This is a genomic window from Moraxella sp. (assembly GCF_030525845.1).
Lineage (GTDB): Bacteria > Pseudomonadota > Gammaproteobacteria > Pseudomonadales > Moraxellaceae > Moraxella.
In genome coordinates, this window is record NZ_JAUNDY010000006.1 from 1 (window position 1) to 57,254 (window position 57,254).

The 57,254-nt window shown below is 43.0% G+C and carries 58 protein-coding genes, 3 tRNA genes, 1 other RNA gene and 1 pseudogene (1 of these 63 running past the window's edge); 28 read left to right on the forward strand and 35 right to left on the reverse strand.

The features are described 5' to 3' along the window. Window positions 1-93: 93 nt before the first annotated feature. The 4 genes from Q4B79_RS03605 (at window position 94) to Q4B79_RS03620 (ending at window position 3,509) form a co-directional block, all read left to right on the forward strand. Entirely contained in the window at window positions 94-225 is a 132-nt protein-coding gene (locus Q4B79_RS03605) for a hypothetical protein (protein ID WP_303085066.1), read from the forward strand. A gap of 723 nt (window positions 226-948) precedes the next feature. Next, window positions 949-1,389 carry a hypothetical protein gene (locus tag Q4B79_RS03610; protein ID WP_303085067.1) on the forward strand — a complete coding sequence of 147 codons (441 nt, stop codon included), beginning with the start codon at window positions 949-951 and terminating at the stop codon, window positions 1,387-1,389. Window positions 1,390-1,632: 243 nt separating this feature from the next. Beyond that, window positions 1,633-1,845, forward strand: coding sequence for a cold-shock protein (locus tag Q4B79_RS03615; RefSeq protein WP_303085068.1), 213 nt, complete (start codon window positions 1,633-1,635; stop codon window positions 1,843-1,845). A gap of 428 nt (window positions 1,846-2,273) precedes the next feature. Continuing rightward, window positions 2,274-3,509: an integrase arm-type DNA-binding domain-containing protein gene (locus tag Q4B79_RS03620; RefSeq protein ID WP_303085069.1), complete on the forward strand. Its 1,236-nt coding sequence runs from the start codon at window positions 2,274-2,276 to the stop codon at window positions 3,507-3,509. 176 nt (window positions 3,510-3,685) lie between these two features. On the opposite strand, the pseudogene Q4B79_RS09635 reads toward Q4B79_RS03620, so the two are convergent. After that, a pseudogene (locus tag Q4B79_RS09635) lies at window positions 3,686-3,820 on the reverse strand (Mor transcription activator family protein); the annotation flags it as partial. A gap of 160 nt (window positions 3,821-3,980) precedes the next feature. Between Q4B79_RS09635 and Q4B79_RS03625 the strand changes: the two are divergent. Beyond that, window positions 3,981-4,652, forward strand: a complete 672-nt coding sequence (locus Q4B79_RS03625; RefSeq protein WP_303085070.1) for a LexA family transcriptional regulator — start codon at window positions 3,981-3,983, stop codon at window positions 4,650-4,652. Between the two features lie 69 nt (window positions 4,653-4,721). Then, window positions 4,722-6,695 carry an ATP-binding protein gene (locus Q4B79_RS03630; protein ID WP_303085071.1) on the forward strand — a complete coding sequence of 658 codons (1,974 nt, stop codon included), beginning with the start codon at window positions 4,722-4,724 and terminating at the stop codon, window positions 6,693-6,695. Here the strand turns inward: Q4B79_RS03630 and Q4B79_RS03635 are convergent. Continuing rightward, window positions 6,667-7,683: a DNA cytosine methyltransferase gene (locus tag Q4B79_RS03635; RefSeq protein WP_303085072.1), complete on the reverse strand. Its 1,017-nt coding sequence runs from the start codon at window positions 7,681-7,683 to the stop codon at window positions 6,667-6,669. The genes Q4B79_RS03630 and Q4B79_RS03635 overlap by 29 nt on opposite strands. Before the next feature lie 222 nt (window positions 7,684-7,905). Here Q4B79_RS03635 and Q4B79_RS03640 point away from each other — a divergent pair, with 222 nt between their 5' ends. Genes Q4B79_RS03640 through Q4B79_RS03655 form a run of 4 tightly spaced genes read left to right on the forward strand, consistent with a single transcriptional unit; the run spans window position 7,906 to window position 8,791 of the window. Then, the gene (locus tag Q4B79_RS03640; protein ID WP_303085073.1) at window positions 7,906-8,094 is read left to right on the forward strand and encodes a hypothetical protein; all 189 of its coding nucleotides are present in this window, start codon (window positions 7,906-7,908) and stop codon (window positions 8,092-8,094) included. Between the two features lie 25 nt (window positions 8,095-8,119). Continuing rightward, window positions 8,120-8,344: a hypothetical protein gene (locus tag Q4B79_RS03645; protein WP_303085074.1), complete on the forward strand. Its 225-nt coding sequence runs from the start codon at window positions 8,120-8,122 to the stop codon at window positions 8,342-8,344. A 32-nt stretch (window positions 8,345-8,376) separates the two neighbouring features. After that, the gene (locus Q4B79_RS03650) at window positions 8,377-8,505 is read left to right on the forward strand and encodes a hypothetical protein (protein WP_303085075.1); all 129 of its coding nucleotides are present in this window, start codon (window positions 8,377-8,379) and stop codon (window positions 8,503-8,505) included. After that, on the forward strand, window positions 8,450-8,791 hold the full coding sequence (locus Q4B79_RS03655) for a hypothetical protein (RefSeq protein ID WP_303085076.1): 342 nt from the start codon (window positions 8,450-8,452) through the stop codon (window positions 8,789-8,791). The genes Q4B79_RS03650 and Q4B79_RS03655 overlap by 56 nt, the downstream gene beginning before the upstream one ends. Window positions 8,792-8,932: 141 nt before the next feature. Here Q4B79_RS03655 and Q4B79_RS03660 read toward each other — a convergent pair. After that, a tRNA-Ile gene (locus Q4B79_RS03660) sits at window positions 8,933-9,009 on the reverse strand. Window positions 9,010-9,315: 306 nt separating this feature from the next. Then, window positions 9,316-9,391 (reverse strand) — tRNA-Gly (locus Q4B79_RS03665). Window positions 9,392-9,799: 408 nt separating this feature from the next. Between Q4B79_RS03665 and Q4B79_RS03670 the strand changes: the two genes are divergently transcribed. Next, window positions 9,800-10,183: a hypothetical protein gene (locus Q4B79_RS03670; protein WP_303085077.1), complete on the forward strand. Its 384-nt coding sequence runs from the start codon at window positions 9,800-9,802 to the stop codon at window positions 10,181-10,183. Between the two features lie 50 nt (window positions 10,184-10,233). Here Q4B79_RS03670 and rpiA read toward each other — a convergent pair whose 3' ends face one another. The 8 genes from rpiA to Q4B79_RS03710 form a co-directional block, all read right to left on the reverse strand. Next, a complete protein-coding gene (rpiA, locus tag Q4B79_RS03675; protein ID WP_303085078.1) occupies window positions 10,234-10,896 on the reverse strand; it encodes a ribose-5-phosphate isomerase RpiA in 663 nt (220 codons plus the stop codon). Between the two features lie 426 nt (window positions 10,897-11,322). Further along, window positions 11,323-12,345, reverse strand: coding sequence for a ketol-acid reductoisomerase (ilvC, locus tag Q4B79_RS03680; protein WP_303085079.1), 1,023 nt, complete (start codon window positions 12,343-12,345; stop codon window positions 11,323-11,325). A gap of 52 nt (window positions 12,346-12,397) precedes the next feature. Continuing rightward, window positions 12,398-12,781 carry a PIN domain-containing protein gene (locus Q4B79_RS03685; RefSeq protein ID WP_303085080.1) on the reverse strand — a complete coding sequence of 128 codons (384 nt, stop codon included), beginning with the start codon at window positions 12,779-12,781 and terminating at the stop codon, window positions 12,398-12,400. Beyond that, window positions 12,768-13,010, reverse strand: a complete 243-nt coding sequence (locus Q4B79_RS03690; protein WP_303085081.1) for a hypothetical protein — start codon at window positions 13,008-13,010, stop codon at window positions 12,768-12,770. The genes Q4B79_RS03685 and Q4B79_RS03690 overlap by 14 nt, the downstream gene beginning before the upstream one ends. A 32-nt stretch (window positions 13,011-13,042) precedes the next feature. Further along, window positions 13,043-13,174, reverse strand: a complete 132-nt coding sequence (locus Q4B79_RS03695) for a hypothetical protein (protein WP_303085082.1) — start codon at window positions 13,172-13,174, stop codon at window positions 13,043-13,045. Window positions 13,175-13,236: 62 nt separating this feature from the next. Further along, a complete protein-coding gene (locus tag Q4B79_RS03700) occupies window positions 13,237-13,770 on the reverse strand; it encodes a hypothetical protein (RefSeq protein ID WP_303085083.1) in 534 nt (177 codons plus the stop codon). Between the two features lie 15 nt (window positions 13,771-13,785). Then, entirely contained in the window at window positions 13,786-14,298 is a 513-nt protein-coding gene (ilvN, locus tag Q4B79_RS03705; RefSeq protein WP_303085084.1) for an acetolactate synthase small subunit, read from the reverse strand. Continuing rightward, a complete protein-coding gene (locus tag Q4B79_RS03710) occupies window positions 14,298-16,016 on the reverse strand; it encodes an acetolactate synthase 3 large subunit (protein ID WP_303085159.1) in 1,719 nt (572 codons plus the stop codon). Before Q4B79_RS03710 ends, ilvN begins: the two co-directional genes overlap by 1 nt. A gap of 573 nt (window positions 16,017-16,589) precedes the next feature. On the opposite strand from Q4B79_RS03710, the gene Q4B79_RS03715 reads away from it, so the two are divergent. Continuing rightward, entirely contained in the window at window positions 16,590-17,051 is a 462-nt protein-coding gene (locus Q4B79_RS03715; RefSeq protein WP_303085085.1) for a DUF4124 domain-containing protein, read from the forward strand. 135 nt (window positions 17,052-17,186) lie between these two features. Here Q4B79_RS03715 and purL read toward each other — a convergent pair whose 3' ends face one another. Next, entirely contained in the window at window positions 17,187-21,107 is a 3,921-nt protein-coding gene (purL, locus tag Q4B79_RS03720; protein ID WP_303085086.1) for a phosphoribosylformylglycinamidine synthase, read from the reverse strand. A gap of 297 nt (window positions 21,108-21,404) precedes the next feature. On the opposite strand from purL, the gene Q4B79_RS03725 reads away from it, so the two are divergent. Then, window positions 21,405-22,013, forward strand: a complete 609-nt coding sequence (locus Q4B79_RS03725) for a FixH family protein (RefSeq protein ID WP_303085087.1) — start codon at window positions 21,405-21,407, stop codon at window positions 22,011-22,013. A gap of 19 nt (window positions 22,014-22,032) precedes the next feature. Here the strand turns inward: Q4B79_RS03725 and Q4B79_RS03730 are convergent, their stop codons facing one another. Then, on the reverse strand, window positions 22,033-23,235 hold the full coding sequence (locus Q4B79_RS03730) for a CNNM domain-containing protein (RefSeq protein WP_303085088.1): 1,203 nt from the start codon (window positions 23,233-23,235) through the stop codon (window positions 22,033-22,035). A 320-nt stretch (window positions 23,236-23,555) separates the two neighbouring features. On the opposite strand from Q4B79_RS03730, the gene yajC reads away from it, so the two are divergent. The 3 genes from yajC to secF are packed head-to-tail and all read left to right on the forward strand — an operon-like array spanning window position 23,556 to window position 26,943. Beyond that, window positions 23,556-23,873: a preprotein translocase subunit YajC gene (gene yajC / locus Q4B79_RS03735; RefSeq protein ID WP_303085089.1), complete on the forward strand. Its 318-nt coding sequence runs from the start codon at window positions 23,556-23,558 to the stop codon at window positions 23,871-23,873. 58 nt (window positions 23,874-23,931) lie between these two features. Further along, a complete protein-coding gene (gene secD, locus Q4B79_RS03740; RefSeq protein WP_303085090.1) occupies window positions 23,932-25,806 on the forward strand; it encodes a protein translocase subunit SecD in 1,875 nt (624 codons plus the stop codon). A gap of 9 nt (window positions 25,807-25,815) precedes the next feature. Further along, window positions 25,816-26,943 (forward strand): protein translocase subunit SecF, encoded by a 1,128-nt coding sequence (gene secF, locus Q4B79_RS03745; protein ID WP_303085091.1) that lies wholly within the window; start codon window positions 25,816-25,818, stop codon window positions 26,941-26,943. A 646-nt stretch (window positions 26,944-27,589) separates the two neighbouring features. Here the strand turns inward: secF and Q4B79_RS03750 are convergent. Beyond that, window positions 27,590-29,005 carry an outer membrane protein transport protein gene (locus tag Q4B79_RS03750; RefSeq protein WP_303085092.1) on the reverse strand — a complete coding sequence of 472 codons (1,416 nt, stop codon included), beginning with the start codon at window positions 29,003-29,005 and terminating at the stop codon, window positions 27,590-27,592. A 352-nt stretch (window positions 29,006-29,357) separates the two neighbouring features. Here Q4B79_RS03750 and Q4B79_RS03755 point away from each other — a divergent pair, with 352 nt between their 5' ends. Then, a complete protein-coding gene (locus Q4B79_RS03755; RefSeq protein ID WP_303085093.1) occupies window positions 29,358-30,188 on the forward strand; it encodes an ion transporter in 831 nt (276 codons plus the stop codon). A gap of 51 nt (window positions 30,189-30,239) precedes the next feature. Here Q4B79_RS03755 and rluB read toward each other — a convergent pair whose 3' ends face one another. From rluB to Q4B79_RS03770, 3 genes are all read right to left on the reverse strand, one after another. Then, window positions 30,240-31,238, reverse strand: a complete 999-nt coding sequence (gene rluB / locus Q4B79_RS03760; protein ID WP_303085094.1) for a 23S rRNA pseudouridine(2605) synthase RluB — start codon at window positions 31,236-31,238, stop codon at window positions 30,240-30,242. Between the two features lie 152 nt (window positions 31,239-31,390). Beyond that, the gene (htpG, locus tag Q4B79_RS03765) at window positions 31,391-33,325 is read right to left on the reverse strand and encodes a molecular chaperone HtpG (protein WP_303085095.1); all 1,935 of its coding nucleotides are present in this window, start codon (window positions 33,323-33,325) and stop codon (window positions 31,391-31,393) included. A gap of 268 nt (window positions 33,326-33,593) precedes the next feature. Next, the gene (locus Q4B79_RS03770) at window positions 33,594-34,133 is read right to left on the reverse strand and encodes a hypothetical protein (protein ID WP_303085096.1); all 540 of its coding nucleotides are present in this window, start codon (window positions 34,131-34,133) and stop codon (window positions 33,594-33,596) included. 456 nt (window positions 34,134-34,589) lie between these two features. Here Q4B79_RS03770 and Q4B79_RS03775 point away from each other — a divergent pair, with 456 nt between their 5' ends. Then, window positions 34,590-35,321: a hypothetical protein gene (locus Q4B79_RS03775; protein ID WP_303085097.1), complete on the forward strand. Its 732-nt coding sequence runs from the start codon at window positions 34,590-34,592 to the stop codon at window positions 35,319-35,321. 87 nt (window positions 35,322-35,408) lie between these two features. Here the strand turns inward: Q4B79_RS03775 and Q4B79_RS03780 are convergent, their stop codons facing one another. The 6 genes from Q4B79_RS03780 to Q4B79_RS03805 form a co-directional block, all read right to left on the reverse strand. Further along, window positions 35,409-35,639, reverse strand: a complete 231-nt coding sequence (locus tag Q4B79_RS03780; RefSeq protein ID WP_303085098.1) for a hypothetical protein — start codon at window positions 35,637-35,639, stop codon at window positions 35,409-35,411. A 60-nt stretch (window positions 35,640-35,699) separates the two neighbouring features. After that, window positions 35,700-37,226, reverse strand: coding sequence for an acetyl-CoA hydrolase/transferase family protein (locus Q4B79_RS03785; RefSeq protein ID WP_303085099.1), 1,527 nt, complete (start codon window positions 37,224-37,226; stop codon window positions 35,700-35,702). A 176-nt stretch (window positions 37,227-37,402) separates the two neighbouring features. Further along, window positions 37,403-37,493 (reverse strand) — tRNA-Ser (locus tag Q4B79_RS03790). A 109-nt stretch (window positions 37,494-37,602) separates the two neighbouring features. After that, the gene (locus Q4B79_RS03795) at window positions 37,603-38,328 is read right to left on the reverse strand and encodes a YdcF family protein (RefSeq protein WP_303085100.1); all 726 of its coding nucleotides are present in this window, start codon (window positions 38,326-38,328) and stop codon (window positions 37,603-37,605) included. After that, the gene (gene murB / locus Q4B79_RS03800) at window positions 38,329-39,381 is read right to left on the reverse strand and encodes a UDP-N-acetylmuramate dehydrogenase (protein WP_368500045.1); all 1,053 of its coding nucleotides are present in this window, start codon (window positions 39,379-39,381) and stop codon (window positions 38,329-38,331) included. It lies immediately after the preceding gene. Continuing rightward, entirely contained in the window at window positions 39,381-39,842 is a 462-nt protein-coding gene (locus tag Q4B79_RS03805) for a low molecular weight protein-tyrosine-phosphatase (protein WP_303085102.1), read from the reverse strand. The genes murB and Q4B79_RS03805 overlap by 1 nt, the downstream gene beginning before the upstream one ends. Before the next feature lie 243 nt (window positions 39,843-40,085). Between Q4B79_RS03805 and Q4B79_RS03810 the strand changes: the two genes are divergently transcribed. Continuing rightward, the gene (locus Q4B79_RS03810) at window positions 40,086-40,259 is read left to right on the forward strand and encodes a hypothetical protein (RefSeq protein ID WP_303085103.1); all 174 of its coding nucleotides are present in this window, start codon (window positions 40,086-40,088) and stop codon (window positions 40,257-40,259) included. On the opposite strand, the gene lolD is transcribed toward Q4B79_RS03810, so the two are convergent. Next, the gene (gene lolD, locus Q4B79_RS03815) at window positions 40,201-40,908 is read right to left on the reverse strand and encodes a lipoprotein-releasing ABC transporter ATP-binding protein LolD (protein WP_303085104.1); all 708 of its coding nucleotides are present in this window, start codon (window positions 40,906-40,908) and stop codon (window positions 40,201-40,203) included. The genes Q4B79_RS03810 and lolD overlap by 59 nt on opposite strands. Before the next feature lie 16 nt (window positions 40,909-40,924). Further along, on the reverse strand, window positions 40,925-42,163 hold the full coding sequence (locus Q4B79_RS03820; protein ID WP_303085105.1) for a lipoprotein-releasing ABC transporter permease subunit: 1,239 nt from the start codon (window positions 42,161-42,163) through the stop codon (window positions 40,925-40,927). 181 nt (window positions 42,164-42,344) lie between these two features. On the opposite strand from Q4B79_RS03820, the gene Q4B79_RS03825 reads away from it, so the two are divergent. Then, complete coding sequence (locus Q4B79_RS03825; protein ID WP_303085106.1) at window positions 42,345-43,295, forward strand: hypothetical protein; 951 nt, start codon at window positions 42,345-42,347, stop codon at window positions 43,293-43,295. Between the two features lie 46 nt (window positions 43,296-43,341). Here the strand turns inward: Q4B79_RS03825 and lolA are convergent, their stop codons facing one another. Further along, entirely contained in the window at window positions 43,342-43,956 is a 615-nt protein-coding gene (lolA, locus tag Q4B79_RS03830; RefSeq protein ID WP_303085107.1) for an outer membrane lipoprotein chaperone LolA, read from the reverse strand. 270 nt (window positions 43,957-44,226) lie between these two features. On the opposite strand from lolA, the gene Q4B79_RS03835 reads away from it, so the two are divergent. The 4 genes from Q4B79_RS03835 to Q4B79_RS03850 all read left to right on the forward strand — a co-directional run bounded on the left by Q4B79_RS03835 (window position 44,227) and on the right by Q4B79_RS03850 (window position 45,929). Next, a complete protein-coding gene (locus tag Q4B79_RS03835) occupies window positions 44,227-44,490 on the forward strand; it encodes a CopG family transcriptional regulator (protein WP_303085108.1) in 264 nt (87 codons plus the stop codon). 120 nt (window positions 44,491-44,610) lie between these two features. After that, window positions 44,611-44,775, forward strand: coding sequence for a hypothetical protein (locus Q4B79_RS03840; protein WP_303085109.1), 165 nt, complete (start codon window positions 44,611-44,613; stop codon window positions 44,773-44,775). A 12-nt stretch (window positions 44,776-44,787) separates the two neighbouring features. Then, entirely contained in the window at window positions 44,788-44,916 is a 129-nt protein-coding gene (locus tag Q4B79_RS03845) for an SH3 domain-containing protein (RefSeq protein WP_303085110.1), read from the forward strand. Between the two features lie 140 nt (window positions 44,917-45,056). Beyond that, window positions 45,057-45,929 (forward strand): D-alanyl-D-alanine carboxypeptidase family protein, encoded by an 873-nt coding sequence (locus Q4B79_RS03850; protein WP_303085111.1) that lies wholly within the window; start codon window positions 45,057-45,059, stop codon window positions 45,927-45,929. Between the two features lie 65 nt (window positions 45,930-45,994). Here the strand turns inward: Q4B79_RS03850 and dacB are convergent, their stop codons facing one another. The 4 genes from dacB to tgt all read right to left on the reverse strand — a co-directional run bounded on the left by dacB (window position 45,995) and on the right by tgt (window position 50,239). Further along, complete coding sequence (gene dacB, locus Q4B79_RS03855; protein WP_303085112.1) at window positions 45,995-47,494, reverse strand: D-alanyl-D-alanine carboxypeptidase/D-alanyl-D-alanine-endopeptidase; 1,500 nt, start codon at window positions 47,492-47,494, stop codon at window positions 45,995-45,997. A gap of 140 nt (window positions 47,495-47,634) precedes the next feature. Beyond that, complete coding sequence (locus tag Q4B79_RS03860; RefSeq protein ID WP_303085113.1) at window positions 47,635-47,922, reverse strand: polyhydroxyalkanoic acid system family protein; 288 nt, start codon at window positions 47,920-47,922, stop codon at window positions 47,635-47,637. Between the two features lie 53 nt (window positions 47,923-47,975). Then, on the reverse strand, window positions 47,976-48,545 hold the full coding sequence (gene dcd / locus Q4B79_RS03865; protein ID WP_303085114.1) for a dCTP deaminase: 570 nt from the start codon (window positions 48,543-48,545) through the stop codon (window positions 47,976-47,978). 560 nt (window positions 48,546-49,105) lie between these two features. After that, entirely contained in the window at window positions 49,106-50,239 is a 1,134-nt protein-coding gene (gene tgt, locus Q4B79_RS03870) for a tRNA guanosine(34) transglycosylase Tgt (RefSeq protein ID WP_303085115.1), read from the reverse strand. A 321-nt stretch (window positions 50,240-50,560) separates the two neighbouring features. Between tgt and Q4B79_RS03875 the strand changes: the two genes are divergently transcribed. Both Q4B79_RS03875 and Q4B79_RS03880 read left to right on the forward strand, forming a co-directional pair. Beyond that, window positions 50,561-50,911 carry a sulfur transferase domain-containing protein gene (locus Q4B79_RS03875; protein WP_303085116.1) on the forward strand — a complete coding sequence of 117 codons (351 nt, stop codon included), beginning with the start codon at window positions 50,561-50,563 and terminating at the stop codon, window positions 50,909-50,911. A gap of 9 nt (window positions 50,912-50,920) precedes the next feature. After that, window positions 50,921-51,328 carry an RNA-binding S4 domain-containing protein gene (locus Q4B79_RS03880; protein ID WP_303085117.1) on the forward strand — a complete coding sequence of 136 codons (408 nt, stop codon included), beginning with the start codon at window positions 50,921-50,923 and terminating at the stop codon, window positions 51,326-51,328. A 75-nt stretch (window positions 51,329-51,403) separates the two neighbouring features. Here the strand turns inward: Q4B79_RS03880 and ffs are convergent. Beyond that, window positions 51,404-51,500: signal recognition particle sRNA small type (gene ffs / locus Q4B79_RS03885), an RNA gene on the reverse strand. Window positions 51,501-51,629: 129 nt separating this feature from the next. On the opposite strand from ffs, the gene Q4B79_RS03890 reads away from it, so the two are divergent. Next, entirely contained in the window at window positions 51,630-52,328 is a 699-nt protein-coding gene (locus Q4B79_RS03890; RefSeq protein WP_303085118.1) for an SIMPL domain-containing protein, read from the forward strand. 46 nt (window positions 52,329-52,374) lie between these two features. Here the strand turns inward: Q4B79_RS03890 and Q4B79_RS03895 are convergent, their stop codons facing one another. The 3 genes from Q4B79_RS03895 to dxs form a co-directional block, all read right to left on the reverse strand. Beyond that, the gene (locus tag Q4B79_RS03895; protein ID WP_303085119.1) at window positions 52,375-53,205 is read right to left on the reverse strand and encodes an inositol monophosphatase family protein; all 831 of its coding nucleotides are present in this window, start codon (window positions 53,203-53,205) and stop codon (window positions 52,375-52,377) included. A 184-nt stretch (window positions 53,206-53,389) separates the two neighbouring features. Then, the gene (locus Q4B79_RS03900; RefSeq protein WP_303085120.1) at window positions 53,390-54,241 is read right to left on the reverse strand and encodes a GIY-YIG nuclease family protein; all 852 of its coding nucleotides are present in this window, start codon (window positions 54,239-54,241) and stop codon (window positions 53,390-53,392) included. Window positions 54,242-54,253: 12 nt separating this feature from the next. Next, window positions 54,254-56,305 (reverse strand): 1-deoxy-D-xylulose-5-phosphate synthase, encoded by a 2,052-nt coding sequence (gene dxs / locus Q4B79_RS03905; protein WP_303085121.1) that lies wholly within the window; start codon window positions 56,303-56,305, stop codon window positions 54,254-54,256. A gap of 391 nt (window positions 56,306-56,696) precedes the next feature. Here dxs and ribA point away from each other — a divergent pair, with 391 nt between their 5' ends. Continuing rightward, on the forward strand, window positions 56,697-57,254 hold the 5' portion of the coding sequence (gene ribA, locus Q4B79_RS03910; protein WP_303085122.1) for a GTP cyclohydrolase II. It continues 36 nt past the right edge of the window; the window shows 558 of its 594 coding nt (coding positions 1-558); it begins with the start codon at window positions 56,697-56,699; its stop codon lies beyond the right edge, outside the window.

A 57,254-nucleotide genomic window follows, 5' to 3' on the forward strand; every position in this document is an offset into this window, starting at 1 on the left:
GGTCATGTGCACATCAAGAAAAACACACTTATGGCAACGCTCATCAGTAGCATAATATTCACCCTAGAACATTTACAATACGACTGAGTTGGCATGGCATTGATATTTGGCATGGCATTGTTATTTTGTTTTGTGCGTATCAAATATGGACTTATCACAGCCACATTGATGCACATCATTAATAATGGTGTAGCAATGGCATTTTATTTGGCAACCAATCCATAGTTTTTAATAAAGTGATAACTCCATCTGCATAAATATATTTTTGAAGTAGCATTGATATCATCTAAATTTATACGCTCCAATCCATACAAATAACCCAAAAATCATCAGGTAAATAGCTCTGACTGATTGGCTCATGACACAATGGATATTGCCAATCGTATTAATAATCATAGCAACTTAGCAATAATAAAGAACAAATTAATGATAAAATATACTCATTTAACCCCAAAATACCCCATCAACCCCTGTTCAATACTCTCAAACTTTGACAAATGACCTCCAAGCCATTTCTTAATGGTTGCACAAGTTTACTCGCTCAGGCATAGCCTTCGCCTTGCACTTCGAGCAAATGCCCCCAGACATTTGCTTATCCTCACTCAGGGTTTAACTCAGGTGAATAAGGTGGTGATGGTAAGATGATAGGGTTTAAGGTTAAATTAGCATAGAATAATAAAGATATTTCATAGGTGGCGATTTTTTGTATTATAATAAAGATTTGAATACTGGGGTGTATGAATTTTTGTATTTGCCATTAAAAATAAGAAGAAAAAAACAGATTTATCCATTTTTAATACAAAAGCAAATAAGTTATTTCTAACACGTTTTTGACCGCATAAAGAACGCCGTCAAGGTTTGGTACAACCCAATCATTTAAAATTCACACCTTGCCACCACGCCCCAATCAGAGTATAATTGCCCATTTACTTATTTTGTAGTCCACGCATGATAACGCACAACCTTCTGCATTTTTTAAACAGTCTTTCTGATTTGTCCATTTTATATGTGTTGGCAAGTTTGGTGATTGCAGTTTTGACGTGGGTGGAGTCAGCTTGGATTCGCCACAACGGTGGCAAGTTGCCTGAAAGTCCAACCTTTGCTATCGTCAGCATTTTGACATCGTCATGGTTCATCATCTCGGGCGTGGCGTTGTACTTTTTGGAATTTAAAGGGAGTCTCATCAGCGTGCCTGTGGTCTATGGTGTGTATTCGCTGTTGAGCTGGTTTCAGGGCATGCGTCTTATGGGCGATGATTTGCCAGACGACCCCAAAGACATCGTCCTACCTGCCAAATACCTGACCTATACGCAGTCGTTCGCCCTTGTGTTTGGGCTGTTTTGTGTGGCGATGTTGGCACGTCCCTACACCGATTTGTCTTTTTTGTAATTTTTACAAAATAAATTCCTTTTTTGTCAAAAGTTTGTTATACTTGTTTGACAGTATTTATGGCTTTGCAGTCAGTTTTTGCAAAACTCGTTAGTTGCGTTATCACCATTTGGTGCGTTAGAACAATCTTTGAACATGGTTTATTGTATTGGAAATGGACGCTTGTCATGCTTTTTGCACGTTTTGACAACATAAATATGTTACGGCATTTTGCCATTTTTCAATTCACACAGGAAATCTCCCATGTCAAACAAAGTTACTGGTACCGTTAAGTGGTTCAACGACTCTAAAGGTTTTGGTTTTATCGCTCAAGACGCTGGCGGTCAAGACGTTTTTGCTCATTATAGTGCCATTACAGGTACTGGCTTTAAAACGCTAAAAGAGGGTCAAAAAGTTGCCTTCATTCTAAGTGAAGGCAAAAAAGGCCCACAAGCCGAAGAGATTGAAAGCATCTAATTTCAATAACTTGATGTGTAAAGCACTCATTTTGGGTGCTTTTTTATTTATTAAACAATAATATCTGATTGATGGCAGATTAAGTTTGAAAGATGATAGGGATATTTAGCTATTGTTAAGTAGATGGTCCAATGATGAGTAAATCTCACTCAATGGCTTGAAATTTGATAAATAAAATCAAGGACTTATTCTACGTAAGTCCTTGATTTTATTTTAAGTGGTAGGCCCAGCAGGACTTGAACCTGCGACCAAAGGATTATGAGTACGCCACAAATCATATCATTTAGGTTACGCCACTATCATTTATTTATTATTTATGTAAATAAAATCAATAACTTAATTACATATTGGCAAAAATAGTATCACTTAGCTTATGGCAATTTACATCATATTTGGTTATTATATGGTTATTATTTTTGGAGCAGCCTATGAAAACCAAACTTACCACCGCCAAAATTGACAAGCTAGAACCAACCGAAAAACAATACCTTGTTTGGGACGAAAAATACACAGGGCTTGGCGTGCTTGTGTCGCCAAAGGGTGCAAAATCATTTGTCTATCAGGGACGTGTGGGTGGCAAACAAAAACGTATCACGCTTGGCAAATACCCCCTAATGAGCTATCAAGATGCCATAGACAAAGCAAGCGAGATTAGCAAGCAGATGACCGCAGGTATTGACCCAAGCCGTCAAAAAGCCGAGCAACTTGCCAAAAACGCTGAATTTGAACAAATCAAAACCAAAAACAGCATTACCTTTGGGCAAGCCTTTACCGATTATTTTAACACAAAAAAGGGCGATTGGTCAGAAAACTACATAAAAGACCACATCAATAGTGCTAAGCCCTATATGTCAGATAAACCCTACAAAGACGGCTGTTTAGCGTATATTTGGCACACGCCCTTATCTGAGCTTACGCCCGACCTGGTAGAACGATGGATAAGACACGAGAACCAGACCCGCAAAACACGTATGGCAATCGCCTACCGCATTTACCGTGCATTTGTAAATTGGGCGAACGAGCGAGAAACTTATAAAGACATTATCCCTACCAAATCCGCCACCGCCAAAATCGTCTCAAATGCGGTAGCGAAGACAGGTAGGCACAAACACAGCCTACAACGCTCACAATTGCCCCTATGGTTTAAAACGCTTGAACAAATCCACCCTACACACGCCACCGTGTTAATTTGTATGTTATTAAATGGCTCACGCCCCAACGAAATGCTATCACTAAAATGGGAAAATGTGGATTTTGACTGGAAAACAATAACCATTATTGATAAAGTAGACCAATGGGAACGCACAATTCCACTGACGCCCTACACCGAATATCTTATCAAGCAAATGCCCAAACATAGCGATTATATTTTTGCTACTGATAAAAATGATGGCCATACCGAGCTTGGCAAAACTTACCGTACCGCCATTTTGGACGCAGGACTACCCCGCCTGCCCCCAAAAGCAATGAGAAAGTCTTTTAGCAATCTATCCGAGTGGGTGGGCGTACCGCACGGCGTGGTTAAGCAGATAATGGGACACCGACCATCTGCTACAGATGAAAAACACTACAAAGACCGCCCCATTGACCTTTTAAGACATTGGCACATCATTATTGAGCAGTTTATTTTGAGCGAAGCGGGCGTGGACATGTCGGTAGTTTAAACACAATCTAGATAATTAACCAAGACAGGCAGGATAAATGTGGGAAATGGTGGGAACAACTGGGGCAAGTTAGGATAGGATTTGAAGTGATATTGCATAATGTGCAATGAAAAAGGCTTTGATGATTTTGAGTGTCAAACTTGAATTTATCAAAGCCTTTTTGTTTTTGATGGGATTTAGGCGGACTGGGCAAAAAGGTCAGGCTGGGAGCGGTCTTGGTATTGTTTTCGCATACGGGCTAGGATTTCGTAAATGTAAGGTAAAGACAGATTAAACTTCTGTACCAGCTCAAAATGATTGTTGCCGTTGAACGCTTCCCAATATCTCTGTAATTTTTACCATCAAAATAGTCTTTTAATTCTTTAAATGTCATGTTCGTTTTTCAATTCGTAAAAGTTCGTATATTAGAACATATTGTTTGGGAATTTGTCAAGGTCTTGTGTTTTAATATACAAACAAATGGGAGTTAATATGCAAACAATCGCTGATAGAATCAGACAACAAATGACTGAGCATGATATATCACAAGCTGATATACATAGAGCTACAGGTGCAGGCAAGGCGACGATATCAAGTTGGCTTGATGGCAAAACAGAGCCGTCCAGTAAATATATTGCAAGTCTTGCTGACGCATTAAAGTGCAATATGGAATGGCTTGTCGTGGGCAAGAACAACACCCATGCTATTGACAAAACCAAGCAAGCTATTGGAAATATCAGACCAGCTATGACAAAGTCACGAAAAGAAGTACGTTACGCTCCTTTACTTGCTCGTGTGCCAGCAGGCGAGTTTAAAAACACAGGCGATTTGACCCATGATACTTATATCTCTTATGACCAAGAAAGAGCCAGTGATGATTGCTACTGGCTTGAGGTATATGGTGACAGCATGGAACCTGATTTTAATAAAGGTGATTTGATATTAGTAGACGCAGGCAGACAGGCAAGGGCAGGCGATTATGTGGTGGCAAATTTAGATGATGGCGACTCGACGTTTAAACGCTATAAGGCTTGTCATGATGATAATGATGGCGACTATGTACAGCTTATTGCCCTAAATAGTTTTTACACCCCAATTGATAGCCGAAAAGTGCAATTTCATGTGGCAGGCGTGGTGATTGAACATCGCCGAACATTAAAGTGACTTAATTTAGGTAATAGCTTAAAAAAGATAAATGACGAAAACTAATGGTTTGATTTTTATGGAGTAACAATGAATAAAGAGCCCGCTTATACTTTTACCGTTGATTTGGCAGCAGTTGAGCATCTAGGACTGAATTTATATAGCAATACTGCAGCTGCACTGACAGAACTTATTGCAAACGCTTGGGATGCAGATGCCACTGAAGTCAGAATCACAATTAATGATGATCAAACCCAGATAACCATTGCAGATGATGGGCATGGCATGTCTGTAGATGACCTAAACAATAAGTTTCTAAAAGTAGCATATAAAAGACGTACTGAACAAGCAAAAAGCCCAAATGGGCGACCTGTAATGGGAAGAAAAGGAATTGGTAAGCTTGCCTTATTTTCAATAGCTAAACATATTGTCATTACATCCAAACAAGAAGGGCAAGATAGTCATGCTCTATCCATTGATATTAATAAATTAAAAGAGTGTATCGCATCTAGCACGCCTTATCACCCATCGGAAGAAATGGCAGGTGATAATGCAGGACTAACTCATGGCACCACTTTTGTCTTGACCGAATTGTTAAGTAGCCGTGTCAATCAATCTATCTCAGCAATGAAGAAACGTATTGCAAGACGCTTCTCGGTTATTGGAGGGCAGGATAAATTTGATGTTTATGTTAATGATGAAAAAATCAGTCACTTAGACCGAGATGATTATCGCAATTTGCAGTTTGTTTGGCGGCTACCCAATAGCAAACAACATACATTCTTGGAGGAAACCCAGAAATTTGACTTTCCAACAAATCAACATACCTATGAAAATAAAAATTACTCATTTTCTGGGTGGATTGGTACAGCATATAAACCTAAAGACTTAGATAGTAGTGACATGGGTAATATTAATGGTATATCCATTTTATCTCGCGGACGCATCTTTCAAGAAAACATTTTAGATAAAATCTCTGAGAATCGTTTAATTAAAAGCTACATCACCGGTGTTGTTCAGGCTGATTTTTTGGACGATGACGATGACGATGATTTGGCAACCAGTGACCGTCAGCGTGTCCGCGAGGATGACCCACGTTATATGGCATTGGTAGAATTTATTAAGTCTCTCATCAATCAGATGTTTAGTATATGGAGCAAAGAGAGAAAAAAATATGATGTTCAAGAATCAGTTAAACGCTATCCCCTTCTAAATGATTGGATTCAAGAATTGCCAGAGGCTCATAGAAAGCAAGCTGAGGAATTATTATCAACAGTTTCTCATCTCAGTATTAATAGCGATAAAGAGGATGACAGAAAAGAGCTGTTTAGAAGCACGGTATTGGCATTTGAACGCTTAAAACTAGAAGGTAGCGTGCATGAGTTTAATACTGCCATCAACTCAAGTCCTGCTGAACTGATTAAGATATTCAGTAGTTATGATTCTTATGAAATTTCTCTTTATCATAATGTGGTAAAATCAAGACTCAATACCATTAATTTGATTCAAGATAAAATTAAAGAAAATGACTACGAGAACAGCATCCGTGATTTTATTCATGAACATCTATGGCTAATTGATCCGACTTGGGAGAGGGTTTCCACAACAGCATATAAAGAAACAAGTGTACATCGAATGTTTAAAGAACATCCAGATATCAAAGACTTGCTATCAGAGGATGAAAGACGTGGGAGGCTAGATTTGACTTATAGAACTCTGGGTGGTGAACATATCATCATTGAGCTAAAAAGACCCAAGTTGAGCTACAAACTGGAAATATTCAAACTCTTGGAGCAGGGTTCGAAATATCGAGACGCACTATTTAAATGCTTAAATCAAACGGATCCTAATTTTACTGATAAAGATAGAATATCTGTGATATTTTTGATTGGTGAAAGATTTGATCGTAGTCAAAAGGAGGTTGAAGACATATTTAATGGGATTAAAGGCAGGGTATCCACTTATGATGAAATGCTCACAAAAGCCAAGGCTGCCTATGCTGACTTTTTAGAATCAACCAAAGAGCTTGATAAAATCAAGAATCTAATTGAATCTTTAAGCTAAGCCCTACAACTTCACCTAGTCGAACAGGCACGGCATTTCCTATCATTTTAGATATGGACGTCTTATTGATATTCTCAGCAAACTTATAATCATCAGGAAAGGTTTGGAATATGGCTGCCTCCCTTAAAGAAATCGCTCTATCCTGCTCAGGATGTCCAAAACGACCATTGCCATACCCTGTGCACAAGGTTGTCATGGTTGGTGCAGGCTGATCCCAAGACATACGACCATAAACATTCCCATATGTCTTTCCAGATGTTTTTTTATGACAATCAGCAATCAGCTCCTCAGGCCAGTCTCGCCAAGTACCACCCTGCCTAGATGCCTTAATTCTTTGCATATTTAAATCACTAAGTTTAGCACTAAAATGCAAAGGATCAGTAATACAAGTCTCGCCAGCTTCTATGGCTGATAGATGCGAAATAGCATCTTTCACTGTTACGGGGATTTGATGAGTGGGTGGGATAAGACTGACTTCACCGATACGACTTGCCAATAAGACATGACGCTTGCGACGCTGTGGTATGCCATATTTGACACACTCTACTGTTTGAGCTGATACCATATAACCTAATGATTTCAATCCAGAAACGAAATCATGATAAACTTGATGTTTGATGACACTGGGGACATTTTCCATAGTTACCAATTCAGGTAAGACATCCCTAATTAATCGAGAAAAATGGTGTAATAAGGGGTATTTTTCATCCACCGTAGTATCACGACCATTGTTATAAGTTGAAAAAGGCTGGCATGGCGCACATCCAGCTAATAAGCGAACAGCACCCCGTGAATACCAACTATTTATCTCGTCAGCTGTTACATCTTTAACATCTTTATGAACGAAGGTTGCATTGTTATTGTACTCATAGCCAAAGCGACAAGCGGACTCTATGTCATAACCTGCCTTTACCTTTATACCTGATTTTAATAGTCCTGCTGTCAGGCCACCAACACCACAGAACAAATCTACTGCCTCTATTTGCATATCATCACTTCAAAAAATCAATAGGTATATATAATACTACTTTTTACCTAAAAAAACCGAGTTTTTTAACTGTGCAAACAAAATGTTTGAAGAGCCGTCCGCAAGGGCGGTTTTTTATTGGGAAAATATTTTATCATAAAAAATTCTAATATACGAACAATTATACTTGATTTTTTTGTTTGAATATGCGAACATATACGCAAACCCAAACAGGAAACCCTTATGACTCAATCTCACCAAGTCACTAAAGTTGATTTTTTCTTAAAAATCTTTGTTGTCATCACGCTTGCTCTGCTCCCCGTGGCGTGTACTAAGGGTTTAGAGCGTCAAGCTCGCGCTGATTATCAAAAATGCCTATCATGGCAAGCAGATGGCTACGACATCCGCTGTGATAATAGCAAATGGCAATAAACCCTATATTCGCAAGGAGAAACCCATGCTTATGCCTCAAACTGTTAAAGAGTACCGCCAAGCCCAAAACGCCAAAGAGTTAAGCGATTGTCGCCGTCTGACAACAAAACTACTTTCCACCAATCCGCAGGGTCTCACTCTGCCAGTTATACAGACAACCGTTGGTATGTCCGCCAAAACTGCCAAGCGTATACTGGCAGGCGTGGCAGACGAAAAAGACGGCAAGTTTTATCTCAACAAAAGACACTGACAACCCATTTTTCAAACCCCTTAGGAGCAAACATGAATACTTATTTTTTTAACCGTGATGATGGCTCAGCAGTCAAAGCCAATAGCTCGGGCAGAATGACCGCCCATGAGTTCTACCCCGCCAAAATCACACAGGCATACTGGGGCGTATCCCACCATTGAAACAGACATCAATATCAGCGACCTAAAAAAGTCAAACAAGCGTGGGCATGAATTATTAAGATATGCTTATGATGTATTGCAGTATGACGGCATTAAGCTACTACACACCGCCATACACGCTGGTGTATCACACGTTAATCACATCATGGCAAGCAGTATGCTAGGTTACAAGCCTGCCACTTTGAGAAATTGGCACAGCCAAAGCAATGGACCTATCCAAACACGCATGATTAACGGTAAGCCCTTTTGGGCGGTTAAAGACATCAGGCAATTGTTAGGCGAGTAAAAAAATTAGCCCAAGTTTATGCTTGGGCTTTTTATTTGAACGTTGGTTATTATTTGGTTATTATTTTATTTTTGGTTATTTTTAAACACAAAAAAATCAAGGTTCTAATCTCTTAAAGCCTTGATTTTACTTATTTTAATTTGGTAGGCCCAGCAGGACTTGAACCTGCGACCAAAGGATTATGAGTCCTCTGCTCTAACCAACTGAGCTATGAGCCCTTAAAAATACTTAATAAACACAACAACTTACTAAGCAGTCTCATTGTACAATATCTGCAAAACTATTGCAAATCTTTTTTGATGAGCATGTAACAAACTATTTTAAGATCTTGCAATACATTGCTAGCCGCCACAATAGGTCGCTATTATACACCATGACAAACAAAAATCAAAGAAGCAAACTCACAAAATTTCATTGGGCTATTTCTTGAAACCCGTCATTTTTTTGTAGCGAATGGTGGATTTTTCATATTTCTGACTGTGAACAAAAAGATCCAAACCATACGATTTGGATCTTTTAAAATTTGGAGCGGGAAACGAGATTCGAACTCGCGACCCCAACCTTGGCAAGGTTGTGCTCTACCAACTGAGCTATTCCCGCTAACTAGCAGAATTAGGTTATTTCTGCTTATGGGTGCTTATTATACAAGATTATCGGCATATGTCAAGCGTTTTTTAAAAAAATATATGATGACTGGCGCAAAAATTATAGACTCCGTATACTTTTTGATGCTCCACTTAATGGCGCAAAAAAAGAAATGTGCTAGATTTTAAATTGACCTGCATTTTATAAAAAAGCTGATGTATAGCACATGAAATGGCTTAGATAAATTAACTTCTTGTAGACATGCATGATGAGATACATCAAGTGGATCTCTATCAAAGCAGACAATAGCAATAAGAGCATATTACCGCCAAACATCGGACAAACTTTGATGGTTAACATCGGCTTAACCATACAATTTTGTGGTATAATAAACGATCAACTTTATTATTAGACGAGGTTTTTATGAGAAAATTACTGCTAGGTGCATTGGCAAGCACCATGATTTTGACAGGTTGTGCTACAACCGCTACAGATAGCACAACAGCTGTTGGTACCGCCACAAATGTAGGCATGAATATCTTTAAGACAGCCGTAGACACCCAATGTCGTAGCGAATTAAACAATAACAACCTATACAAAACTGCATCGCTCATCATGACAGATGCCCAAAAAACCTCCCTAGAAAACAAGGTGTGTGGCTGTGTCAGCGAAAAAGCACCACAAAGCATTACATTGGTGGAATTGGGGCAGGTAGCAATCGATCCAAGCTCACGCACTCAGATTGTTGGTGGCGCAGTAACCAAAACTCTAAATGCGTGCGTAAGTGAAGCTGTGGGCAAAATCTAAGGGATTTTGTGATACCAAACACCATTGGCAACAATGGTGTTTTTGTTTGTTCAAAACTTGACCGTGCTAACACCATCACTACCAGCATTGAGCATGATGGTGGCAGATTGATTAGCAAAAATGCCATTGCATACCACGCCCACGATATTATTAAGAGTGCTTTCAAGATCATGAGGATTTGTGACGTCTAAATCATATGTATCCAAAATCACATTACCATAATCTGTAACAAAACCCTCACGATACACAGGTTCCCCACCAAGCTTAACAAGTTCACGTGCAACATAAGAACGTGCTTGAGGCAGTACCTCTATCGCCACAGGGAATTTACCAAGCTTGGAGACAACTTTTGAGTCATCAACCATACAAATAAACTGCTTGGAGGCAGCCGCAACGATTTTTTCACGTGTCAAAGCACCACCACCACCCTTAATCATATTGCCGCCACCATCAATCTCATCAGCGCCATCAATATACAAATCAAGCGTACCAACATTATTTAAATCAAAAATTTCAATGCCTAAAGCACGAAGTCTATCCTCGCTCGCCTTTGAACTAGATACCGCTCCTTTTAGGCGGACTTGCGGCAACAATTCAATTAGACAGTTTACTGTACTGCCTGTACCCACGCCCAAGATGATGCCATCTTCGATATAAGCGAGAGCAGCTTTGGCAGCGGCTTGTTTTTGGAGAAGTTTGGGGTCGGTAGTCATGATGTTCTCACAAATATAAAATGTTGGTGCTAATTTTACGTTAAATTAACAAAAAAATAAACCTTTGTAAATTGATGAGTTTGCAATACGATGCAGAAATTTGCATTTGAGAAATTACATGAGAATACGAGCATTGTTTTGACAATGATGACACAGGGTAAATCTAGGTGCAGGCACCCAGTAACCACCATCCATACCCAGAGTTTATGCCCATCAAAGGCAATATGTCATCTTTGAAAAAAAATCATCATTTGCCTGTTTTTTTATAAAATCATGAAACAAACCACAAGATTTGCTCAACTTAAATTAAACAACAAAGAAATGACAACGACTCATGACGATTGTTTTACATTCTTTGGATTGTGGCAGGTAAAAAGGTAAAAAAACAACCGCCCAATCGGGGACGGCTGTTTTTCAAAAAGAAAATTAGTTTTTCTCTTTGTCGATGATTTTGCTGGCACTAATCCAAGGCATCATCGCACGAAGTTTCGCACCAGTTTTCTCAATTTCATGCTCGGCAGTTTGACGGCGACGGGCAGTCATTGAAGGATAGTTTAGCTGACCCTCATTGATAAACATCTTGGCGTATTCGCCTGATTGGATACGCTTCAACGCATTACGCATGGCTTCACGAGATTTATCGTTGATGACTTCTAGACCAGTGACATACTCGCCATACTCAGCGTTGTTAGAGATTGAGTAGTTCATGTCAGCGATACCGCCTTGATACATCAAATCTACGATGAGTTTTAGCTCATGCAAGCACTCAAAGTATGCCATTTCTGGGGCATAGCCTGCTTCGACTAGGGTTTCAAACCCCATTTTAACCAGCTCAACCGCACCACCACAAAGAACTGCTTGTTCGCCAAATAGGTCAGTTTCAGTTTCATCTTTGAAAGTAGTTTCGATGATACCAGAGCGACCACCGCCCACGCCTGAAGCGTAAGATAGGGCAACTTGTTTGGCTTGACCAGATGCGTCTTGATATACGGCGATAAGGTCAGGGATACCGCCACCGTTCACAAACTCTGAACGCACAGTATGACCAGGGGCTTTTGGAGCTACCATAATCACATCAAGGTCAGCTCTTGGCACAACTTGGTTGTAGTGAATGGCAAAGCCATGAGCAAAAGCAAGGGTCGCACCTTGTTTGATGTTTGGCTCGATGACATTGGTGTAAAGTTGTTTTTGGAACTCATCAGGGGTCAAAATCATCACAAGGTCAGCACCTTTGACCGCGTCCGCAGTTTCGGCAACTTTAAGACCTGCGTTTTCGGCTTTTTTCCAAGAGGCAGAGCCTTCACGCAAGCCCACAGTAACATCAACGCCAGAATCTTTTAGGTTCAAGGCATGAGCATGACCTTGTGAACCGTAACCGATGATGGCAACTTTTTTGCCTTGAATGATAGACAAATCACAATCTTTGTCATAATACACATTTAAACTCATAAGGGTTTCCTTAAAATAATGCCCATAGATAAATATCAGGGGCGGGGTTGAATTAAATTTCACCATTGATTCTTTTTAGATAATTATTGACTTTTTTATCAAAAGAATAAATGGTATCATTATCAATAATATGATAAGCAATCAACAAACAATCCATAAAATCCATTGAAGTTTCTTTAAAAATAGTTAAGGCTTTTATGGTTACTGGATTATTTTCACTTTCAATGATATTATTTTCAAATAATATTAACAATTTATCAGCAATGCGTAAACGGTCAATGTGATAAACACTTTGCAGTACATGTATGACTTCATAAGTGATTGCATTTAAACACATTACTTGATGATTATCAATAACATCTTTGGCTTTTTGACTTAATGTTTCGTGATCTTGTAATAAAAACCTAAGCACGATGTTTGTATCAATCAATACCATATTTTGCCTTAATTGCCATTTCTACCGCTTGGTCTTCTAGGGGGATTAATGCAGGATTGGCAAATTCGGCAAGCCCGCCTGCGTAATCGGATTTTTTAATTGGTTTTGACGCAAATTGATGTAAGGGCGTTAAATGCACCTGTTCGCCTCGCACAACAAGCTGTACTTTTTGCTCATTTTGAATATAAGTCTGCACCGCAAGTGGTAGACTTGCCAATTCTACAATCATTTGCAATCTCTTTATATAATATCAACAAGTTACTAATGAAAACCACTTAACAATCGGTCAAAAATTGCTTGTGGTTCGGTATTATTTTTTTGACAAAATTCCAATAACCAATACGCATCTTGCCCTGCTACTTTAAAATCTAGGCTGATAGTTTGGGTTATCATTTTTTACCCCTTAAATGAGCCAAGTTTAACAACTAATAAAAACCAAAACTTCTCTTATTGTATTACACTTCACACCAATGAAAAATTTCTTTGATTCTTTCACTTGGGTTTAGTGCATTTGCCGAACGGTCAAGTAATGACCCAGTACCACTACCATCATAATCATCCGCATAATAAGCAAATAACAAAATACCATTCTCTTTACGATTGCCAAATATGCCGTCTTTATCGCATTCTTTTAAAGTATTAATAACACAAATCTCAAACTCGTGGCGGATTTGATTATAAATCTCATAATCGTCCACACCCATTGTCATACTGCTAACCGCTTGATGAAGTCCTACACCATCAAGCGGTGAATCATAAAGTTCACAACGCCCAGACCATACCGCATCCAATATGCTTTGATTGTCATTGCAATTAGCAAAATCCTCTTTGGTAATGGCAAAATTCGCCACTGCATAATAATCATCAACAAATTGAACATAAAAAGCCAACAGCGTTTTGCCATCATTTTTTATTTGCTCATTGATAGCCATAAAATCTTGACAAATGCTCTGCTTGGTCAAAGTCGGAATGGGCGAATTTTTAAACATTGCGATTTTCCTAACTTACAAAGAAAGCGTCCGCTCGCCCCTTGCAATGCCAATCACGCCAGAGCGTACCACTTCTAGGATTTTATCTCGTCCGATGACTTCAATAAAGCCGTCAAGCTTACCTGCGTCCCCTGTGATAAGAATGGTATAGAGGTTGGGACTAACATCCACGATTTGAGCACGGAAAATATCGGCAATGCGATAGACCTCCTCACGATACGCTCCTGTGGCTCGCACCTTGATGAGCATGAGTTCACGCTCGATTTGGTTGCCGTTTGAGACCTCAGATAGGTTTTGGACTTTGACCACGTCGATAAGTTTATGGAGCTGTTTGGTGATTTGTTCAATCTTATCAGCGGTGGTAATCGTGGTCAAGGTCAAGCGAGACAATGTTGGGTCTTCGGTTGCTGCCACATTGAGCGTGTCAATGTTATAACCACGCTGAGAGAACAGTCCCACCACACGAGACAGCGAACCCGCTTCGTTTTCCATAAGAACAGAAATCAGATGTTTTTGTACTTGTGCCATTAGGTACGCTCCCCTTTTGATAACCACATATCACGCATGGACTGCCCCGCCACTTGCATCGGATAGACATGCTCCGCCTTGTCCACATAGACATCAATGAATACCAAACCGTCCATTTCTAGGGCTTCTTTGAGTTCTTGCTCCATGGTGGCAGGATTGGTGATTTTGACGCCTTTATGCCCATAACTTTCTGCCAATTTGACAAAATCAGGCAACGATTTCATATAACTTTGAGCATGACGACCTTCGTACAGCATGTCCTGCCATTGTTTGACCATGCCAAGCTGGGCGTTGTTTAAATTCAAAATCTTCACAGGCAAATTATATTGCAAACAAGTGGACAGTTCTTGGATATTCATCTGAATAGACCCCTCGCCTGTGATACACACCACCGTCCGCTCAGGGTAAGCCAGTTTTGCTGCCATCGCATAAGGCAGACCCACACCCATCGTACCTAGACCGCCAGAGTTTAGCCATTGGCGAGGTTCATCATATTTGTAATACAACGCCGCAAACATTTGGTGCTGACCGACATCAGAGGTGATAATCGCCTTGCCGTCCGTGAGCTTATAAAGCGTCTCCACCACTCGTTGTGGCATAATGGCGTGAATCTCTGCATCCGTGTCATTGCCATAACGCAAGCCATGACGTTTACGCCATTCATTGATTTGTGCCCACCAGTCATTTAGGGCGTGTTCGTCTAGGCGTTTATCGCTTGATTTGATGATGTTTACCATTTCGGTCAAAACAGGTTTGACATCACCCACAATCGGAATGTGAGCGGTAATGGTTTTTGAAATGCTGGTTGGGTCAATGTCAATGTGGATAATGGTCGCATTGGGGCAGAATTTTTTGACGTTGTTGGTAACACGGTCGTCAAATCTTGCTCCCACCGCTAGGATAACATCGGCATGGTGCATGGTCATGTTAGCCTCATAAGTGCCGTGCATACCAAGCATGCCCACAAACTGCTCGCTTGTCGCAGGGTACGCCCCAAGCCCCATGAGTGTGTTGGTTACGGGTAATTTTAATAAATTGGCAAGCTCACGCAGTTCATCGGACGCACCGCCTTGCACCACGCCACCGCCTGAGTAAAGTACGGGACGTTTGGCGGATAGAAGCACTTCAACCGCTTTTTTGATTTGACCGCCATGTCCACGAGAAGTGGGCTGATAGGAACGAATGCTGACTTCGCTTGGCATAAAATAGTCAAATTTGTCAGCAGGATTGGTCATGTCCTTAGGAATGTCAATCACCACAGGGCCGGGTCTGCCAGAGCTTGCGATATAAAAGGCTTTTTTGACAATGGTAGGAATGTCTTTGGGGTCTCTGACCACAAAGCTATGCTTGACGATGGGGCGAGAGATACCCACCATGTCGCACTCTTGGAAAGCATCATCGCCAATCAGCGTGCTGGGTACTTGTCCTGCCAGTACCACCATCGGAATACTATCCATAAAGGCAGTGGCAATGGCGGTTACGGTGTTGGTTACGCCTGGTCCTGAGGTTGCCAGCACCACGCCTGTACGCCCTGTTACACGGCTATAAGCATCCGCCATGTGTCCTGCGGCTTGTTCGTGGCGGACGAGGACGTGTTCGATTTTATCTTGTTTAAATAGAGCGTCATAAATGTGTAGCACCGCTCCGCCAGGGTAGCCAAAAATATGGGTAACACCCTCATCAACAAGGGCTTGCACCAAAAGCTCACCACCACTCATGGCGACCGTCTCGCCACGTGCTAAGCGTTCTTGGTTATTGTGGAATGTTTCGTACGTCATGGTGAATCCTTTTTATCCTTAGGGACAAATGACCAAAAAGACGTGGCTAATACAAAAGTCAATGACAAAAGCGATGAAGTGAACAAATGTACGCAAAGAATGCCAATCATGGCTAAAGAAAGGAAAATTTTCTCGTCTTGCGAACCGATAAGTCCAAAGCAATGTTAAACAAAATATCCAACAAACGGTAATTTATCAGTTTTTGATTAACAAACGCAACTTTTGATAAATAGCTACGCCGACTTGTTATAACTAATTTTTATAAGCAATACAAATAATAACGAAATTAGTTATTAAAAAAATAATTCCGCTTATATTACCCTAAAATTTCCCATTTGCCAATATTTTTTTGAAAAATCGTGTATTTTTTTTAAAATTCTAAAAAAACAATTCAAAAAGCGACAAATACCGCATTTATTTACCTAATCGGTCTTGATTTTATCGTCATTTTGTTGCAATATTATCGGAAAATTTTTCTTATGATTTTGCAATCCGAACTTTAAGGATTTATCCATGAAATTTCAGACACTAACCGCCCTTGTGATTGCCACCGCTGCCATGACAGCTCATGCTGCTAGCACTACTGTTTACAAAAGCGTTGGCAAACATGGCGAGGTGCGTTACAGCCAAATGCAACCCAAAGATACCAGCAATTTTCAAGTGCTAGAAATGCGTAGCGATGGTCGCACTACCGACTTAGGGCAAATGGGTGCACCAGCAGCTGAACAAGCTCCAACGCCTAGCCCTGAAGCACAAGAAAACGCCAACCTCAAAAAAGAAAATGAAGCCCTTAAACAACAAGAGCTTGCTAGTCGTTGCCAGTCTCTACGTAGCAACCTTGCCAATCTTTCTATCGGCGGTCGCATCTTTGAGACCAACGCACAAGGCGAAAAAGTCTATCTTAATGACCAAGAAATTAGTTCACGTCGCCAACGTCATGAGCAAATGATTTCTCAGTATTGTAGCGGTGTATAACCCACCCTTCAAGCACAGCCTAGCACCACGTGTTAGGCTTTTTTAGTTAAAGTCAATACCTACACATCAAACACTCACAAAAAAACCACACAAACTTAGTGTCATCAGCCTAAGCTTGTGTGGTTTTGATTTAATTTATCGTAAAAACGCTCTGGCGTTGCGGAATAGTCTCATCCACGCACCATCCTTGTCCCACTCTTTGGGTTTCCAAGAATGGTTAATGGCTCGTAGCGTACGCTCTGGGTGTGGCATCATCAGCGTAACACGACCGTCATTACTGCAAATACCTGTAATACCCTGCGGCGAGCCATTGGGGTTTAGTGGATAATGCTCCGTAGGCACTCCTTGCGAATCCACATAACGTAGGGCGATTTGACCACTATTTTCTAGCTCAAAAATTGCTTTATCGCTGAGGTTGGCAAAGCCCTCGCCATGTGCGACCGCAATCGGCAAAATACTATCTTGCATGCCTTTTAGAAGGACAGATTTGGTGCGTTCTACACGAACATTGACGGTGCGAGCTTCAAATCTTGCCGAAACGTTGGTACTAAAACGTGGAAAATGCTCTGCTCCCACCATCAAGTCTTTGAGCTGACTCATCATTTGACAGCCGTTACACACACCAAGTGCAAAAGTCTCAGGGCGATGGAAGAAGCGAGCAAACATCATTGATAACTCATCATGATGTAAAATGCTGTTCGCCCAGCCTGAACCTGCCCCTAACACATCGCCATAACTAAATCCACCACAAGCGACAAGTCCATCCATATCACGCAGATTGACACGCCCACTCATCAGGTCGCTCATGTGTACATCAATGGCATCAAAGCCTGCCTTTTTAAAGCCTGCCGCCATTTCAAGATGTCCGTTTACGCCTTGTTCACGCAGTATTGCTACCTTAGGTTGAGTGGTACGGCTATTGACATAAGGAGCTTCTACTGCTTGATTTAGGTCGTAATTTGCCTGTGCGATAAGTCCATGATGATGAATATCATCAATTAAGGCAAATTCTTGGTCGGCACATACTGGGTTGTCACGCAAGCGAGCAATGGCATGGCTGACCTTTGTCCATGTCATTTGTAAATCGCTACGCATAAATTCAAAATCATCATTTGGTGTTTGAATGCTCAAAATATCTTGATCTGCCCCGCCTGCTGGGGTTTCAAACACTTGACCAATCTCACTTAGCATGTCAGACACGCCCATTCGCTCTGCCAAATCTGTAAATTCTAGCACATACTCTGGCAAAACTTGCACCACTGCACCAAGCTCTTCGGCGAATAACTGACCCACTAGATTTTCATCATCTAACGATAAGTTAATCGCCACACGAGCGGTAAATTGCATTTCAGCAACGGTTGCAATCAAGCCACCATCAGAGATGTCATGATAGGCACTAATTAGCCCTTGATTGTTTGCAGTTTGTACGAATTCAAAGAAGCGTTTTAGGTCATCGGCACTATCCACATCAGGACATTCATTACCTAGCTGACTTAGTGTCTGAGCCAAGATAGAACCACCAAGACGGAACTTACCTTTTGATAAATCAAGGCGATATAGGCGACTATCGGTGTTGATGAGTTCAGGAGTAAGGGTCTTATTAATGTCTTGCACAGGAGCAAATCCTGTGATGATAAGACTCATGGGCGACACCACCGCCTTATCGCCATTATCTTGCCAACCTGCACGCATTGAAAGACTGTCTTTACCCACAGGAATGGCAATCCCAAGTGCAGGGCAAAGCTCCTCGCCCACCGCCATCACGCCATCATATAAGGCAACATCTTCTACATCGCTGCCACACGCCGCCATCCAGTTGGCAGAGAGTGTGATGTCAGAGATCTTAGCGATGTTGGCACTTGCCAGATTGGTTACTGCCTCGCCCACCGCCAATCGTGCTGAGGCTTTTGGGCTAATAAGTGCCACAGGTGAACGCTCACCCATCGCCATCGCCTCGCCAGTATCGGCATTCAACCCTGTCATGGTTACCGCACAATCTGCCACAGGCACTTGATAACGCCCCACATATTGCTCACGCACTACCATACCTGTGATGGAACGGTCGCCAATGCTGATGAGGAAAGATTTGCTTGCCACCGTTGGGTGTCGTAGCACATCTTTAACCGCCGATGAAATATCCACATCGCTCAAATCCAACGCGGTCAGCTGGCTGTTTTTGCGGATAACAGACCGCTTCATTCTGGGTGTTCCGCCCAGTAGAACCTGCATGGGAATATCCACAGGCTGTTCGGGCAATAGCTCGTCATTGACTTTTAATTGACGCACGTCTGTTGCCACGCCAAGTACCGCATAGGGGCAACGCTCACGTTGGCAAATTTCATCAAACACCGCTTCGTCTTTTGGATTAATGGCAAGCACATAACGCTCTTGGGCTTCGTTTGACCAAATTGCCATCGGCGACATGCCTTGCTCCAATGATGGCACTTTACGCAGTTCAAGCACCGCCCCAAGCTCATGGTCATTGACAAGCTCTGGCATGGCATTTGATAGCCCACCTGCCCCCACATCGTGAATGGAGACGATGGGGTTATGCTCTGCCCCCATCGCCCAGCAAGTATCAATCACTTCTTGGCAACGGCGTTCCATCTCGGCGTTATCACGCTGTACGCTAGCAAAATCAAGACCCTCATCAAGACTGCCACTGTCCACCGAGCTTGCCGCACCTCCCCCAAGCCCAATTTGCATGGCAGGTCCACCCAGTACAATCAGCAAATCGCCTTGACGAATGGGGTTTTTCTCAACCAAATCTCGCTTGATATTACCATAACCCCCTGCAATCATAATCGGCTTATGATAGCCACGCATTTGCGAGCCATCTTTGGCAATGCTGGTATCAAGCTGAAAACTTCTAAAATACCCTGTCAAATTTGGTCGTCCAAATTCATTGCTAAACGCCGCACTGCCAAGCGGTGCATGCGTCATGATTTCAAGGGCTGATGCCATACGCTCAGGCTTGCCATAAGTTAGGCTATCCTCTTCCCATTTTTCAGGCATGTTGGGTAGATGCAGATGCGAGACGCTAAACCCTGCCAAACCAGCTTTTGGCTTACCGCCACGCCCTGTCGCCCCCTCATCACGAATCTCCCCGCCTGAACCTGTTGCTGCCCCTGCAAATGGAGCGATGGCGGTGGGGTGATTGTGTGTTTCTACTTTCATCAAGATATCAACAGGCTCTTCATGAAAATCATATTCATGCAATGCTTCTGCATTCTTATTCACATAAAAACGCTGTGCCGTAAAGCCCTCCATGACCGCTGCGTTATCCTTATAGGCAGATAAAATACCCTCAGGCGAGGTCTCATAGGTGTTTTTAATCATTTTAAATAATGACTTGTCTTGCACCTTACCATCAATCATCCACTCGGAATTAAAAATCTTATGACGACAATGCTCGCTGTTAGCTTGAGCGAACATCATCAGCTCTACATCGGTGGGATTTCTCGCCAAAATATTAAAATGCTTAACCAGATAATCCATGTCCTCGCTAGAGAGTGCAAAGCCAAACTCTTTATTGGCACGCACCAATGCTTCACGCCCCCGTCCCATCACATCGATGTGATTTAGGCTTTGTGGTTTTTCATCATGAAATAACGCCTTTACCGCTGATAAGTCATAACTTAAACTTTGGGTCATGCGGTCATGCAAAATCTGCTCTGCCGCCACTGGCAATTTAGACGGCAAATCCTGCTCGCCTGTCAGCGTAAACAGCACCACTCGCTCCACACGCTGTATGTCGATACCGCAGTTATTAAAAATATCAGTCGCTTTGGAAGCCCATGGACTAATCGTACCAAAACGAGGCGACACCACCACTTGACGCTCGCCCACACTGGGTTTATTTTCCTCAAACTGCTCGCCACCATTTAATAGACTAAGTGCCTTTTTATGGTCATCGGCATTTAGATAACTTGGAAAAACATAAATCTGCTGTGATTTAATGGCATGAATACCCAAATTGGTTTTGGTATTTAGTTCCCTAATTAGTGCCTCAGTCTGAAACTGGGTCAAAAATGGCTTTCCAGCGATGGTCATCATGATAAAATTCCCCAAAGTTTGGTTGGATTACAAACAATCAATAATCTTACCATTTTAACAGATTTTGGGTAAATTTGCGAAAAATCGCTGTGCCATTTTGTCAAAATTTACCAAAAAATCCATTTTTGATGGCACAGAGATGATGAATAACAAACATCAAAGATTATGTTAAATAAATTACCAACCATAAGCCAAACTTAAATACCATAAAATACACCCAACCTAAAAATCCATCAAAATTTTGGCTTTTTGTGTAAAAAATGCTAGAATAAAGAAATTTTATCCATATGATGCGTTATGACCACCAAAAACCCCAGTTCATCTGCCCCCTGGTATAAAAACTACATGCTGACTGTGTTTGTCATTGGCTTGCCACTTGCGGTGGTGGTTGCGTGTGTGTTTTTTGTGATATACGCCATCAAAGTCAAGGATTCAACCGTGCGTGATGACTGGTACATGGACGGCAAAAGCCTCTATCAAGATGCCTCAAAAGATCAGCTTGCTCATGATTTGGGGTTGTCAGGCGTGATGAGATTTGATGGCTCACCCCAAGATTATCAAATCAGTTTTGAGCTAAAATCTGCCCTACCCATCATTTATCCTGCCACGCTGACTGCAAATATATCGCACGCCACCGACAAAAACAAAGACAGGGATTTGACCCTAACACACACCACAGACAATCTCTACACAGGCACAGTTTCCCTTGATGGCTTGCCTGCAAAATACTATTTTAACATCATCGGCGATGACCCCGATAAAGGCACATGGCGACTGACCCAAAACCAAAAAATGCCCGCCAAAAACGTCATTTTTCTACCCCTAAAAGCCTTTGATGATACCAACCAAACCCTGCCTGACCAACGCCATAAGCGAAGCCAGCCAAACCTTAGTCAGTCCCAATAAATAAATTGGGACTAAGCTGTTACTGATTTTCGTTAGGGTTTGGCACTTCATTGACATTCTCATCATCAGCCACTTTTGTGCCAAGCCTATTCATGCGTCTGTCCATCAGCTGACGAGCCAGTGCCTGCATGTCATCAACACGGTCAATCTCATCAACGATTTCAAGCCCCAAAAGTGTCTCTAACACATCTTCTAGGCTGACAATTCCCTTAACCTCGCCAAACTCCCCCACCACAAGGGCGATGTGAAACCGCTCTTTTAGCATCAAATCCAGCACATCAAACAGCTTCATTTTAGCAAATACAAACGTAATTTCACGCTTAAATGCCTTGATAGGCATATGGATTTCACGATTAGCTTTGGCGATGAGCAAATCTGTTTTTAGCACAAATCCTGTGGCATTATCCAAATCCTCATCAAAAATTGGAAAGCGTGAAAATGGCAGTTTGGCGTGCGTGGCAAACACATCGCCCACCGTCATATTTTCATCAAACGCCACCATGACAGAACGTGGCGTTACGATACTCTCCACATGAATCATGCTAAGAGCCAGTGAATTTTTAATGATGCGTGTTTCGAGCTCACTCATCTGTCCCAAGCTCTCTCCTTGATTGGCAAGAGCGATGAACTCACTACGGTTGAAGTCTGATTCGTGATTACCCTTTGTCATCAGACGAGAAATGCGTTCGGCGAACCACACCATCGGAAACAGCAAAATGTTAATACCCTTGACGTAATATGCCACAGGCACGCTAAACTTTCGCCAATAGGTCGTACCAAGTGTCTTAGGAATGATTTCTGTGCCAATTAAAATAACCACCGTCATTACCGCCGAAAACACCCCAAACCAAGCGCTGCCAAACACCACTGTCGCCTGAGCTCCTGCCCCCAACGAACCTAAGGTGTGAGCGACTGTATTTAGGGTTAGGATAGATGAGATGGATTTTTCAATGTTATGAACCTTAATATCCTCTAAAAGCTCGGCGGTTTTGGGGTTGTCTTCCTTGATACTCTCAATGTAACTGGGGGTCATGGTCAGTAGCGTCGCCTCAGAAATCGAACAAATAAACGACGCCACCAGCGACAGCGACACATAAAAAATCAGCAAAGCCACATTGGTGCTACTCGCCTGCCCGCCCTCACCCACAGAAGCAAAAACAACAACTGGCAACAACAAAAATAATAACAAATAAAATCGAGGCTTAGACCAAGAAGTAGACATATAGGATATAAAAATTTGAAAAACCCAAATATTAAGCCAAAACCATCATAACTGCAAGTGTTTTTACTTCAAAAGTACAATCCTGTCAGAGTAATTTATCCAAATTGATTAAATTTAGCCATAACGTGAGGGGGTTTGTATGTGTTTTGGGCGTGTGGAACGTTTATATTCACCATTAAAAATAATCAAAATATTTCCAAATTATTGCTAATCCGTCAATAATGTTATAAATGTTCGGCACGCCCTGATAAAATTGACAAAAATATCTTGGTTTTGTGGTATGATATGCGTTATTTTTCATTTTAGAAATTGGAGAGGTTATGCTACTTTCTGCACTTGCAACATCTGCCCCCGCCCAACCTAATGCTTTTTTGCAGATTTTGCCAATGGTGGCGATTTTTGCCATTTTTTATTTTTTAATCATTCGTCCCCAATCAAAACGTGCCAAAGAACACCGTACAATGGTCGATAACCTCACTGCGGACAATGAAGTGGTATTTGCTGGCGGTCTTGTTGGTCGCATCAAAAAAATCGAAGGCGACTACGCTGTCATCGCCCTTGACAAAAACACCGATGTCAAGATTCAGCGTGCCTCTGTCATCAGCGTACTGCCCAAAGGCACCATCGATAACATCTAATCCACCAATGGATTAAATTAAGCGTCCTCAACCATCATCAACCCTAAAAGAAGTCCTTATGCATTACCCTGCTTGGAAATACATACTAATCGCTGTGGTGCTTGTCATTGCTGGCATTTACGCCCTGCCAAATCTCTATCCTGACGAACCTGCCGTTCAAATCACAGGAGCAAGTGCAGGCACACAACTTAGCTCTGACGTGCTGACCAAGTCGCAAGCCTTGCTTGAACAATCAGGTCTATCCCATCACGGCGGTAGCTTTGAAAATAACACCGCCCTTATCCGCTTAAACACCGCCGAAGACCAGCTAAAAGCCCAAGAAACATTACGCAAAAACTTAGGCGATAATTATGTGGTGGCACTCAACCTCGCCCAAACCACCCCCCAATGGCTCAAAAATCTTGGTGCCAAACCCATGAAATTGGGTCTGGACTTGCGTGGGGGCGTGCGTTTTGTACTAGAAGTGGACATGAATAAGGCACTCGAACAGCGTCTTGCCACCGCCTCGCAGGACATCAGACGACATCTTAGGGTTGCTAAGATTGCCGTTAAAAGCCTAAGAACCACCAAAAACGGCATGGTGCTCACCTTTAATACCAACAGCGAACGTGATGAAGCCCAAAAAGTCCTGCAAAGCTCGGTTGCTGATTTTACATTTAGACCTTTGGCTGGCACAGATGGGGCAATCCTCGAAATAGCGTACAGCGACCATGCCCTTGCTCAAATCAACGAGTACGCCGTTGGTCAAAACCTAACCACCCTACGAAACCGTATTAATGAGCTTGGCGTAGCAGAAGCACTGGTACAATCACAAGGCTCAAACCGTATCGTAGTTGAGCTGCCAGGTGTGCAAGACACCGCAGAGGCAAAGCGTGTACTTGGACGTACTGCCAACTTAGAATTTCGTATGGTTAGTGCAGAAAATGAACATTATGCAGGCGGTGTCGCCCCTGCTGGCACAGAAGCCTTTCCATTTGAGACGCTTGATGGTCCACCCATCTTGCTTGACCGTCAAGCCATTGTTACAGGCGATAAAGTCCAAAACGCCCAAGCAGGTGTTGATGAGAATGGTCGTCCTCAAGTCGCCATCACACTAGACACCGCAGGCGGTCGCCTCATGCAGAATGCCACACGTACCAGCGTCGGCAAACAAATGGCAGTGCTATTTATCGAAAACAAACAACGCATTGGCTATGAAACCAATCCTGATACTGGCGAGAGCAAAGAAGTTCGTCAGCCATACAGCGAAATTCGTGTCATCAACCGTGCTACCATTCAAGCGGTGCTTGGCTCATCTTTTGTCATCACAGGACTAGACAGTCCAGCCGAAGCAGGAGAGCTTGCACTATTATTACGCTCTGGGGCGTTAGCAGCACCCATGTACTTTGCAGAAGAGCGTACCATCGGTCCATCGCTCGGTCAAGACAACATCGACAAGGGTCTTTTTGCCTCTCAAATTGGCTATTTGCTTGTCTTTGTATGGATGATTATATTCTATCGTGCATGCGGCGTCATCGCCAATATTGCCCTTGCCCTGAACATCGTCATGCTAACTGCCGTCATGTCTATCATCGGCTCAGCACTAACCCTGCCAGGTATTGCAGGGGTTGTCCTGACAATGGGTATGGCGGTCGATGCCAACGTACTGATTTTTGAGCGAATCCGTGAAGAACTGGCCTCTGGCGCCAGAACAAAATCTGCCATCTTGGCAGGCTTTGACCGTGCGTTTAGCTCAATTTTTGACGGCAACATTACCACACTACTTGTGGCATTTATCTTGTTTGCAGTTGGAAGTGGTCCTGTTAAGGGTTTTGCGGTAACACTTGCTATTGGTATCATTACCTCACTATTTACCGCTATCATTGTTACTCGTGCCTTACTACAAATATGGTACGGCTATCGCAAAAATCTTACCAAAATTAGCATTGGTTAGGAGTAAAAGATGACAGACAATCATGACAATCTTAACAACGCCACAGGTGAGACTCGCCGCCGCCGTGCACCACGCCGTGACGGCAAGGGCAGCAATGCTCAGGCAAATGCCAGCCTAGCCAACCAAGCCATCATTCAAAGCGATGAATTCGCCGAAAAAGAAGGCGGAGTTAAGCTCATCGCCAATCGGCAAATCATACCCTTTATGAAGCTTGAAATCCCTATGGTGGTCATCTCCCTACTGCTTGTGGTGGCTAGTATTTTTGCCATTGCCACTAAGGGATTAAACTTAGGGCTAGATTTTACAGGTGGTATCTCTGCCGATGTCAAATACGAACAACCTGCCGAACAAGCTCAGGTTGCCGCCGCACTCTCAGAAAAAGGTTTTAATGATGCGGTGGTGCAGTACTTAGGTACTCGACAAGAATTGCTGGTTCGCCTACCCCCCCAAGAAAACAAAGACCCTGAGGGATTGAGTACCGCCCTTAGCGAAGCTCTAAACCTCCCCTCAAACCCAGCCACCGTTGATAACATCAACATCATCGGCAGTCAAGTAGGTGGCGAGGTCTACACCAACTCCATGATGGCGTTAGGGTTGGCACTATTGCTAATGATGATTTATATCTCCATTCGCTTTCAGTTTAAATTGGCAGTTGGTGCGGTGCTGGCACTCTTTCATGACGTGATTGTGGTATGTGGATTATTTGCCATATTTGGCTGGCCATTTGATTTGACGGTATTGGCTTCGGTGCTAGCACTCATTGGTTATTCAGTCAATGACACCATCGTCGTCTATGACCGCATTCGTGAGAATTTTCGCCGTGTTCGTGGGCTTACGCCTCGTCAGGTGGTTGATTTATCCCTAACCGAAACCCTACGTCGCACCTTTATGACCACAGGTACTATTTTTGTGGTGGTTATCGCCCTCTTGTTCTTGGGTGGCGATGGTCTTTACTGGTTTGCACTTGCTCAGTTTATCGGCACCATTGCAGGTACGTATTCCTCAGTCTATATCGCAAGCTCAATCCCCTTACGCATGGGGCTGTCTCGTGAAGATTTTGTGGTTAGAGTTAAGCCAGAATTTGAAGAAGAAGTGGTTATATTTGCCGACCCCAAACTTCAAAACAGCCAAGATTAATTTGATAAAACCGTCCGACTGGGCGGTTTTTTATACTTTAAAATCACAATATCGCACCCCCCAACATAAAAACTTTTTCACTCCCATATAAACCCCACCACAATAAACCAACCACACACTCTGCAATAAATGGGACAATTCAAAACAATGTGGGATAAGTTAAGATAGACCAAACTGCAAGAGCGTTACACTGGGTGCAACAAGTTGGCGGAGTTTAAATTTGTGGTTTTATGGGGAAAGACAGGTAAAAATGCCTGTCTTTTTTGTCGTCCTATTTTAGCACATAAGCTCACGATGGCGGGTTGATTTTTTGGGTAGATAGCTTTGGGTTATGTGCCAGATGTCAGGGCGGATAAGGCGACTTCTATTAGCCGTCTATCGCCTTATCAGGCACATTGAAGGTAAACTTGCCAAGATTGTGGAGTTTTTAAGATAAATCAAAACCTGAAAACAAAATACCCCAAGCTGTGAAGTTTGGGGTATTTTTATGGGTTGATTTATTAGAATGAAATCAAATTACACATGGTGCAATAAACTCAAAAGGATATTTATTGCAAAAGTCGGCAAGATTTTTCGCGACGGGCATCACCCATAAAAAACAGCCCAAGCGATGTGCTTAGGCTGCCCAACTCATGTTTGTGTTACTTTATTTCTTTTGGTAAGCTAACTTGACACCCACAGCATAACCGTCATTATCCTCAAAACGTGCCACGCTACCATCTGTACCCACCTGTGTTGGGATTTGGGCAACGGCATCGCCAAACTTAAAGTATTTAGCACCGAGCGACACAGACCATTCGGGTGTGATGTTATATTTACCACCCAAGCCAACGCTATAATAACCCTTAATTGGACCTAATGTACTAACAGGATTGCCTGCACCGCTGTCATAGCCCACAGAACCCTGTACGGCAAGTTTGTCATTTAGTTTTTTGCCCAAACCAACTTCTGCTGACCACTGGTCGTCAGAATAACGCACGATAGGCAGACCATTTGGAAAGCTAGCAGGATTGCTGGCTTTGATGGTGTTGCTGTACTGTGGTGGCGTAATGTTAAAATCAGACCATGGCACATAGCGTACTTTGGCGGTTAATAACGTGGTTGGGTTTATCCCTGTTTGAAAATCTAGATTCCATGACTCAGGCAAAGTTACGCTAAATGGCTGAGTGATGGCTGTATCACGGTCTCGAAGAGCCAACGCTGGCACAACCTCCGCAATAGAGCGTTCATGGTCAATCTCTGAACGATAGGTTAAGGCTGCTTTTAGGGCAATCTCAGGTTTGTGGTAGGCGACACCCGCCACCCAGCCGTAACTGGTGTCAGCACCGATTCTGGCGTCATAACCAGTCATCGCACCATATGCTGTACCACGCAAATGTACCTCGCCTGTCAGACGTTGGATTTGTGGACCGCCATAAATTTGAAAGTTTTTATTTTGACCAAGTTTGGCACCCATGAGCAACGTGGCGTTTTGGGTACGAATCTCAACGTTGGTGCCTTGACCGTGCGTGCTTTCAGCAGAGGTAGCAATATCATTTAACTTGCCAGCAACATATTGCATGGTGGGATTACCTGATGCGTTTAGCTGTTGAGCCGTACCTTTGGCGACTTCCACACTTGTGATGGTGGGTACCATCGCACCAATTTGAGCCTTTTGTGCGTCGCTAAGCAAGGGGCTACTACCCAATACAGTCGCAGCGGTATTTACCATCATGGCGGTTGTTTTATCCTTGTCGCTCACAAAGTTGTTGTTGCCACGATATTCAATTGCTGCACCCCATGGTTCATCGTACAGCACACCAACACTAAATGTGTCATTAATGTCCGCTTTAATACCAAAACGTGCAGAATCATAGGCTTCTGCCATGTTGCTAATTGCATTGCCACTGGTGTCCTGCCCAGAAACACTCGCCTCAATGTAGGTGTACACCACCTCGCCATATGTGCCATCTTGCAAAAACGCTGTAACATCCTGTCCTGAGCGGTCAAGACCCGCCGCATTTGCTGTACCCACTACACCAATCGATGCTATTGCTAATGCTAAGTGTCTATAATTAAACATAAAAAACTCCAATTTAAAAACAACTCTTCCGTATGTCTTGTACATACTGCCTAGAAAATCATCGCTAAAACCTTGTCATGCCATCAAATCCACACAAAAACAAGTGTTTTAACAACTGTTTCGTTATCACATAATAAAACAAAATTCAGCATAAAACAATAGCAAAAAACGTACATTCTGTGAATAAATTGTCATTTTTTAAAATTTTTTCACGAATTTTTAGCAAAATATTAATAATTAATAATCATTTTAAATTAAAAACGCAACCTCCATGATAAAAAACTTCACAAAAAACACTATCGTAATTTTTCACTTTGTTATAAAATATCGCAAAAAAATCCTTCTAAACTTCATGAAAGCCCCAACCTACAAAAAAAATCTCCCCCTAAAAGAAAAAATCCACATCATCATCGAAGGCACGGACACCCCCGAAGGGAAGTTTTTTGATGTTGTTTTACTGATCGGTATCATACTAAGCGTGATTGTGGTCATGCTAGATAGCGTGCTATATCTTAGACTTCAATATGGTCGGTTATTTTTTTATGCCGAATGGCTATTTACCGTTCTGTTTACCACCGAATATTTGCTCAGACTGTACTCAGCCCCCAGTCGCAAGCAATATGCATTTAGTTTTTTTGGCGTGATAGACTTGCTGGCTTTACTACCTAGTTATTTAAGTTTATTTTTTATGGGAACACAGTATTTACTGGTGGTGCGGATTTTGCGGATTTTGCGGATTTTTAGGGTTTTTCGCCTCAAATCCTACATGCAACAGGCTGGGTTTTTGGCGGCGGCATTTCGTACCAGCCAGCATAAAATCATCGTTTTTTTCTTGTCATTGCTACTACTGGTTACAATTTTTGGCTCGGTCATGTACGTGGTGGAGGGTCCTGAAAATGGCTATACCAGCATCCCCAAATCTATCTATTGGGCGGTTGTAACCTTGACAACCGTAGGCTATGGCGACATCTCTCCCAAGACCCCCATCGGTCAGGCGATTGCAAGCATGGTGATGATCATGGGTTATTCTATCATTGCTGTGCCGACAGGAATTTTTACCGCTGAACTATCACGCACCATGAGACCTCAATTACACCCCATTACCTGCCCAAAATGCGGAAAATTTGGTCATGCCTCAAATGCTAAATTTTGCGACCGTTGTGGACATGATTTGCACTTATAAACAAAAAGGGCGAACCTCTCTCGCCCTCATAACAAATCCCACAAAATCAGCCTACACCTTATAAAACTTCGCCTGAGCAAAGGAGGGTTTTTTAGGATCTTTTTTGTCAAATTTTGCTTGTTTGCTCGGCTTTTTGCCATCTTTACCGAAGCGATCATGACGTTTTTGGCGAACCTCACGAGCTGGCAGGGGCTTTTTGTGAATGCGAGCTTGCTTTTCTTTGGTGGCAGTATTTAGACCAGTCCCCTGACGAGAACACAAACCCACCAAGCCCACCAAACCATCAATGGCTTTGGCATCAAGTTCAATAAACCGCCCTGTTTTTAGCTCTTTTGGTAGTGTCATGCTACCGTATCGCACACGAATCAAGCGAGAGACTTTTAATTCTTGTGATTCAAACATGCGGCGAACTTCACGCTTACGCCCCTCTTTGATGGTAACATAATACCATTTATTGACACCTGTACCACCGCCCTCTCTGATGTCATCAAATTTTGCTGTGCCATCTTCTAGCTCTACGCCAGAGGTTAGATTACGAGCAATCTCTGGAGTTACCTCGCCAAGCACTCGCACGGCATATTCACGCACAATCTCACTTGATGGGTGCATGAGCCTGTGAGCAAGCTCACCATCATTAGTAAATAACAAAAGCCCTGATGAATTAATATCAAGTCTACCCACCATAATCCATCTGTCGCCTGTCAGCTTTGGCAAACGGTCAAACACCGTAGGACGACCCTCAGGGTCAGACGCCGAACAAATCTCGCCCTCAGGCTTATAATACGCCAACACTCGGCGACGCTTGGCTCGCTCAGCATGGATACGCACCAAGCGACCGTCCACACGAATCTCGTCGGCGGGACTTGCTCTATCGCCCAAAGTGGCGATTTTACCATTAATAGAAATACGCCCTACTTTAATAACTTCTTCTAGCTGACGGCGAGAGCCTAAACCTGCACCTGCTAAGAGTTTTTGGAGTTTTTCTCCTGTCGGCTTACCACTGATTAATTCGGCGTCTTGATGATTAAGAGGAGTCTGAGAGTTGGTCATGGGTTTGTCCTGTATGGGGAATGTAACATTTCACAATGTTGGTTGGATTTGTGATTTTAACTGTTTTTTTAAAATTTAGCAAGAAATGTTCACTCATTAAATGAGAATAAAAATAAGAGTGCCGATAAACACCCTTATTATTTAACCATCAATCACTTTAAAAGCAATTTATTGATGCGTTTTAAGTAGCCTGCTGGGTCGGTGGGTTGTCCGCCGTCTGCAATCAATGCTTGGTCAAAAATCACTTCTGCCAAATCATCAAAATCGCCAGTGCTTTCTAAACGGTTGATGAGTGGGTGAGTGGGGTTGATTTCTAGGATTGGCTTGACATCAGGCACAGGTTGCCCCATGGCTTTTAGCATTTGAGCCATTTGTGGGGTCAGCTCACCGTCGCCCACCACAAGACAAGCAGGCGAGTCCACCAGACGGCTTGTTACTCGCACGTCTTTGGCCTTATTGCCCAATACGCCTTTGAGACGCTCAACCACAGGTTTGAGCTGTTCTTCTTGTTTTTTGACTTCTTCTTTTTCGGCTTCATCGGTCAAATCCCCCAAATCCACCGCCCCTTTGGCGATGTTTTGCAAGGGCGTACCGTCAAATGAAGTCAAGAAATTCATCGCCCATTCGTCCACTTTGGAGGTCATGAGAATGACTTCAATGCCTTTTTTGTTAAATAGTTCAAGCTGTGGCGAGTTTTTGGCAGACACAAGGTTATCAGCAGTTAGATAATAAATCGCTTTTTGACCCTCTTTCATGCGTGCTTTATAGTCGGCAAAACCAGTTACCACGCTGTCGTTGGTACTTGTGGCATAGCGGAGCAGTTTGGCGATACGTTCTTGGTTGGCTCCGTCTTCACCCAAACCTTCTTTGATAACATCGCCAAATTCACGATAAAAGTCAGCAAATTTCGCTTGTTTACTTTCGTCCTCAGAATTTGCCAAACTTGCAAGCAAAGTCAAGACACGGCGAGCATTGCCCTCACGAATGGATTTGACATCACGGCTTTCTTGTAAGATTTCACGGCTGACATTAAGTGGCAAATCAGCACTGTCAATCACACCCTTGACAAAACGTAGGTACATGGGGAGCAGTTGCTCAGCATCGTCCATGATAAAGACACGTTTGACGTAAAGTTTTAGCCCACGTTGATGTTCACGAGCATAGAGGTCAAAGGGGGCTTTTTTGGGAATGTACAAAAGCTGAGTGTACTGCACACGTCCCTCTACTCGGTTGTGCGTCCAAGTGAGTGGCTCATCAAAATCATAGCTGACCGTTTTGTAAAACTCGCTATACTCCTCATCGCCAATCTCACTTGGGCTACGAGTCCAAAGGGCGGACGCTTTGTTGATGGTTTCCCACTCATCGGTCAAAATCATCTCGCCGTTTGGTACTGGAGCGTTTTCGTCCTGGTCTGCGTCCTCTTGCCAAACTTCTTTACGCATTTGGATGGGTAGGCTGATGTGGTCGGAGTATTTTGAAACCAATGATTTGATTTTGTAGCGGTCAAGGTAACCATACTCGCCCTCTTCACGCTCGACAAATTCGTCTTTTAGATGGAGTGTGATGGTCGTACCACGAGTTGCCTTGTCGATATTTTCGGTGGTAAATGAGCCTGTACCGTCCGACACCCAGCGTACGCCATTACTTGCTGGCTCGCCTGCTTTACGGCTATCGACGCTGATTTTGTCCGCCACAATAAAGCCTGAATAAAAGCCTACGCCAAACTGTCCAATCAGATGACCGTCCTTTTTGTCAGCGTCCGACAGTTTGTCCAAAAAGGCTTTTGTGCCTGATTTGGCAATCGTACCTAGATTGTCAATCACGTCCGCCTCATTCATGCCAATGCCATTGTCAGAAATGGTCAAGGTTTTGGCATCTTTATCAATCTCAATACGAATGGCAAGCGAGCCGTCATTTTCGTACAGACTGTCGTCCGATGTCGCCAAAAAGCGTAATTTATCACACGCATCAGAGGCATTGGAAACCAGCTCACGGATAAAAATATCTGGGTTTGAGTACAAAGAATGGGTAACAAGGTGGAGAAGTTGATTAACTTCAGTTTCAAAGGTATGATTTTTTACGGTCATAAAAAATATCCTGTCAAGGGCGTGCCAAATCTTGGTTTTTGTTGCAAAAAATGAGAAAAATCGCACGTTTTTCAAGGAAAAGCCCGCAGTTGATATAATCATATCAACAAGGGATTTGACGCAGAAAAACAAGATTTAGCCATTTTTTGCACAAAAATACACGCAAAATCTTAAAACTGGACGCACCACAACCAATGTAATCAAGGTTTGGCACGCCCTCATTAACAGGATAAAAATAGGGATAAGGGCGAATTTTTCAAGGGTAAAATCATTGGACTTTTCTTGGTATGTCTTCTTTTTCTGCCCTTTCACGTGTTTGCTCTTTCAAATTAAGCAAGTCGCATTTTGGCACGGACTCAAACATTGCTCTTAGCAGCTTATCGTTAGCAAACAAAGTTTTGCCAATATCACCGCCATCGTTATATTTGGCAAATACAGTCATATACTGTGCGTAGTCCGCCTTGTCATACTCATCAAGGTTTATAAAACGGATAAAATCGCCATTGCCTGCACGCAACTCCTTAAACATCTCTTGACCGAGCGGTGTGTCGAAAAAATTGTCCATGAGTTGTCGTTCGTGTTCGGTCAAAAACCCATCAATGTGCTTGACTGCCAACTCATCCAAAATGGGTTTGAGTATGTCGCTCACGCATTGCTGTTTTTTGACATCCACGCCATTAAAGCTTTCCACCACAGATTCTGCCATTGCCCCGTTAAACATGAGTTTGGTAAAATCAGCGGTCGCCCCTGTATAAGCAAATGCTTGTGTGGACAAAAACAGGCACGCACCCAGTAGATATTTTTTCATGATAACTCCGACATGGAAAAATGTTTAAACCATCATAGCACAATCATGGGGGCGGTGCAATGTAAAACACCCCGAAACTCATTTGGGGTGTTTTTGATAGGACATCAATTCAATTTCAATTTCTCAAAACCAAGTCGCCCATTATCCACCACAACAGAAATGGTATCGCCTGCTACAAATTCGCCTGCAATGAGCTTTTGGGCAAAGAATGGGTAACAAGGTGTAGAAGTTGATTAACTTCGGTTTCAAAGGTATGATTTTTTTACGGTCATAAAAATATCCTGCTAATGAAAATTAACAGGATAAAAATAGGGATAAGGGCGAATTTTTTAAGGGCTTGCAAAATACCCAAGCATGTTACACCTTGCCAAAACTCCCCCTCTTTGCTATAATCACGGCATTAAACTGTAAAGCTCTTGTCATACGCAAGGGCTTTTTTAGATACAGAGTCAAATCATGAACAGCCAAACCCCCATCTTTAACAATGACAATTTACTAGAAAATGTCTTTTTAAGCATTCAAAGCACCCTAAGTAGCGTCAAGCACAGCTACACGACCACCGCAGGGGATTTGGTTGATGAAATTTTAATCACAGGCAGTCAAGCCCAAATCAATGACGCTTTAAATCAATTTGTCGTCAAAAATGTCGGCATGATATTAGAGCTTAGACTTGACCTACTAGACGATTTTTTGCGACTGTATTGCACGGCTGATTTGCTTGGCATGCATTTATCGGTTGCCAGCAATTTCAAACTTACCGAAATTCGCCTTGACCGCCACGTCCAAAGAGTTGTTTTTGAGCAAATTTCTGATACGGATATTTTGACTTTGCACAGCAAATCATGGTGGAAAACCCCCTCAATTAAGTTTGCCGTGAACGCCTACCGCACCCTACTCAAAAAAGACCCACTGCCATTTTTGCTTAGTCTATCCCCAAAACTCAAAGGCAGACCATTCATTGAATACAAAGGCGACATCATCTACCTTGAAATCGGCAGATGGCTACCAGCTGACATCAAAAAATACCTAAAAAAGGTGCAAATCAATCACGCCACCATTGAACATGAACAGCTTATCCTAAAAGCCCAACCGAATTTTTCAGAAATTCTTAGTTTTGGCGACCCTAATGCTGACATTATTACCGAAAAAGACAACCCCAATTACCCTAATAATAAAAAATCAGCCTAATTTATAACTCAAACCCCAGAAACTACCGCCAAGTAACATGACGGCAAGTACACCCATACACACCATAAGGTTTAAGTTGTCTGAGGCTTAGTTTACAATACCTGATTCTTGGAGACAATGACTGCGATTAAAGTTATCATACTGATATTTGGAGAAATGGGGAGAATCTTGTGATGTCAAGGCAGGTATGTGTCTAGTGCAATTTGGGTCGTAGTTGGGGTAAGCCTCAGGTTTTTGGCTTTGCTCCTCGTTAAATTCCTGCATATTCATACATGCCGTCAAAGACAACGCCATTATGGCTAATGCTATGATTTTCATAAGACCTCTCCAAAGAAACTACTCCCCAAAGGTTTGAGGAGCAGTGTTGTTACATACTGATTATTTGATACGCATGTCGCCAGTTTCAATGAAACGCTGGTGCCATGATAGGGCTTCAAGCAAGATGTGTGGAGTATGAATACCACCTGCTTTTTCACTCGTTGCCAACGCACGGTCATAGTAATCACGAAGCATATCACGATAATCAGGGTGTGAGCAGTTTTCGATGATTAACTTCGCACGTTGTTTTGGAGATTTACCACGTAAATCAGCCATACCTTGTTCGGTAACGATGAACATCACATCGTGCTCGGTGTGGTCGTGGTGTGACACCATTGGTACGATGGACGAGATTTTGCCGTCTTTGGCGGTAGATGGGCTGACATAGAATGAGAAAAAGCCATTGCGGGTAAAGTCGCCAGAACCACCAATACCATTCATCATCTTGGTACCCATGACATGAGTTGAGTTCACATTACCATAAATGTCCGCTTCAATCATCGCATTCATACCGATGATACCCAGACGGCGAATGATTTCTGGGTTATTACTGATTTCCATTGGGCGTAGGATTAGCTTATCACGCAAAAACTCAATGTTGTCATTAAAGCGTTGTAGTGCATCTGGGCTAAATGACAAGGCGGTTGCTGATGCGTGCTTCATCTTGCCTGCTAGGATAAGGTCAAGCATACCATCTTGGAGTACTTCGGTATAACCTGTCAAATCTTCAAATGGAGCGTCAAGCAATCCTGCCATGACTGCGTTAGCAACGTTACCCACGCCTGATTGTAGTGGAAGTAGGCTCTTAGGCAAGCGACCTGCTTTGACTTCATGGTCAAGAAAATCAATGATTTGGCTGGCGATACGCATTGAAGTTTCGTCAGGGTCAGCAAACTTCGAGTTACGGTCGCCACCGTTGGTTAGGACAATCGCAAGGATTTTGTCTTCTGGGCATTCCATATAAGGTGAACCGATACGATCAAACGCACCGACAAGTGGGATTGGCTTACGAAATGGCGGCAAACCCACTTCGCCATAGACATCGTGCATGCCTTCTAAACCAGCATTTTGGGCAGAGTTTACCTCAACGATGACTTTATCAGCGTTTTTAATCGCTTCTACGCCATGACCAATACCCATTGCAAAAATCAGTTTGCCATCTTCGGTAATACCAGCCGTTTCAACAATGGCAATATCAAATTTGCCATAGAAACCTTGACGCATTTGTTGTTCAACATGCGATAGGTGCATGTCTTGGTAGGCAGTATTGCCTGCGTTGATGTTGTTACGAAGCGTTGGGTCAGATTGGAAAGGTGAACGGAAATGCACCGCATTCGCCTCAGCAAGCACGCCGTCACACTCAGGGGCAGTAGACGCACCTGTTACCATACCAATGCTAAAAGTCTCGCCACGAGCGTGAGCGTCTTTTGCTTTATTAGCGATGGCAGTTGGCAAGGCTTTTGGGTAGCCTGCCCCTGTAAAACCCGTAATGGCAAGGTTCATACCATCTTTGACAAATTCGGCTGCTTGCTCGGCAGTCATGACTTTTTCACGCAAAGAAGCGCTACGGATACGGTCGATTGACATAATAAATTCCTTTATGAAATTGTGGAACACCAAATAAATCCCTTACCAAACAGGTAAAGTTACCTAGATTTTAACATCTGTTAAGGATAAAATAAATAGTTTGTTACAAATATTTCACGTAATTTTTATGCATAAATTCCGAATAAAAAAACCGCCCAAAAGGACGGTTTTATGTATGGCGGAAGCTGAGAGATTCGAACTCTCGGTGGGCTACAAACCCACGCCGGTTTTCAAGACCGGTGCATTCAACCGCTCTGCCAAGCTTCCAATGAGTGCGTATTATACGCAAAATTTTAAAGAATGCAAGCGATTTTTTAAAAAAATTTTAAAATTTATCCCAACTCATTATCAATACTGAAATTTTAGACCCAAAACATCATTCATGGTCCAATTCTGAAAAAATCTTCGGCTGTCGTCTGGGCGTGCTAATTTCTTCTAGGCTGATTTCCTGCATGGTGCGACAATTGGTTTGTGGACGAAAAATATCGCGCATTAGCGCCGCCGCCTCATACACAGCTCGCCGTGAGTGCATGAGATTTGCATCAATATCACGCCACGATAACGAAATGGCAAGCGGTGCTGGCTGTGGCACGGTATCAATCCCCATTTTTGCAAATTGTCGTCTGGCACGTGCCATATGATAACGATCAGTAACAAGATACACATTGGTGGTCAGTTCGTGATGAGCGAGTAGTTTGGCGGTAAATACTGCGTTCTCACACGTATTCATACTGGCGTTATCACTAATGACCACAGAATTAGGCAAGGCAGATTTGATATAATCCAACAGCCATGGAGACTCTGCACCGCTGGTAATAATAGGAGTGCCATCATATCGCATGATAGCGGTATCAGCCCTGCTTTGAGAATAATGATTTAGGACAATTTTGCCCTCTTTTTTGGTAAGACCGCCACCGAGTATCACGGTCGCTGTGGGTTTTTTTGTGTGATTGTCAAGTGTGATTTTGCTAAATATATCGAACAAGAACACGCCCACGTTGGCAAAGATGGGGGTTGTTACCGAAATCAGGCTCAACAATACCACCACCATTGTCCATTTGACCGTCTTATAAATCGCTCGCCAAATACCCACCCAAAACACCTACACAACCCACACAGGCTCACGCACCAGCACCACCCCAAAGATTTCTTGCACTGTCTTGACGATAAAATCTTGGGAGATTTGAATATCTTGCGAAGTGGCGACATGCGGAGCGTGATTAGTCAGCACCAAAGCCTGCTTGGTGTGTGTCAAGATAGGAAAAACCCCCTTGCCTTTTAGACCTGCCCTATCAATGAGCCACCCTGCTGGAATTTTGATAAACTCATCATCAATAGGATAGCTTGGCAAATCAGCAAATTGCTCTTTTAATTTAATAAAATCCGCCATAGCAATGATGGGATTTTGAAAAAACGAACCGCAATTTGGAAGTATACTAGGGTCTGGCAATTTGCTTTGGCGAATTTGCACCACCGCATCAAACACATCAACAGGGTGGGGGGTAGCACGCCCATTTTGCTCGGCAAATGCTTGGGAGACACTCGCCAAATCCCCATAATCGGTCAATACACGCTCGCCATCTTTGTGCAAACCAAACACCACATGAGTGATAAGATAGCGATTAGGATTTACTTTAAAAAAACTATGGCGATAACCAAAATCACACTCTACCCTATCAAACACCACCTGCGTACCAGTAGTCAAATCCACCGCCGACACTTGCACGATAAAATCAGAGACCTGCACACCATAAGCACCGATATTTTGGATTGGAGATGCCCCCACCAAACCTGGTATCAGGGCAAGATTTTCAAGACCATACCAACCACGTTTTAGGCAAAACTGCACAAACTCATGCCAATTTTCTCCGCATGCTACCTGCACACGAACGCTTGTATCATCTTCATTGACAATATCAATGCCTCTCAAGCGAGGCAATAGCACTAACGCATTTAGCGTGCTCGGTAAAATTACATTACTGCCACCTGATAGCACAAACATCGGCAAATCATGCGTTTTGGCAAATTGCATGGCAAAACAAACATCATCATAAAACGTATCAGCCTCGCCCAACACCAAAGCCTGTGTCGCCACACACGATAACGCCATCGTGTTATGCCTAGATAAGTCATAATTTGTCAAAATATCGGTCATCATAACCCTCCTTGCCAGCGAGAAATCCAACCATTGCCAGCCCGTATGATGTGAGCAAACATCTGCTCAAAGTCCTGCTTATCTCCATAATAAGGATCGGCCACCGCCTTATCATCAAACAAACGCACATGGGCGGTCGCATCGGTTGGCATGATTTTTTGAAGAGCTTTTAAATTGTCATTATCCATCGCAAAAATCATCTCAAACTCATAAAAATCACTGATTGACACCTGTCTTGCCCGAAGGTTTGATAACTCATAACCCAAGCTACGACCAACTTCAATGGCTCGACCATCTGGTGCTTCGCCCACATGATAACCTGCCACGCCTGCCGAATCTAGCACCACATTTAGCCCCACCTCCTCACACTGTTTTTGCATGACACTCTGAGCAGATGGACTACGGCAAATATTACCAAGACAAACAAACAAGATGGATTTTGGGGGATATGATAATGACATGATACTTGACAAATACAAAAGATGTTCTATTGTAACATAACTTTGAGGTGTTTTATCAAACAAACCAATATTTTACACAAAAGTATTATTATTAATGAATGAAGTCCTGATAATATTTAGCAATATTATTTACCAAGTGATTAACAACGCACGTACAAATACCAACACAAATCATATTTTAAACAAACTTATTTTAGCTATAATAAGAAAATCAAGTTATTCGTTGCTGTTTTAGGAGTCTTTATGAAAAGCAAACTTATCTTAACTGCCGTTGGTGCAAGCCTGTTACTTAGTGCCTGTGCCACAAACCCTCATCAGACCAACAGTACAGCCTACAACAACACCATCAGCGGTGCTGCTATTGGTGCTGCCATCGGAGCTCTAAGCCAGACTGATGATGGCGACCGCTTTTCATGACCAGCATTCTATCAGCACGAGAAGCCAGTGTCTTATCATGCGTTACCATCAGTAGTGCCATGCCAAGCGTCTCTTGCAGTTCAGATAACAGCTCAAACACCGCCACCGCATTTTCGTCATCGAGATTGCCTGTGGGTTCATCTGCCAGCACCAAAGATGGGCGTGTTACCAACGCTCTGGCAATCGCCACTCGCTGACGCTCCCCCCCTGACAGCTCACTTGGACGATGATGGATACGATGCGACAAGCCCACCCTGTCAAGTAACTCATTTGCCCTATCACGAGCCTCGCTAATACTGACACTCGACCTCATCAAAAGTGGCATGGCGACATTTTCGGTAGCACTAAACTCAGCAAGCAGATGATGAAACTGATAAATAAACCCCAAATGCTCATTTCGAAGCTGTCCCCTTTGGGTTTCATTAAGATGATTTAGGCAAATCCCATGAAGCCATACTTCGCCTTCGGTAGGCGTGTCTAGCCCACCCAGTAAATGCAGTAGCGTACTTTTGCCTGAACCACTACTACCCACAATAGCAACACGCTCGCCTCGATGGATACTCAGGTCTAGCCCCATCAGGACGGGCGTTTTTATTTTACCCTCATCATAAATTTTACTGATGTTTGTAGCTTGCAAAATAACTGTCATAGTCCCTCTTGGATAATCATTCGTATCGTAATGTTTGGGCAGGTTGAATTCTTGATGCTTTTAATGATGGATAAATCGTCATTACAAAGGATAATAAAAATGACGCTGAGGCAATCAATAAAATATCGCCAATTTGGATTTGGGTGGGTAAATAATTGACAAAATAAGCATCAAATAAATGAAGCCCAAAAAAGTCATTGATAAACCCTAAAAGTCTGCTGACTGTCAAAGAAAAAGCCACCCCCAATATCGTCCCTGCCACCGTGCCTACCACGCCAATAATCATGCCTTGCACCATAAATACCTGCATGATGAGTTTGGGACTTGCCCCAAAAGTCTTTAAAATGGCGATGTCAGATTTTTTATCGGTTACAAGCATGACAAGGCTAGATACAATATTGAAGGCTGCAATAACCACAATCAAAAACAACAACAATCCAATCATTGCCTTTTCCATCTGAATGGCAGAAAACAGATTGCCGTGCGTACTCGTCCAGTCATCGGCGTACAGTTGGTCAGGATATAGGCTTTTGGCTTTGGTGGCGGCTTGCGGTGCTTTGAAAATATTATTGACTTTTAGGCGAATGCCCACAGCTCCCTCAGGCAGTCTAAGCAAAGTTCCAGCGTCCCTCATGGCAACATAGGCCATCGCCCCATCAATCTCAGAGCTGATGTGAAACGTCCCAACCAACGTAAATCGCTTAAATCTAGGCACAACGCCCGCCACCGAAGGCGATGCCTCAGGCAGTACCAACGTTACTTTATCACCCAAACGAAGTCCTAACGACCACGCCAAGCTCTCGCCCAGCACAATCCCAAACTCGCCTGCTTGTAGTGCATGAATATCCCCTGATGTCATGTGCTGACCGATGATGGAGACTTTGGTCTCGTATTTAGGTTCGATGCCTGTTACCATAATGCCAGCCACCTGCCCCTCTGTGGTTAACATGCCTTGCAAACTGATAAATGGGGCAGTTGCCACGACATTTGGGTCGTTATCCTCAATCTCTTTGGCAAGCGACTGCCAGTTAGGGATAATCTCGCCAGAGACCACGTTTGCCTGAGGTACCATGCCTAAGATACGGGTTTTTAATTCTCGATCAAAACCATTCATGACTGACAGCACCGTAATTAGCACTGCCACGCCAAGCGTCAACCCAATCATTGAGATGAGCGAAATGAACGAAATAAAGCCATTTTTGCGTTCGGCTTTGGTATACCTCAATCCAATAAATAAAGCAATGGGACGAAACATAAATGAATAATGCCTTACAAAATTTAGCGTGATAGTTTACACTATTTTGGCGACTTTTTGGGAATTTTATAAAGATACATTAAGCAAACATGCCTTTAAACCATCAAGTGTTTTGGGTCTGCTCTTGATTTTTTTTAAATCCCCCTCATAAAGGAAAAACCCCCATTGACTTGGAATAACCATGAATATGCACTATAATTACAAACATGAAGTCCCACCCCAAAAAATAGATTTGCCTTGCGACAAAAACGCAGGGCATGGCGACCATTGGGCTATTTTAACAGACGACATCAGCACTGATGTACCAAATTGGCTACATGCCATGCTAGGTACCGCCACCTTATCTGCTGGTCTAAACCCCAAGCAAACCGACCCAAAAACCCTGCTTTTATCAGAAGACACGCCCTGCCACATCAAACAAATTCTCGCCATGAAAGACGGTAAGCCAACTGCATTCATCAATGCCTATCCTGCAGTGTCTAGTCCCTATGGTATGCATTGCCAAATCGAACGTGTCATTCGCTGTGCCGATACCTTAGATGCCATTTTACGCCTAAAAACCAAAGACGGCACGGTCATCTACGCCTTTGACCAACTCTACGCCATCAACCGCCATGACTATACCACGCCTACCGAATACTATGTCAATTTTAGTGCATGGGCTCATCATCTAGAACCTAGTAATAAAGACGAAACTTTGCTGGTCAAAAACCCCAAAGCCATTCGCTATCATCTTGCCTTTAATGACATCGTCGCTAACAATAACGGTGTTATTCCTGACGACATCGACAACCAAATCAAAGCATGGATACCCAAAGATACAGATGATTTAACCACACCGCTTGAAATTAATTTTGGGGAGAGTTGTATTTATTTGTTTGGCGACACATTTGGTCAAGAAGACGAAGCATGGTGTCAAGGACAAGTCTTAGGCATCAGCCACAGTGATTTTTTTGGTAAACCCATCACGCTGTTTGACGTGGTAATTTTGCGTGAGCATGATGCCGAAGCTTTTGTGGTGCGTATCGCCACCCCCACAAACGAAGATAACCAAAAAATCCAAGTTCATGACTATATCCAAGCCAACATTTGGCTACAAGCCTCCATCTACGCCGACAACCAAAAATCATAGCCCAACAAAAAAGACATCTTATTTGATGTCTTTTTTATCAGCCTCATTACTGAGAAATCACGTCCACGCCTGCTGGCGGTGTAAAACTAAACTGACTGGCAGGGATTTTCTTATTTAGGCTAATGTTGGTAAATTTAATGGTCGTGGTTTGCCCAATATTATCATTTAGCACCATCATCACAGGCTTGCCGCCATTAAAACTGATGGATAAATTCTTAAAATTTGCCGAGCTAGATTTTGGTTTTAATACATAATAATTCTTTTTAACATTTGGCTGGCTAATGTCAAAATTACGAGAAATACGAGCAGGGTCGCCAGACAGTAGCAAGGCTGGGGTATCGCCCACTTGATTGTCCACCGATTGCTTAACCACTTGCTGTAAATCCTTATCATATATCCACATCGTGCTACCGTTAGCAACAATTAATTGCTCTGATGGCGACTTGGTGTCCCAGCGAAATTTATTGCCACGCTCCACCGCCATGCTACCGCTAAAATTTTGGCTTTTACCGTTTGACTTGGTGGTCTGGCTAAAATTAGCCGTCATCGACTGAGTGTTTTTTAGTAGGTTATTTAGGTTGGTGGTCGCACTGTTATTTGCAAAAACAGTCATCGGCAAAGCGGTTAATGCCAAAGCAGTTAGGGTAATTGACGTTTTCATTATCACTCCAAAAATAAAACCAAATTAGTGAGCATATTTTGCCATGTTTTTATGTTTCAATCTAGCCAACTTTTGCAAAAAATCAAGGCAAATGTTGCAGGGCTATGGCTAATTTTGGGGTACGTTGACACTTTATAACACAAATCATGCTTTGGCAATGATTGATAATAAAAATCAACATTTGACATATACACCCCATGGTTGATGATGAACATTGAAATTATTACAAAATACTGCTATCATAGAAAGAAATAGTTCTGAGAATTATCCATGTACATCAATCATACGCTACGCCCTATTCATCTACGTCTTACCAACGAAATAGTTGAGCACCTCGAAAAAGTCAAGGGCGAGCACGGTTTTGAGAGCATTCAGCCACTCATTCGTTTGTACATTCGACAAGGACTTGATAGAGATAACTCCGACTACTCTCTAAGTCATGATGTCGAATTCATCAACGAACTCAAAGAACAAGGCATCAGCGAGCATGTCATCGAAAAAGCCCTAGCAAACGTCTGCAAAAAAGTCGAATAATCAAAAAACAAGTCGGTTTTGGTTGCTGATGGGCTTGTTTTTTTTTTTAAGTTTTATGATACAATATTGCTTTGTGGTATACATTAAAGTAACATCGTTTAGCTTACAAGGAGCAATCCCATGAAAATCAAGCCTCTATTGACCGCCGTCGCTGTCATTGCCATCGGATTTGGCACGGCAAATGTACACGCTCGCAGTAATGTTGGTCCTGCATACAATGGCATTAGCGGATATGTCTGCACTCACGAGGGTGGCAATGTCATGCTACGAGCAGGTGCAGGTTAAAACCACAAAGTCTTGGTACGCATGCCAAGCGGTAGCGATGTCAGAGTTTTAGAAGAGCGTAATGTCGGTGGCTGGCTATGGTACAAAGTCAGATTTGCTGGTACAACTGGTTGGGCTCGTGCAGACTATATCTGTGGCTGATCCCCATCTACAAGGCGAGTGATACAGGCGTATTGCTCGCTTTTGTTTATTTTAAAACGCTCAGAAACTGAACCATCACTTACACCCAGACTATGCAATCTTTAAAATAAACTTGCAAAGTCTCATCTAGGTAAACACACATGCAAGATTTAGGTACATTCATGAAAAAACGCACAAGAGATTTGGCGATTGGGGCGACACTGGTTGGTGTCGGCATGGTTGGTGCAATGGCTTTTTTGGTAGATAAAAGTCAACAAAAAGAAGTGGTTATCCAAAGTGGCACAGGACAAATCACAAGTGCCAATGGCGGTAGAACCATTAGCATTAACGAAAACTCTGCACCCTCTCAGAATGGCAGAACCTACGCCCAGACACAGCTAGAACCAAACCAATCACACCAGCCCCCACTGCACGCAGGTCCTGCCTACCAGCAGGGTAGTTTTACCCATCATTCTACCCCACAACACACTCCAAGCTCACAAGGCTTATGTGCCCCAGAGGCACTCGCTGTCGGCATTAAGCATTTTAGATATGCCGATGCCAACCCCAGCGACCTTGTGGCAAGTGGCTATGGCAACGATCCAAAATTTAAAATCCACAAAGCCGCTAAGCCGGCACTCCAAGAGATGATTGCCGCTGCCAAAAAGGACGGAGTTACGCTTACCCCCGGTTCGATTTTACGCACTTCATCTCGCCAAGCCCAAATCGTCGCCAACAAAAAGAAACAAGGGCAAAGTGCCGAGCAGATTTATTATACCTCATCACACCCTGGTTATTCTGAACACCACACGGGGTTGGCGGTGGATTTTTCGCCCATCAATGACAGCTTCGCCAAAACCGCAGGCTATCGCTGGCTGAAAAACAACGCCCACAAATACGGCTTTTATCAGACTTTTACCGCTGATTATTCGGCATATAGCGGTGTTTCCGAAGAGTCGTGGCACTGGCGTTTTGAGGGTAAAAATGGCGAATTTGCCCATCTCTTTGAAGCAAGCAAAAATCGTCTTTGCTGATACCCCAAATCACTTTACAAAAAAGCGTACTCACTATGGGCACGCTTTTAAATTATCTCACACACTTAGGGCTGTGCCACCGTCCACTCAATCACTTCATCAAGTAATGCATGGGCTTTTGTGTTATTGCCCGCACCATCGGCATTGATAATGGCAACTGTTGCATACATCTGCCCTGATTGCCCCACGACATAGCCTGCAATCCCTGCCACGTTACTTAGTCTACCTGTTTTAATAAAGGCACGTCCAATGGCAGGACTGTCTGGGTGGCGTTTGGCAAAACTTGCCATTGTCCCTGTCTGACCCACGATAGGCAAGGACGCTTTAAACACTTCAAAAGTCGGCTGACGATGAGTAAATTCTAACAGCTCTCCCAACGCTTGCACGCTGATAGCACAGTCTCGACACAATCCTGAGGCACGACTCATCGTGGGAGCTGGCGAGCTTAGACGCTTATGCCACCATGCATTTATCATGGCAAAACTTCTAGGATAATCGCTCGTCGCCTGCCCTGTGGCGAGCGGCAGAGATAACGCCACTTGCTCTGTCATGACGTTGTTGGAGTATTGATTAATTTGATAAATCTGCTCGGATAATGGTCTAGAATCAAACGACAAAACAGGCAGTTTATGATGATACGACCAGTCGTGTGGCAACTGACGCTTTACCAATCCTGTAAAGTCCTTATCCACAGACAGCCAAGCACCCTTGACTGCCTTTTTGATAAATTCATCTGCATTGGCAAAAGTTAGCCACTCGCTAACTTGACCACAGCCTATGCCCACTTGACCTGTGATAGCAAGTGTATCGTCCGACAGGGCGTATTTGGGTCTGATGCCACAGGAATTTGTAATGCCATCGACGGACTTTGGTAGCGTAAAATCTGCCAGTTTTGGCAGTACTGATACTGCTACCGCATTGCCATTGGGCTGAAAAATTGCATTATCCACCGTTGGTGTCGCCTCGCTATAAGGCATCCACTTCCCCGATGGGGTCATCTTCACTTCCAACGTACCAAAATTAACCAAAAATGCATTGGGCTGGGCGTTATAGGCACGAAGCCCTTGCCCATCAAAGGCGTTCACATCTTGGGATACCCCCAAAAACGCCGAATTATCCACAATAATATCGCCCCTGATGTGATGTATGCCTCGCTCTCGTAGCTGTGCAAGCATGGCACCAAGACGCTCATGCGTCATTGAGGGGTCGCCACTACCCTTGATAATGAGATTGCCATATAGCACACCCCCTGCAACCACACCATCAACATACAGACGAGTTCGCCAGCGGTACTGCTCGCCCAGCACGTCCAAAGCAATGGCGGTCGTTACCAGTTTTTGGGTGGAAGCAGGGGTGCGAGGCGTACTCGCCAAATGACTAATAACTGGCGTATCGCTACCAAGAGGCTTTACCCAAATGCTAACATCACGCACATCAAGCCCTGCTTGGACGATTTTGTCAGCAATAGAAGATGGAATCATATTTTGGGTGCTGTTATCAGCAAAAGCAAATGTGCCATAGGTGCATAACAGCACCAAACCCAGCGAAAAAAACAAAGATTTCATAAAATAAATACAGCACGCTTCATTGCCAGTAAAACCAGCATTGTATGATGCGCGCTTTTAACATGATTAAAATTAAACCAATTAAAGTCTTTAAATGCCAACAAAATCACACCGCCAAGATTTTTGGCGTTTCGTGTTTATCAAGCAAAGAATTTATCCAAACCCTCTTGGATACCACTGCTAATAACACCTTTAAATGGTTTTGCCAAAAAGTTTAAATCCGCCTCAAAAACCACTTTTTTGCTGTCCAATATCGCACGCCCATTCACGCCTGATTTTGTAATACTGACAGTATCAGTATCCACGCCCTCTTGATAGGTTGCTTCAAAATCAAATTCTCGTTTAGCTTCTTCTAGCCATTTTTTGGCTTGGGTGCGTGCCGTCATAAAATCAAATTGATGGCTTTTTTCAATGCGTAAGTCTGGCATAATTTTCTCTTAATGTTGCTGGATTTGAGGATTTATCGGGTTATTTGACAAAATCAAGTTTTTGGCAGGGTAACACCTGTTTGACCTTGATATTTACCACCTCTATCTTTGTAGGAAGTTTCACACACCTCATCGCTTTGGAAAAAGAGCATTTGTGCCACACCCTCGCCTGCATAAATACGAGCAGGTAGATTGGTGGTATTACTAAATTCCAAGGTAACATGACCTTCCCATTCAGGCTCCAATGGGGTTACATTGACAATAATCCCACAACGAGCATAGGTGGATTTACCCAGACAAATTGTCAGCACATCACGAGGGATTTTAAAATACTCTACCGTACGAGCCAGTGCAAAGGAGTTGGGAGGAATGATACACTCATCGCCCACGATATCAATAAAACTTTTCTCATCAAAGTTTTTGGGGTCTACAATGGCAGAATGCACGTTGGTAAAAACCTTAAATTCATTGGCACAGCGAACATCATAGCCATAGCTTGATGTGCCGAAACTGACGATTTTTTCGCCCTGTGCATTTTGGCGGACTTGATTTGGTTCAAATGGTGCAATCATGTCATGCTCGATTGCCATTTGGCGAATCCAGCGGTCTGATTTAATGGACATAAATAACCTCTAAAATGGGTTGATAAAATCAATCATGAAAATATTCATTGGCTTTAATTAAAAAAACAAATAACGCCGAATAACAAAAAATACTAATCAATGATAATAGCATAAAATTCAGTGCATTTCTCTCCATCTGTGCAAGAACATCGATCAACTCAAACGCAGATGAATTCCCCCAAAATAGCCAATTAATTAAAACCTGCAATAAAAATCCAATAGCGACGACTTTCTGAATAATACCCTCAATATTTTCATGATTTTTGTAAATAAAAAACATGCCAATCAGAAAAATAATTGCGTAGACCACAAAAGATACCAAATAAACCAACATCATAACCTCCCAAATACGTCATGATTAGATGAGATTTTGTATTTAGAGACAACAAATACAGATTTGGAGACATTCTAGCATATTTTATCGTAGGTCGCACATGAATTTTTATTATTCTCTTTAATGATTTTTTAATTAAATTTTACTAAATACTCTATTAATTTTGGTGGTAAATTTAATAACCACATCATAAAATGAAAGTTTTTCATGAATACATGTTATTTATTCAATTTAATGCCAAATCAGGAACGCCAAGCCCCTGTTTGGCATAAAAGGTCTTAACAAACTCATCAAAAGTTTCATTTTCAATGCTATCACGAATGCCTTGCATGAGGTTTTGATAAAAACGCAAGTTATGAATGGTGGCAAGCTGGGCAGAGAGCATTTCACCGCATTTGTGTAGATGATGTAGATACGCACGGCTAAAATTTTGGCAGGTATAGCAGTCGCACTCGTGGTCTAGGGGGGCTTTGTCGTGGCGATGGACGGCATTTTTGATTTTGATTGCCCCCGTGCTAGTAAACAGATGTCCATTACGAGCATTACGGGTTGGCATGACACAATCAAACATGTCCACCCCACGTCTGACCGCCTCCACGATGTCAGCAGGCGTGCCTACGCCCATGAGATAGCGGGGCTTGTCGGAGGGCATGAGGTTGGGCAGGTAGTTTAGGACGCTTATCATTTCATCTTTGGGCTCACCGACTGACAGTCCGCCAATGGCGTAGCCGTCAAAGGGCATTTGAAGTAGTCCATTTAGGGATTTTTCACGCAAATCACGATACATCGAGCCTTGAATGATACCAAACAGGGCGTTTTTGTTGCCGAGTTTGGCGTGTTCGTTGATGCAGCGTTCGCCCCAACGCAAGGAGAGTTCTAAGGACTTGTCCGCTTCGATGTGGGTGGCAGGATAGGGCGTGCATTCATCAAATTGCATGACGATGTCGGAGTTGAGGGATTTTTGGATTTGCATGGAAATCTCAGGCGATAAAAACACTTTGCTGCCGTCAATGGACGAACGAAAATATACGCCTTCTTCTTTGATTTTTCGCATCTCCCCCAGACTAAACACCTGAAATCCGCCCGAATCGGTCAAAATGGGCTTGTTCCAACCAATAAAGTCATGTAAGCCACCAAACTCATCAATCACGCTCGTGGTCGGACGAAGCCACAGATGAAAGGTGTTACCCAAAATAATGTCCGCTCCGATGGCGTGAATGTCTCGTGGGAGCATGCCCTTGACCGTGCCATACGTCCCCACAGGCATAAAAGCAGGGGTAGCGACATCGCCATGAGCTAAGTGGACAGTACCTCGTCTGGCACGGGTGTTTTTGTCGGTTTTGTGCAGGGTAAATTTCATGGTTTAGTTAGTGTCAAAATTTGCAGATTATAGCAGAATTATTCTAAAACCGCAAAATTACCCCAATTTTGACAATCGCCAAAATGCCTTAGTATAAAATACTCCCTGCCAAATCAGGCTTTATGATGATAAACCCATGCACAGACAACCAACCATCAATCAAATCTATAACACCCAAAAAAATGGCACACACCAACCCTCTGTACGCCCTCACACCTGCCAAAATATTCGCCAGCTCAAATTTTAAATAAAAACCATTTGCCAAACCCCCAAAAAGCAGGTAAGATAACGCAATCTGACATTTTTATTTTAAGGAATATCATGACTGACATCGCCCCAGAATTTCGCATCACACTATCAGGTCAAATCACACCCCAAGATGTTGATGAGCTTGCCAAGATGGGTGTAAAAACCATCGTCAATAACAGACCAGATGGCGAAGAAGCGGGTCAACCGACATCAGCCGAGATAGAACAAGCGTGCCAAGCCCACAACATCGCCTACAAACACATCGCTTTTGCTGGTGGCATGATGGATATGAATCACGTACAAGATTTTGCCGATTTTTTTAATAGTACTGAGCGTCCACTTCATCTATTTTGTCGTACAGGCAACCGCTCAAACACCCTACTGACCGCCGCCAAAGAGCATGATTTACTTGACGAAGATTAAGACAGCATCATGACCGATAAAAATTCTCCGCCATCAAAGGTTCGTGCTGATAAGTGGCTATGGGCTGCACGATTTTTTCGCACACGCACACTCGCCAAAGAAGCCATCGAAGGTGGCAAGGTTCACATGCAAGGGCAAAAAATCAAAACCAGCAAAGAATTGCAAGTTGGCGATGTTCTTACCATTCGTCAAGGTCATGCCAGTGTCGCTGAACAAAAAACCATCGCCATTACAGCGCTATCAGACACTCGTGGCAATGCCACCATCGCCCAAACGCTGTATCAGGAAACCGAAGAGAGCATTGCCACACGTGAATTTTTTGCCGAACAACGCAAACTACAAAACCTAGCACGCCCTAGCACCAAACCTGATAAAAAACAACGTCGTGATATTAAGAAATTTAAAGAGCAGTGGTAAATAACAGCCCTGCTTTTTTATTGTAGAGTTGTTATAAAGACATACCAAATCGGCAGATTTTAGACAAAAAAATGACTTCATCAGCACATCTCCGGCACACTTTGGGATTACTACCGTTGCTACCTTCCGGTCCTAGCGGGGTTCATAAATCAAAGTTGCGAAGCTACCGATGAAGCCGATTTTTATTATACTAAAAAAAACTTATTTTGCAAGCACTTTTTTTAAAATTTTATCATTTTTTAACAATACGGGCAGACCAATCGTGTTAAAATGCCCTCCACTCATCATTTTTGGAGTTTTTATGAAAAAATCAAACATGATTGCCCTACCCTTAATAACAGGCTTAGGACTAGTTGCACCCATTACGCACGCCCAAAACTACAATCAAGTCAGCTTTGAAGTTGAAGTCGCCAAAACCGTTAGCAATGACGAGTTGACTGCCACACTTACCAAGAGTGCCGAACACACCGACTCTAAGGTTTTGGCAAACACCCTAAACACCACCACCAACAAGGCCCTCGCTCTCGCCCAAAAATACCCCTATGTTAAAGCAACCACTTCTCACCATCACACCTACCCACGCTATGACAACAAAGGCAAAATCAACGGCTTTACAGGGTCATCTTCCATCAAGATTGCCAGCCAAAATTTTGGAGAGGCTAGCGAACTCATCGCCCAACTTCAAGAATTTATGCAACTAGAAAACCTAAATTTTGGCGTTTCAGAATCCACCCAAAAAGCATTGGAAAACGAACTAAAACTCCAAACCATTAGCGAATTCTCAAATGAAGCCCAAACCATCACTCGTGCGTTTGGCGCAAGCGACTATAAAATCGTTACAGTAGATTTAAGCAATCATCGTGGACACATCACCGTCTCTCCCATGATGGGTCGTGCAATGGATAGTAGCATTGAACTGAAAGTTGCCCCACAGCACTACGAAAGCGGAGAAAGCCAGATTACCTATGGTGCCAGAGGCGTTATTGAACTGCTTAAATAACCCAAACAAAAAAACCGCCAATAGGCGGTTTTTTGTTGGACAAAAATTAGCCCAATGCATTTTCCCAAGTGGGGACAACGGTTTGCATGAGCGGTTTGAGCATCTTAGGATTACATGCAAAAATCGAGCCAGTATGCATGGCGTTATTACCACCTTTATGGTCAACCACAATGGCATGGGCTTCGGTAGCGATGAGTTCCCCTGCACACACGTCCCAAGGCTTGATACTCATTTCAAAATAACCGTCAAAACGTCCACACGCCACATAGCATAGGTCTAGGGCGGCAGAACCTGTACGGCGAACTTGACCGCCATTTTCGCAAATGGCTTGGAGACTGGCAAAATGCTGACGGGCAAAGCTGGTACGCACGCCGTCAATCATACGCTCATAAGGGTGTCCTGTGGTAAAAAAACCACCTGCAATCGTGTTACGCTCTGAGACTGAGATACGGCGTTGGTTGAGGCTTGCTCCACGTCCACGACTGGCAGAGAATAGCTCATCACGCACAGGATCATAGACCACGCCATGCTCGGTTACGCCTTTGTGCTGAATGCCAATGGAGACACAAAAATGAGGAACGCCATGCACGAAATTTTGCGTGCCGTCTAGGGGGTCAATGACAAAGCACCATTCGGCATCTTTGCCTTTGCCTTCTTGGAGTCCAAACTCTTCGCCCAAAAAGGAATGCTTAGGATAGCTTTCTTTTAACAAAGAAATGGTCAACTCTTCGGCATAACGGTCAATTTTGGTTACCAAGCCGTCAAGCCCCTTAGACTCAACGCCCAAATCAATGCGATGACGGTTTTCATGAGCTTTTAAAATCTCATGACCGACTTTTTTTGCGACCTGAGACGCAATCACCACCATAGGTTCCATAACACACCTTACAAACGTTTACTTAAAGAATGGTTTTGTATTCATCACACAAAATTACCATTATAAAGCAAAATGGAAAAAATTGCGACTTAAATTTGTCATTTCTTTGGTTTTTATTAAATCAACTAATACTTCATTATGAAAATTGATTACATGCCTAATTTTTACTTAGGTTTGGTCAATTCTATCCCAAATCACTCAAATTTGTACGACCTATTAACTTTGCAACCGCATTATAATCGTGAAAACGAGAATAAACACTTAATGTATTACTGTCTTTTAACCTAAATAACGCTTCGTGCCAATAAGCAATTAACGCTCTACGCACGCCATATAAACTTAAAAATTCTGACGCAACATTAAAATCGCCTTCAAAAATGGCACAGACCGAGCGTTCCATTGCTGATGAATAAGGTGTTTCATAAAAATCCCCATTGTGATTTTCTAAAAATACACCAACTTCTTCATAGTCCAAAATTAAATCGTCCAATAAAATCATATGAGCGCTTGGGTTATTCTTTTTGGGCAAAGTGCTATATGCGACTTCATGCCGACCTATATTTAAAGTAAAATATCTACCGCCATTCGTTGCTGGGAACAAGGCAAACGACCAAGCCCCTTGATAATCCAACCAATGAAACAATCCAGCCCATTCAAATAAATCAAGCAAATAACTTTTAAAATCATTGTCTTGAAACATTCTGTCTATCTTAGGCTTTTTAATAATCAAATTTTCATCAATTTGATTGAGACTTTCTGAAACAGTTTGCCAAGCAATGTTAAATAATTCTTTTTGGTGCGGAATTTCTTTATTTAAAAAACTTCTAAATTGATAATGTAGATTATATTCTACCAATCGCCAATCATTCACTTGGCGAAAATCTTGCAAATGCCAAACGCCATATTGTTTATAAGGCTCACCACTATTGATTTCTTTAATGCGTTTCATTGGCGGATAATCAGAACCGCCAATTTTAATGCTCTTGCAATTATTTGATGTTAAAATATAAACATAACCAGATTTTTCATTATTCATGGCATTATCAACCTACCCCAAAAATGATTCCAAACTTGCTAAAATCCCCTCTTTATCCAGCCCACATTCGGCTAACTGCTCGGCGTGCGAGCCGTGAGCAATAAATTCGTCCTTAATGCCAAGATTTTTAATCGGTACAGTTACGCCACGACTTGCCAAATATTCATTCACCGCAGAGCCTGCTCCGCCCATGAGTTGATGTTCTTCTAGGGTGGCGATGTGGGTTGTCCCTTTGATAAGGCTATCAATCAACGCAGTATCCAAAGGCTTGACCCACCGCATGTCGCAGACGATAACCGAAATATTATCCAATTTTTCAATCGCTTTTAAGCCGTCCACCAAACGAGTGCCAAAATTTAACAAAACCAACTGTTTATTGCTGTTTACTTGTTTTTCAAAGACAATATTACCCTTGCCAATTTCTAGTTTTTCATCAGTTTTGACAATCTTACGCCCCACGCCTGCCCCTCGTGGATAGCGAATGGCTGATGTGCCTTGATACTCATAACAAGCATTCAATAGATGATAGCACTCATGTTCATCTGATGGGGTGGCGATGATGACATTTGGCACACAGCGTAAGTATGCCAAATCAAACACGCCTGCATGAGTCGCCCCGTCCTCGCCCACCAGTCCCGCTCGGTCGATGGCAAAAGTAACATCTAAGTTTTGTAGGGCGACATCATGAACAAACTGGTCATAGCCCCGTTGTAAAAAAGTCGAATAAATCGCCACCACAGGTTTTAGCCCACCTGTTGCCATGCCCCCAGCCAGCGTTACGGCGTGCTGTTCGGCAATCGCCACATCAAAAAACTTGGCAGGATAACGCTTGGCAAACTCAACCATGCCAGAGCCTTCGCACATGGCAGGGGTGATGGCAACGAGCTTGGGGTCATCGCCTTTGTCCATGAGCCATTCCCCAAAAATGTCCGAGTATTTTTTGGCGGTCGGTATGTCGGCTTTTGGTGTGTCGGTTTTGGACAGTTTGCCAATGGCGTGGTATTTGATGGGGTCGTTTTCGGCAGGTAAAAAGCCCTTGCCTTTGACTGTATGCACATGAATCAGTACCGCCCCGCCCAAGTTTTTGGCTCGCTCAAACACTTGTAACAGCTTTGGCAAATCATGTCCGTCAAAAGGCCCGAGATAGGTAAAGCCAATCGCCTTAAACAAATTATCAGGGAAAATGTGGTCGTGTACTTTTTCGGCAATTTTATCTGATAGGGGCATGGGTGGGGCATTTTTACCCAAAAGATTACCGATGTTTTGGACAAGGTTTGTACCAAGTTTGGCAGGGATTTTCTCCAAGGTTTCCTTAGCATCCGTTGCCATGTGTAGATAATGACGCACACGGCGGTCATCAGCACTGATTTCTCGCTTAACCATAAGAATGTTACCATATTTATCAATGTCAAACGCCAACCCCCGTTGCCACAGTTTTGCCAAATGACGACTAAACCCACCAATCGCTTGCGAAATGGACATGTCATTGTCATTTAGCACCACCGTCAAATCGGCATTTTGTTGCACCGCGTCATTCATCGCTTCAAACGCCATGCCCCCTGTCATCGCCCCGTCTCCGATGACCGCCACGACCTTGCGATTTTCGCCCTTGATACGACTGGCAAGGCTCATGCCTAGCCCTGCCGAGATGGAAGTTGAGCTATGCCCCACGCCAAAGGTGTCGTACTCACTCTCGCTCCGCTCAGGAAAGGCAGTGAGTCCGCCCCGACTGCGAATGCTGGTGAGCTTATCTTTACGTCCTGTCAATGCCTTGTGAGCATATGCCTGATGACCCACGTCCCAGACAAGTTTATCATAAGGGGTGTTATAAATGGTGTGTAGTGCCACCGTCAGCTCCACCACGCCTAAGTTTGCCCCAAAATGTCCGCCACTTTGCCCCACCGAATACAGCAAAAATTCACGCAACTCATCGGATAATTGGCACAGCTCATCATGGCTTAGTGCCTTTAAATCACAAGGCAAGTCCACACGGTCAAGCATGGGCGTGTGTGGGCGAGCGGTGGGCAATTGGGTAAAGGTTTTGGGGGTGTGGCTAGTTTTCATCTTGGCTTGACTACTAATTAAAATATAAGGAATATGGCGATAAAAAGCGGTTTATGATAGCATTTTTTAGGGTTTTTTACCTAAGAATTATGGTATTTTATCGGATTTTTTTATGCAAAAGAAGTCTTAGCGAGCGATTTCATCATTTTTTCATGAGTGATTTTGACTTGCAAAAATTAAATCATTGATAGAATTGATTGGAAAATTTAAAAATCGTCCTTATAATAAAACCCAAGAAAATCATTCGTAGCAAGCTTGTTAAGCATGGCATTTTGCACCGCCTGTCAACTTGGTTTGGGACAGATGAAACATTCGTTATTTTTCTTATTTAAATTTTTTGTTATAATATAACATTATTCCAACTCAATTTTATTTTAATACTTTTAAAACAATGACTTATCAATTTATCAGCAAAGCCAACCTACCCACCGCTCATGGCGATTTTGTCATTCATGCCTTTGAAAACGAACACGGTCAGGAGCATGTGTTGCTCACGCATGGCTTGCCTTGCGATGATGACAGCATTATTCCGCTCATTCGTATTCATTCGGAATGCTTGACGGGCGATGCGTTTGGCTCGTTAAAATGCGACTGCGGGCCTCAGCTAAATTCTGCCATGAAACAAATCATCGCTCACGGCTGTGGGGCGATTTTGTATCTACGCCAAGAGGGGCGTGGCATTGGATTGGTAAACAAAATCCGTGCTTATGCCTTGCAGGATTTGGGCTGTGATACTTTGGAGGCGAATTTAAAACTTGGCTTACCAGCAGATGCTCGCACCTATGAGATGTGTGAAGTGATGTTACAATCGGTGGGTATCAAAAAAGCCAAACTTTTGACCAATAACCCCAATAAAGTGAGTGGGTTAAAGGAATTGGGCATTGACATCGTAGAGCGAGTACCGCTCATCGTGGGGGTTAATCCGCATAATGAGGGTTATTTGGGGGTT

Bases quoted from the DNA above. Each gene is read 5' to 3' on its own strand.
- Q4B79_RS03605 (WP_303085066.1), top strand. From the start codon at position 94: ATGGCATTGATATTTGGCATGGCATTGTTATTTTGTTTTGTGCGTATC.
- Q4B79_RS03610 (WP_303085067.1), top strand. From the start codon at position 949: ATGATAACGCACAACCTTCTGCATTTTTTAAACAGTCTTTCTGATTTG.
- Q4B79_RS03615 (WP_303085068.1), top strand. From the start codon at position 1,633: ATGTCAAACAAAGTTACTGGTACCGTTAAGTGGTTCAACGACTCTAAA.
- Q4B79_RS03620 (WP_303085069.1), top strand. From the start codon at position 2,274: ATGAAAACCAAACTTACCACCGCCAAAATTGACAAGCTAGAACCAACC.
- Q4B79_RS03625 (WP_303085070.1), top strand. From the start codon at position 3,981: ATGCAAACAATCGCTGATAGAATCAGACAACAAATGACTGAGCATGAT.
- Q4B79_RS03630 (WP_303085071.1), top strand. From the start codon at position 4,722: ATGAATAAAGAGCCCGCTTATACTTTTACCGTTGATTTGGCAGCAGTT.
- Q4B79_RS03635 (WP_303085072.1), bottom strand. From the start codon at position 7,683: ATGCAAATAGAGGCAGTAGATTTGTTCTGTGGTGTTGGTGGCCTGACA.
- Q4B79_RS03640 (WP_303085073.1), top strand. From the start codon at position 7,906: ATGACTCAATCTCACCAAGTCACTAAAGTTGATTTTTTCTTAAAAATC.
- Q4B79_RS03645 (WP_303085074.1), top strand. From the start codon at position 8,120: ATGCTTATGCCTCAAACTGTTAAAGAGTACCGCCAAGCCCAAAACGCC.
- Q4B79_RS03650 (WP_303085075.1), top strand. From the start codon at position 8,377: ATGAATACTTATTTTTTTAACCGTGATGATGGCTCAGCAGTCAAAGCC.
- Q4B79_RS03655 (WP_303085076.1), top strand. From the start codon at position 8,450: ATGAGTTCTACCCCGCCAAAATCACACAGGCATACTGGGGCGTATCCC.
- Q4B79_RS03670 (WP_303085077.1), top strand. From the start codon at position 9,800: ATGAGAAAATTACTGCTAGGTGCATTGGCAAGCACCATGATTTTGACA.
- rpiA (WP_303085078.1), bottom strand. From the start codon at position 10,896: ATGACTACCGACCCCAAACTTCTCCAAAAACAAGCCGCTGCCAAAGCT.
- ilvC (WP_303085079.1), bottom strand. From the start codon at position 12,345: ATGAGTTTAAATGTGTATTATGACAAAGATTGTGATTTGTCTATCATT.
- Q4B79_RS03685 (WP_303085080.1), bottom strand. From the start codon at position 12,781: ATGGTATTGATTGATACAAACATCGTGCTTAGGTTTTTATTACAAGAT.
- Q4B79_RS03690 (WP_303085081.1), bottom strand. From the start codon at position 13,010: ATGATTGTAGAATTGGCAAGTCTACCACTTGCGGTGCAGACTTATATT.
- Q4B79_RS03695 (WP_303085082.1), bottom strand. From the start codon at position 13,174: ATGATAACCCAAACTATCAGCCTAGATTTTAAAGTAGCAGGGCAAGAT.
- Q4B79_RS03700 (WP_303085083.1), bottom strand. From the start codon at position 13,770: ATGTTTAAAAATTCGCCCATTCCGACTTTGACCAAGCAGAGCATTTGT.
- ilvN (WP_303085084.1), bottom strand. From the start codon at position 14,298: ATGGCACAAGTACAAAAACATCTGATTTCTGTTCTTATGGAAAACGAA.
- Q4B79_RS03710 (WP_303085159.1), bottom strand. From the start codon at position 16,016: ATGAGTGGTGGTGAGCTTTTGGTGCAAGCCCTTGTTGATGAGGGTGTT.
- Q4B79_RS03715 (WP_303085085.1), top strand. From the start codon at position 16,590: ATGAAATTTCAGACACTAACCGCCCTTGTGATTGCCACCGCTGCCATG.
- purL (WP_303085086.1), bottom strand. From the start codon at position 21,107: ATGATGACCATCGCTGGAAAGCCATTTTTGACCCAGTTTCAGACTGAG.
- Q4B79_RS03725 (WP_303085087.1), top strand. From the start codon at position 21,405: ATGACCACCAAAAACCCCAGTTCATCTGCCCCCTGGTATAAAAACTAC.
- Q4B79_RS03730 (WP_303085088.1), bottom strand. From the start codon at position 23,235: ATGTCTACTTCTTGGTCTAAGCCTCGATTTTATTTGTTATTATTTTTG.
- yajC (WP_303085089.1), top strand. From the start codon at position 23,556: ATGCTACTTTCTGCACTTGCAACATCTGCCCCCGCCCAACCTAATGCT.
- secD (WP_303085090.1), top strand. From the start codon at position 23,932: ATGCATTACCCTGCTTGGAAATACATACTAATCGCTGTGGTGCTTGTC.
- secF (WP_303085091.1), top strand. From the start codon at position 25,816: ATGACAGACAATCATGACAATCTTAACAACGCCACAGGTGAGACTCGC.
- Q4B79_RS03750 (WP_303085092.1), bottom strand. From the start codon at position 29,005: ATGTTTAATTATAGACACTTAGCATTAGCAATAGCATCGATTGGTGTA.
- Q4B79_RS03755 (WP_303085093.1), top strand. From the start codon at position 29,358: ATGAAAGCCCCAACCTACAAAAAAAATCTCCCCCTAAAAGAAAAAATC.
- rluB (WP_303085094.1), bottom strand. From the start codon at position 31,238: ATGACCAACTCTCAGACTCCTCTTAATCATCAAGACGCCGAATTAATC.
- htpG (WP_303085095.1), bottom strand. From the start codon at position 33,325: ATGACCGTAAAAAATCATACCTTTGAAACTGAAGTTAATCAACTTCTC.
- Q4B79_RS03770 (WP_303085096.1), bottom strand. From the start codon at position 34,133: ATGAAAAAATATCTACTGGGTGCGTGCCTGTTTTTGTCCACACAAGCA.
- Q4B79_RS03775 (WP_303085097.1), top strand. From the start codon at position 34,590: ATGAACAGCCAAACCCCCATCTTTAACAATGACAATTTACTAGAAAAT.
- Q4B79_RS03780 (WP_303085098.1), bottom strand. From the start codon at position 35,639: ATGAAAATCATAGCATTAGCCATAATGGCGTTGTCTTTGACGGCATGT.
- Q4B79_RS03785 (WP_303085099.1), bottom strand. From the start codon at position 37,226: ATGTCAATCGACCGTATCCGTAGCGCTTCTTTGCGTGAAAAAGTCATG.
- murB (WP_368500045.1), bottom strand. From the start codon at position 39,381: ATGACCGATATTTTGACAAATTATGACTTATCTAGGCATAACACGATG.
- Q4B79_RS03805 (WP_303085102.1), bottom strand. From the start codon at position 39,842: ATGTCATTATCATATCCCCCAAAATCCATCTTGTTTGTTTGTCTTGGT.
- Q4B79_RS03810 (WP_303085103.1), top strand. From the start codon at position 40,086: ATGAAAAGCAAACTTATCTTAACTGCCGTTGGTGCAAGCCTGTTACTT.
- lolD (WP_303085104.1), bottom strand. From the start codon at position 40,908: ATGACAGTTATTTTGCAAGCTACAAACATCAGTAAAATTTATGATGAG.
- Q4B79_RS03820 (WP_303085105.1), bottom strand. From the start codon at position 42,163: ATGTTTCGTCCCATTGCTTTATTTATTGGATTGAGGTATACCAAAGCC.
- Q4B79_RS03825 (WP_303085106.1), top strand. From the start codon at position 42,345: ATGAATATGCACTATAATTACAAACATGAAGTCCCACCCCAAAAAATA.
- lolA (WP_303085107.1), bottom strand. From the start codon at position 43,956: ATGAAAACGTCAATTACCCTAACTGCTTTGGCATTAACCGCTTTGCCG.
- Q4B79_RS03835 (WP_303085108.1), top strand. From the start codon at position 44,227: ATGTACATCAATCATACGCTACGCCCTATTCATCTACGTCTTACCAAC.
- Q4B79_RS03840 (WP_303085109.1), top strand. From the start codon at position 44,611: ATGAAAATCAAGCCTCTATTGACCGCCGTCGCTGTCATTGCCATCGGA.
- Q4B79_RS03850 (WP_303085111.1), top strand. From the start codon at position 45,057: ATGCAAGATTTAGGTACATTCATGAAAAAACGCACAAGAGATTTGGCG.
- dacB (WP_303085112.1), bottom strand. From the start codon at position 47,494: ATGAAATCTTTGTTTTTTTCGCTGGGTTTGGTGCTGTTATGCACCTAT.
- Q4B79_RS03860 (WP_303085113.1), bottom strand. From the start codon at position 47,922: ATGCCAGACTTACGCATTGAAAAAAGCCATCAATTTGATTTTATGACG.
- dcd (WP_303085114.1), bottom strand. From the start codon at position 48,545: ATGTCCATTAAATCAGACCGCTGGATTCGCCAAATGGCAATCGAGCAT.
- tgt (WP_303085115.1), bottom strand. From the start codon at position 50,239: ATGAAATTTACCCTGCACAAAACCGACAAAAACACCCGTGCCAGACGA.
- Q4B79_RS03875 (WP_303085116.1), top strand. From the start codon at position 50,561: ATGACTGACATCGCCCCAGAATTTCGCATCACACTATCAGGTCAAATC.
- Q4B79_RS03880 (WP_303085117.1), top strand. From the start codon at position 50,921: ATGACCGATAAAAATTCTCCGCCATCAAAGGTTCGTGCTGATAAGTGG.
- Q4B79_RS03890 (WP_303085118.1), top strand. From the start codon at position 51,630: ATGAAAAAATCAAACATGATTGCCCTACCCTTAATAACAGGCTTAGGA.
- Q4B79_RS03895 (WP_303085119.1), bottom strand. From the start codon at position 53,205: ATGGAACCTATGGTGGTGATTGCGTCTCAGGTCGCAAAAAAAGTCGGT.
- Q4B79_RS03900 (WP_303085120.1), bottom strand. From the start codon at position 54,241: ATGAATAATGAAAAATCTGGTTATGTTTATATTTTAACATCAAATAAT.
- dxs (WP_303085121.1), bottom strand. From the start codon at position 56,305: ATGAAAACTAGCCACACCCCCAAAACCTTTACCCAATTGCCCACCGCT.